Below are 54,339 nucleotides of genomic sequence, written 5' to 3' on the forward strand. Positions count from 1 at the left end.
TCGGCGAGGGCGGCCGCCAGGAACGGCGTGGTGTAGCCCATCCCGACCTCCAGGACCCGGCGGGGCCTGGTCATCCGGATGAGCCCGGCCAGGAACGGGGCGACCGCCTCGGTGCCCATGCCGGGCACCCGCAGCCGGGCGACCGCCTTCGCGAACGCGGGGCTGTCCGGGGTCGGGATGCCGCTGTGGTCAGCCATGCGCGTGCTCCCGGGCGTTGAGGTCGGCGATCCGTTCCAGACCCCGCATGACGGTGTCGGCGGGCAGCCCGAAGTCGATCAGGCAGGCGATCTCGTCCACGCCGATCCCGCGCAGCCGCTCCACCGCGCGCGCCGCCGTCTCCGGCGAGCCGAGCAGCCCGCAGTCGTCGACATAGCGGTCGAAGGAGCGCCGCACGAGGAACTCCAGGTCGTCCGGGTGGAGCTTCGCCGGGTCGATACGGCGCCTGCCGTCCAGGCCGGAGCCGAGCAGCAGCCCGAGCGAGCCGCGCAGATAGCGCAGGAGCGGCTCGCGCACCAGCTCCCGGACCCGGTCCGCGTCGTCGTCCAGATAGGTGTGCACCATCAGGACCACGTGCCGGCCGCCGGCCGCACGGTACTCGCCGATCTTGTACGCGAGGTCGTCCAGGTCCTGGCCGAGGAGATGGGTCAGGATGCCCGCCCCCATGGCCCCGGCGGCCCGGAAGGTCTCCACGCCGCCCGCGCTGGTGATCCAGGTCGGCAGCTCCGGCTGCACCGGCCTGGGGTGGACGGACACCTTCACCTCGGCGCCGGTCCCGTCCGGGAAGGCGAGCGACTCCCCGCGCCACAGCTCCCGCACCTGCCGGACCTGCTCCTGCATCAGCCGCCTGCGGTCGGCGTACGCCTCCGGGCGCAGCGCGAAGTCGGCCGCGTGCCAGCCGGACGCGAAGGAGACGCCGACGCGGCCGCCGGAGAGGTTGTCCACGACGGACCACTCCTCGGCGATGCGCAGCGGGTGGTGCAGGGGCGCCACGACGCTGCCCGCCCGGATCGCCACGCGCTCGGTGACGGCGGCGACCGCCGCGCCGGTGACGGCCGGGTTCGGGTACAGGCCGCCGAAGGGGTGGAAGTGCCGCTCCGGCGTCCACACGGCGGCAAGACCGTGGGTGTCCGCGAACCGGGCTCCGTCCAGGAGGAGGCGGTAGCGGGATCCGGCGAACTCCTCGCTGTCGCTGGCGAAGTAGAAGAGGCTGAAGTCCATGCCGCGCCGCGGTGCGGCCCCGGCGTCGGGCCCGGCCGCGGGTTCAGGCGAGTGCGCCATCGTTGACCTCACTGACGATTCGGCGGAGCGCGCCCCGGTCCACCTTGCCGTTGGCGTTGCGGGGCAGGGAGTCGAGGTGCTCGAAGCGGCGGGGCACCAGATGGATCGGCAGGGCGTCGCGCAGCGCGCGGATCAGCTCCATCCGGCCGGTCTCGCGCCCGGTGTAGCAGGCCACCAGATCGGTGACGCCGTCCCGGGCGACGCCGAGGACCACGGCCTCCGTCACCGCGTCGAGGCGGCGCAGCGCGGCCTCCACCTCGCTCGGCTCGACCCGGTAGCCGCGGATCTTCACCTGGTCGTCGAGCCGGCCCCGGTGGACCAGCTGCCCGTCCTCGATCCGGACCCGGTCCCCGGTGCGGAAGTACCCGTCGTCCGTGAACCTGCCCTCGTCGTCGCCCGGGTCCAGATAGCCGTCGAACCGCTGGGGGCCGCGCACCCACAGCTCGCCCGTGTCCGGGGCGATCCGGTGCTCAAGACCCTCGTAGACCCGCCCGATGGGGACGGTGCCGTTGGAGGTCACCGGCCACCGCGCGGGATCCTCGGGAAGCCGGAACTCGGCGCAGGCGATGGTCAGTTCGGTGGGGCCGTAGAGGTTGTCGACGGGCGCTCCCGGCGCCACGGCGTGCCACGCCCGCGCCTGGTCCAGGGTGAGCTGCTCGCCGCAGAAGACGCTGTGACGCAGGGCCGACCGCCCACCGGCGGCCGGCGGGGCGGCGGCGAGCTGTCCGAAGCCGGCGCTCACCGAGACGGCCGAGGGCACCGAGAACCAGTGGGTCAGCTCCCGGCCGGTCAGATAGGCGACCGGTGCGAACAGCTCGGCCCGGGACGGCACCACGAGCGTCGCCCCGCCGCCCCAGGTGACGAACAGGTCGTACACCGACAGGTCGAAGGTCAGCTCGAAGGTGTGCGACATCCGGCAGCCCGGCCTGACCCCGAAGCGCGCGATGTTGTGCGCCAGGAACGGCAGCACCTGACGGTGCCGGATCGGGATGCCCTTGGGCCGGCCGGTCGTGCCCGAGGTGAAGAGCAGATAGGCGAGCCCGTCCGGATCCGCCACGTGCGGCGCGAGCCGCCCGCCCGGCGCCGCCGCCCGGACCTCGTCGTCGTCGAGCGGCAGTACGGGACGGCCGCCGGCCCACCCGTCACCGGCGCGCCGGGCGGCGGCCGCCTCGGCCACCATCACGTCGACACCGGCCGCCTCGCAGATCCCCGTGTTCCGCGCCGCCGGGTAGTCGGGGCCCAGCGGCACGACCGCGGCGCCGAGCCGCAGCGCCGCGAGGTACCCCGCGTACGCGACGAGGCTGCGGGCGGCGAGCAGGCCGACCCGCTCGACCGGGCCGTGCCGGTCCGCGATCCGCTCCGCGAGCGCCTCGGCGGCCCGCAGCAGCTCGCGGTAGGTCACCGGGCCGCCCGCGTCGCCGTCCGGGAACTCGACGGCGGCGGCGTCCGGGTGCCGCTCCGCGGTGGCCGCGAACACCTCGTACAGACCGCGGGTCATGCGCCGCTCCGCAGGAACGCCGCCTGCCCCCGCACGGTCGGATGCTGGAACAGGTCGGTGGCGCGCAGCTCGCCCGGCGTCAGCTCGTTCAGCTGCTCCCACAGCAGCAACAGCAGCAGCGAGTTGCCGCCGGCGTCGAAGAAGCCGACGTCCAGGGGTATCTCGGCCTCGTCGTAGCCAAGGGTCTCGGCCCAGGCCGCCCGCACCGGGCCGATCAGCTCGTCCGCGTCGCTCACTTCTCGTCCTCCTGTCGCCGACCGTCGCCGGTCAGCGCTGAAATCCTGGTCTCGGGAGCCGCGGTCACCGCGGCGAGCAGCCGCTCGTACCGCGCCGCGGCCCGGGCGACGGTCCCGGCGTCGAAGAGGTCACGGTCGTACTCCCAGATGAACTCGACCGCCTGCGTCGTGGCCCGGTCCCGCTGCCCGATCGTCTGCTCGGCGCGGGGGATCGCGATGACGTTGAGATCGAACTTGGCGCTGCCGTTGCTGACGCCGGGCGTGACCTCGACCTCGAGGCCGGGGATCCGCACGGGGCGCGACGGCGAGTCGTGGAACGCGAACAGCACCTCGCACATCGGCTGGCGGCCCCGCACCCGGGGCGGGCGCAGCGCCGCCACCACCCGGTCGAAGGGCAGCTCCTGGTGCTGCAGCGCGCCGAAGGTGGTCTTCCGCACCCGGCGGAGCAGCTCCCGGAACGTCGGGTCGCCGCGCAGATCGGCCCGCAGCGCCACCGTGTTGACCAGCATGCCGAACATGCCGTCGACCTCGGGCCGGGTGCGGGCCGCCATCCCCGTGGCGACGCAGAAGTCGTCCTGCCCCGACCAGCCGGCGAGCAGCACCTGGAACGCGGCGAACATCACCGAGAACAACGGCACCCGCTCGCGCGCGGCGAGCGCGCGCACCGCGTCGGCCAGCTCGGCCGGCACCGTGAAACGCGGCGCGTCACCGGTGAACCGGCGCTTCGGGGTGCGGGGCCGGTCGGTGGCCAGGTCGAGGAAGTACGGCACGCCGTCGAGCTGCTCGCGCCAGTACGCGAGCTGCGCCTCGGCTTCCGGACCGTCCAGCCAGGACCGCTGCCAGACCGCGAAGTCGGCGAACTGGACCTCGGGTTCGGGCAGCGGAGACGGCTCGCCCGCCGCGAACGCCCGGTACAGGGCGCACAGTTCGTCGACGAAGAGGTTGAACCCCCAGCCGTCGTGGACGAGATGGTGCTCCAGGTGCAGCAGCACATGCCGCTGGTCGGAGGTCCGCAGCAGCCGCCAGTGCACCAGCGGCAGCCGGTCCACCGGGATCTCCGCCGCCACCGCCGCACGGATCACCTCGGCCTCCGCGGCGGCTCCGGCCCCGCGCAGGTCCTCCACCGGCAGCTCGACCCGGTACGGCGGGTGCACCACCTGCAGCGGGCCGTCAGGGCCGTCGGCGAAGCTCGTGCGGTAGACCTCGTGCCGCCGCACCACCTCGGTGAGGGCGGCGGCCAGGACCTCGGGGTCGAGCGTCCCGGTGAACTCGATCTTCGCCTGGAACTGGTAGGCGAGCATGCCCGGCTGCAGCTGCTGCATGAACCAGAGCCGTTCCTGCGCGCTCGACAGCGGCAGGGGCACGGACCCGTCGCGCGGCACCGGACGGATCGCGTCGACGTCGCTCATCCGCGTCCCTCCGTGGCGGTCGGAGTCGCCGCCGGGTTTCCCGCCGCCGGCTCCTCGGCCAGTGCGGCCCAGTCGACCGCCGCGCCCGCCGCCCACAGCCGTCCGGCCGTGGTCAGCAGCAGCTCCCACTCCGTACGGCTCTCCAGGCGGCCCGGCAGGGTCTGGACGACCGAGGCCAGGGCGTTCGCCGGGCGGTCCGGGTGGCCGAGGGCGAGCCGGGTGAGCGCCTGACCGGGGCCGAGCTCGACGAGCATCGGGTCGGGCAGGCGCCAGATCTCGGCCAGCTCGTCCGAGAAGCGCAGCGTCCGGGACAGCTGACGGGCCCAGAAGGCCGGGCTCGTCGCCTCCTCGTCGCGCAGCCGGGTCCCGGTCACGTTGGAGAGCAGCGGGATCGCGGGCGGGGCGAGCGGCACGGTGCCGAGCAGCTCCTCCAGCGGTCCGGTCAGCGCCTCCGTCATGGTCGAGTGGTAGGCGTGCGCCGTGGCGAGCCGCTGGCAGGGCAGCCCCGCCCCGGTCAGCCGCCGCTCGGCCTCCTCGACCGCCTCGACCGGGCCGGACAGCACCGTCTGCTGCGGTCCGTTGAGCGCGGCGAGCGACAGCGGCCCGGGAAGCAGCCCGTCCAGCGGGCCGTCGAGCGCCTCCGGACCGGCCGCCACCGCGAGCATCGCGCCCGGCGGCAGCTCGTCCACGAGCCGCGCCCGGCCGGTGACCAGACGCAGGGCGTGCTCGACCGGGAACACCCCGGCGATGCACGCGGCCGTGTACTCGCCGACGCTGTAGCCCGCGAGCGCGGCTGGTGCGGCGCCGAGCGCCGTCAGGGCGCGCGCCAGGGAGTACTGGAGCGCGAACAGCAGCGGCTGGGCCACCACCGTGCGGTGGATCTCCTGCGGCGCCGTGTGCCGGTCGAAGACCTCGGCCGGCTCCTCGCGGTGCCCGCTCGGGAAGAGGACGGCGTGCAGGTCCAGGCCGTGCTCGTCCGCCAGCACCCGGAAGCAGCGGTCGAGCTCCGCCCGGAACGCCGGCAGACACCGGTACAGACCGGCGCCGAGCCCCGGATACTGGTCGCCGACCCCGGAGAACAGGAACACCCGGGAGCTCCCGTCGCCGGGACCGCCGGTGAAGACCCGCCGCACGTCGCGCTTGCGCAGCCAACGTGCCGCGTTCCCCGCCGAGTTTGCGAGCACGGCGCGCCGCACCGCGCCCGGCTCGGCCGGGGGAGCGGGCACGGCGGCCAGCCGCGCGAAGCCCGCGTCGCCCATCGCGTCGAGGCGGTCGGCCAGCTCGTCCGTGGCCCGCTCCAGCAGGTCCACGGTCGGCGCGGACAGCGTCAGCAGGCGCGGCGACGGCGGCGCGGGTTCGGGTGCCGGATCGGGTACGGACGAGGGTTCGCGTACGGTCACGGCGCCACCGCCGCCCGTACCGCGTCCGGCCAGTGCTCCGGGTCCAGGCCGTGCCGGCACAGGAACGCATAGGCGAAACGTTCCAGCCCGAACCCGGCGCACCCGGTGAAGACCGGCTCGCCCGTCTCGTCGCCGATGCCGAAGGACCGCCCGAAGAACTGCTCGTGGTAGTTGAACGAGCCCACGGAGACGTCGCGTCCGTCGTCCAGCGGCAGCCGGAGCTCGTACTTCAGCTCCAGGAGCCGCTGCGACCAGGCACGCGCCGCGGTCGTGCCGCCCAGGAAGAACGGATCGCCCGCCACCTCGCACCGCCCGCCCAGACCGAGCGCGTCCACCAGCTCGTACGCCCGCTCCATCAGCCGCCGGCGCGCGTCGAGCACGAACTCCGGCGTCCCGAGGAAGACGATCTCGCGGATCGTGAAGTCCCACAGGCGCTCCAGCGAGCGCCGGTACCGCGACTCGTTGCGGAACGACTTGCCCCGTGCCGTCACCACCAGCGAGCTCTCCGGCAGCGGGCCGTCCGCGAACTGGTGGTAGGTGTGGAAGCACATGGTGGGCGGCAGACAGTGGTCGAAGCCGCCGCTGTGCGCGGTGAGCGCCGCCTGCAGATCGCCGCCGCCCGCGAGCTCGTCGAGGAAGCCGCGGTAGCTGTCGACGTCGCCGTGCAGCCGCGAGACGGACATCACCATCTGCGGGAAGGACTCGAAGTAGCCGGTGCGGCGCAGCGCGTCGGCGGTGATCAGCGTCGGGTAGCGGAACTCCCGGGCGCCGAACTCCTCCGTGACCAGCTTGCGCAGCATCGAGTCCAGGTGGTCCATGAGCGACAGGACCGGCTCGCCGACCGCGATCTGTCCCTCGCCCGCCTCCACGGCCGCGCCGCGCGCCACCAGCTCGTCGAACACGTCCTTCACCGGCCCGGTGTCGGCGGCCCGCCAGACCACCTTGGGCTCCAGGAACCGCTGCCCGAGCAAGTCGTTCGCCGTGACCAGGTTGAGCTTGCGGGTGAGTTCGGCGGCGTCGGCCGACCCGTCGTGCTCCACGTCCACGGCGGTGATCTCGTCGCCCGCGTCCGAGCGGACCAGCGAGAAGCCGGTGATCGTGTCCGAGACGAAGTAGACGCGCTGGGCCAGCTCCTGGGCGAGCTCGGCCGGCAGCGCCGGTTCCAGCGGCAGCCGCGTCGTGAGGGTCTTCCCGGTCACCGCGGATCGCCCCCCGACACCGCTCCGCCCGACAACGCCCCGTGGACGCCGAGGAGTTCGGCGAGGATGCCGCGCTGCACCGAGTTGGACCCGGCGTAGATCGGGCCGCCGAGCGCGTCGCGCAGCTCGCGCTCGATGCCGTACTCCTCCAGGTAGCCCCGGGCGCCGTGCAGCTCGACGGCGGCCTTCGCCGTCTCGACCAGGCCCTCGCTGATGAAGATCTTGGCCATGGTGGCCTCCTGGAGGGCGAGCCGGCCCTCCCGCTTCAGCCAGCCGACCCGGTGGAGCAGCATCCGGGCCAGGTCCAGGCGGATCTTCATGTCCGCGATCGGGTGCGACACCGCCTGGAAGGAACCGAGCGTCCGGCCGAACTGGCGGCGCGTGTTGGCCTGCCGCACGGAGGTCTCCAGGAGCCGCTCCATCGCGCCCACGTGCGGGGCGAACATGAAGGACCGCTCCCACTCGATGGTCGACGTGAAGACCGGGTAGCCGCCGCCCTCGCGGCCGATCAGGTTCGCCTCGGGCACCTGGGCGCCGTCGAACTCGACGACACCCATCGGGGTGGTGCGCAGCCCCATCTTCGGCAGCTCGCGCTTCTTCACCACACCGGGCGTGTCGGCGGTGACCAGGAACGCCGACAGCTGGTCCTGGCGGCCCGGGCCCGTACCCGTGCGGGCGATCGTGACGAAGACGTCCGCCACCGGCCCGTTGCTGATGAAGCACTTGGTGCCGTGCAGCCGGTAGCCGTCGCCGTCGCGCTCCGCCGTGGTGGTCATGGAGAGGATGTCCGAGCCCGCCTCCGGCTCCGACAGCGCGTGCGCGCCGACGAGCGAGCCGTCGCACAGACCGGGCAGGAAGCGCCGCTTCTGCTCCTCGGAGCCGTGCAGCAGCAGATAGATCACACAGCCCCAGAGGTGGTTGTTCACCGCGAACACCAGGCCGTTGTCGGGGCAGGCGTAACCCAGCGCGTCCAGCGCGATCATGGTGGTCAGCGGGTCGAAGCCGCGGCCGCCGTACTCCTCGGGCACCGGCCAGCCGAGCACGCCGAAGTCCGCGCAGCGCTGCCAGTCCTCGCGCGGGAAGCGGGCGCCGCGGTCGGCCTCGGCCGCGTCACGGCCGAGCTCCGCCCGGGCGAACGCGATGATCTCCCGGCGCAGCCGCAGCTGCTCCGGCGTCGGTTCGACGATCACGCGCCGCCTCCGGCAAGGGCCTTCTTGCGTTCCACGAACTCCGCGATGGCCGAGACCGAGCGGAAGTTGGCGACGGCGAGGTCCTCGCCCGCGACGGCCAGGCCGTAGGTGCGCTCGACCCACATCACCAGCTGCACGGCGAAGAGGGAGTTCACCAGACCCGTGGCGAACAGGTCCTCGTCGTCCTCCACCTCCACGCCGTGCACGTGCCCGGCCAGGAACTCGCGGATCAGGACCTTGTCGTCCTCGGCGGTCGCGCCGGTCGTCGTCACGTCAGCCATGGGGGTCACTCTCCCGACTCGTAGGAATGGAAGCCCTGTCCGGTCTTGCGCCCGAGGAGACCCGCGTCCACCAGTCGGGTGAGCAGCGGGCAGGGCCGGTACTTGGGGTCGCCGAAGTTGTCGTACAGCACCTTCAGGGACAGCAGGACGGTGTCGAGGCCGATGAGGTCCGCGGTCTCCAGCGGACCCATCGCGTGCCCGAAGCACTCCTTGAACAGGCGGTCGACGTCCGCCGCCGTGGAGACCCCCTCGTGGAGGAGGAAGGCCGCCTCGTTGACGGTGAGCATCGCGACGCGGTTCGTCACGAAGCCGGAGGAGTCCTGGACGAGCACGTGCCCCTTGCCGACCCCGTCGAGCAGCGCCCGGGTACGGGCGATCGTCTCCTCCGAGGTGTGGTGGCCGCGGATCAGCTCGACGGTGGGCTTGAGGTGCGCCGGGTTCATGAAGTGCATGCCGATCACGTGCTCCGGCCGGCCGGTCAGCCCGGCGACCCGCGTGATCGGAATCGCCGAGGTGTTGACGCCGAAGGGCACCCCGGCCCGGCAGACCGCGTCGAGCTCCGCGTACAGCGGGCGCTTGACGTCCCAGTCCTCGGTGACGTTCTCGACCAGGAAGTCCACGTCCCCCAGCCGCTTGAGGTCCAGGGTGAAGTCGATCCGCCCGGTCACCTCCTGCGGATCCCGTACGGGAGTCCCCGGACGGACCAGCGGAGCGAACCGTACGTTCCGCGCGATCTCGTCCCGCGCGGACACCAGGGCGGCCTCCGTCACGTCCACGAGCACCACCTCGTGCCCGTGCTCCGCGAACAGCTCGGCCACCCCGCGCCCCATGGTTCCGGCGCCCACCACGCCTATGCGGTCCACCCGCGGTCTCCCCTCGTCGTCGGTGTCGAAATCTGCAGGGACTCGCGGAGGGCGCGCAGGAGATCGTCCCGCCCCTGTCCTCCGCGGAAGTAGAAGTGGCCACCGGCCGCGACCCGCAGCTCGGTCGCGGCGCTGGTGTGCGCCGCCCAGCCGTCGTGCCAGGACGACCAGGGCTCCTCGCCGCCGGCGAGGACGGTGATCGGGCGGTCCAGCGGCTCGGCCGCCACCGGGGCGTACCGCTCCAGGAGCGCGTAGTCGGCCCGGAAGCTCGCGAGCGCGTGCTCCCGCAGCTCGTCGTCCTCCCGCAGATGGGCCATCGGCTCGCCCGTGCCCCGCTCGATCGCGTCGAGCAGCTCGTCGTCCGACAGGCCGTGCACCGGCCGCGCGACCGGCGGCAGCGGGGGAGCGGGGCAGGAGGAGACGATCAGCCGCCGCGGCAACGCCCGCCCACGGGAGCGCAGTTCACGCGCGACCTCGAAGGCGACCAGGGCGCCCAGGCTGTGGCCGAAGAACACGAACGGCCGCCCGTCCGCTCCGGTGCCGTCGGGATCCTCGAAGTCGACGGCCGACACCAGGGCGTCCACCAGGGCGTCCATCCGGGTGTACGGCGGCTCCGCCCGGCGCGTGGTCCGGCCGGGCAGGTGCACGCCCCGGACCTCGGTCCCGGGCAGCTCGTCGGACCAGCGGACGTACTCGCCCGGCAGCCCGCCGGCGTGCGGGAAGCAGTAGAGGACGGTGCCGGCGTCCGGCCGGCGGTGCCGGCGGACGGTCCACCGCGTCAAGGCGTACGGTCCCGGCCGAGCCGCGACTCGATCAGCGCGGCGAACTCCTCGGCCGTGGGCGCCGTGATCAGCTCCTTGGGCGCGAGCTCCACCGGGTACGTCTCGCGGACCCGCGCCACGAGGCGGGTCGCGATGAGCGAGTCGCCGCCGAGGTCGAAGAAGCTCTCGTCGGGCTCGACCTCGGGCAGGTCGAGGATCTCGGCGAAGACCTTCGCGACCAGCTCGTACGTGGCCGTGCCGTCCGGCGGGGCGGCGACCGGCGCGGTGGCGGCCACGGGCGCGGGCGGTGTCGGTGCCGGGGCGGGCGGGTCGCCGCGCCCCACCGTGAACAGCCGCCGCTCGAAGGGGTACGTGGGCAGGGCGACCTTGCGCGGCCGCCGGCCACCGTGCAGCGCCGCCCAGTCGACGGCGGCACCGGTCAGCCAGCGTCGGCCCGCGGCGGCGGGATCCTCCCCCGACTCCTCGGGCTCCCCGGCCGACGGCCAGACCGCCCCGGGCGCGGTGACGAGCCGCTCCGGCTCCTCGCCGGCCAGCACGCGCACGGCGTCCGCGGTGTCGTTCACGATCGCGATCCGCCGGTACGGGAGCTCCCGGCGGCCGGTCTGCAGCGTCCACGCCACATCGGCGAGCGGCACGCCGGGCTCGGCGCGCAGCCGCTCCGCGAGCCGTTCGGTGACGGCGTCCAGGGCCGTCGGGGTCTTCGCCGACAGCGGCAGCACGTACGGGCCGCCCGTGCTCGGCGTCCCGCCCGAACCGGTTTCCGCCGGGGGCTGTTCGAGGACCACGTGGGCGTTCGTCCCGCCCACGCTGAAGGAGCTCACCCCGGCACGGCGTGGAATGCCCTCCGGCCGCCACTCCTCCGCCCGGGTGACCACCCGGAACGGGCTGGTCGCGAAGTCGATCTCCGGATTGGCCTCGGTGAAGTGCAGGCTGGGCGGGATGACGCCGTGCTTGAGCGCCAGGACGGTCTTGATCAGACCGGCCACGCCCGCGGCGGCGTCCGTGTGCCCGATGTTTGTCTTCACCGAGCCGATCCCGCAGTAGCCGGGTCGCTCGGTGTCGTCGGGTCGCTCGGTGTCGTCGGGTTGCTCGGGTCGCTCGGTGTCGTCGGGTCGCTCCCGGCGGAACGCCTTGGTGAGCGCGGCGATCTCGACCGGGTCGCCGAGCCGGGTGCCGGTGCCGTGGGTCTCCACGTAGGTGCAGGACTCCGGCGTCACGCCCGCCACCCGCTGGGCCCGTTCGATGACCGCGGCCTGTCCGGCGACGCCCGGGGCCGTGAAGCCCATGCGGTCGGCGCCGTCGTTGTTGACCGCCGACCCGAGGATCACCGCGTCGACGCGGTCGCCGTCGGCCACCGCGTCAGCGAATCGTTTCAGCACCACGACACCGACTCCGTCGCCGCCGACCAGGCCGCTCGCGGCGGCGTCGAAGGCGCGCAGCACGCCGTCCGGCGCCTGGATCCCCACCTCGTCGGGCCCGCCCACCCCGGCCGGCAGCCGCACGGTGACGCCGCCGGCCAGGGCCAGGTCGCAGTCCCCGTTCAACAGCCCCTGGACCGCGAGGTGCACGGCGACCAGAGAGGTGGCGCACGCGGCCTGCACGGCCACCGTCGGGCCGGTCAGACCGAGCCGGTGGGCGACCCTGTTGCAGAGGAAGTCGGGCCCGTTGGCGACCCGTATCTCCCAGTCGGAGACCGACGGCAGCTCGGCCCGGTTCGCCCTGAGCAGCTGCGCGTACGCGTTCTCGCCGCCGCCCCCGTACACGCCGACCGCTCCGGTCACCCGCTGCGGATCCTGCCCGGCGTCCTCGAGCGCGGCGAGCGCGCACTCCAGGAACAGCCGGGCCTGCGGATTGACGATCCGGGCCTCGCGTGGCGAAATGCCGAAGTATCCCGCGTCGAACCACTCCGGATCGTCGAGCAGTCCGCGGGCGGCGACGCCGTCGGGGCCGCTGACCCGAGTGATCGAATCCCTGCCTTCGAGCAGGTTGCGCCAGAACGCCTCTGGGTCGTCCGCATTGGGAAACCTGCAGGTCAGACCTATGACGGCGATACGCCTGTCCACCGCAATCACGGCACCCCCCGTTTCCGTTCCGTGATCAACGCGTGGATCCTATGCAACCCGCAGTCGGGCCACAAGGGTTCACCTGGGGAGCCCTGGGGCGCGGGCGGGGCACCGTGATCGACTGGCCGGAAATCGCCGTTCGGGGTGTCGTCGCGGAGGCGGATCAGCCGGCCGCGGGGACCACCACGGAGGTGAGGATCAGCCCGTTCCGTACGGCCCACCGGCCCCTCATCGCCGTGAGCGGCACCCCGTCGACCTCCGGACCCGTCCGGTGCAGCTCGACGGCGAACGTCCCGTCCTCCGGCGCGAACCTGACGGTGGCGTCCTCGAAGCCCAACCAGCGCCGGGCGAGCGGGAACCACGCCTTGTAGACCGACTCCTTCGCGCTGAACAGCACCCGGTCCCAGCAGACCCCGGGCCGCTCGTCCGCCCACCGCTCCCGCTCGCCCTGCTCCTCGGGCCGGGCTATCGCGCCGAACACGCCCTCCGGCAGCGGCGCGTGGGGCTCCGCGTCGATGCCCACCGAGGCGACCGCACCCTCGCGCGCGAGCGCGGCGGCCCGGTATCCGTCGCAGTGCGTGATGCTGCCGAGCACCCCGGAAGGCCACAGCGGCTCCCGGTGCTCACCGCTGAGGATCGCCACCGGCGGCAGCCCGAGCTCGGCGAGCGCCTGCCGGGCGCAGTGCCGCACGGTCACGTACTCCCGCCGCCGCTGCTCGACCGCCCGCGCCAGCGCCTCTTCCTCGCCCGGGAACGGCCGCGCGCCGGGAACGTCCCCGTGCGACTCGACGACCACCACTCCCGGCGGCAGCAGCGCCCTCACAGAAATCTCACCTGGATCATGGGGGTCAAGGTACGGCTGGCCGCCCGGCGGCCCCGCTCCGGGGTCACCCGAGGTCAGCCGGGGTCACGCGCGGGCGGCCGGGGTCCGGCCCGGTGCCGGCTCCGGGCGCCGGTGGGAGACTGGGAGCATGGTCGGCGACCTGGACGACGAACTGCGGGCCCGACGGCACGGCGGCAGCGGCCACCGTTCGGTGCCGCACACCGCCGACGCCCAGGTACGGGCCTGGGGCCCCACCCGGGAGGCGTGCCTCGCGGAGGCCGTGCTCGGCATGGTCGAGTGCTTCGCCGAGGTGTCGGGCGTGCGGCCCACCGCCGTGGAGCGGGTGCGGCTCGCGCCGGGCAGCGACGAGGACCTGCTCGTCGGACTGCTCGACGAGTTCGTCTTCCGGCTCGAAGTGACCGGCCGGATCCCGGTGGACGTGGAGGTCGAGACCGCCGAGGAGGACGACGGCGGCCTGGACGTGCGCTCGGCGGTCGCGGAGCTCGACCAGGTCGAGATCATCGGGGCCGTACCGAAGGGCATCTCCTGGCAGGGCCTGCACATCGGGCCGGACCCGTACGGCTGGTCCTGCACGGCGATCGTGGACGTGTGACCGCCCGGCGACCGCCGTGCGGATCAGGGGCGGACCGGCCCCCGGAACCGGTCGGACGGAGGACCCGGCCGGGTGCGCCGGAGCCCTGGCCCCGATGCGCGGTGCGTCACCCCTTGACCACCCCGAGCGGCACCAGCCGCGCCACCCTGCGGCAGAGCCCCGCGCCCTCGCTCGCCGCTACCACCGCGTCCACGTCCTTGTACGCCTCCGGGGTCTCCTCCGTCAGGCCCCGCCAGGACTTCGGACGAGCGGCGATCCCGGCCCGGCGCAGCCTCGCCCGCAGCTCGCCGCCGGTGATCGTGCGCGCGGCCTGATGCCGGCTCATGGTCCGGCCGGCGCCGTGGCAGGTGGAGTGGAACGCGCTCCCGTCCGCCACCCCGGCCAGCACGTACGAGGCCGTGCCGAGCGTTCCCGGGATCAGCACCGGCTGCCCGAACTCCCTGATGTCCCCGGGCAGTTCGGGATGGCCGGGCGGGAATGCGCGGGTCGCGCCCTTGCGGTGCACGCACAGCTGCCGCCGGGCGCCGTCCACCGTGTGGTGCTCGATCTTCGCCAGGTTGTGGGACACGTCGTACACCAGCGAGAGCCGTACGCCGGCCGCCCGCCGGAACACGCCACGCGTCGCGTCCGACAGCAACTGCCGGTTCGCCCGGCCGTAGTTGGCGGCCGCCGCCATCGCGCCGAGGTACGCCCGCCCCTCCGGCGACTCCACCGGCGTGCAGGCCAGCTGCCGGTCCGGCACCGTGATCCCGTACCGCGCCATCGCCCGGTCCATCAGCTTGACGTGATCCGTGCAGATCTGGTGTCCGAGCCCGCGCGACCCGCAGTGGATCATCACGCACACCTGGCCCGCGCTGATCCCGAACGCGGCCGCCGCCGGCTCGTCGTACACCGTCTCGACCCGCTGCACCTCCAGGAAGTGGTTCGCCGAGCCGAGGCTCCCGACCTGCCCGAGCCCGCGCTGCCGCGCCCGCTCGCCGACCTGCGTCACATCCGCGTCGGCGACCGCCCCGCCGTCCTCGCAGCGCAGCAGGTCCCGCTCCTCCCCGTGCCCCCGCTCCACGGCGAACCGCGACCCGCCCCGCAGCAGCCGCTCCAGCTCCCGGTCCCCGTCCAGCCGCCACACCCCGCCGGGCCCGGCGCCCCGCGGGATCGCCCGGTCCAGGCCGTCCATCACGTCGAGCAGTACGGGCCGGAGCGCCGCCTCGTCGCAGTCCGCGGCGAGCAGCCGCACCCCGCACGAGATGTCGAAGCCGACGCCGCCCGGCGACACCACCCCGCCGTCCGCCACGTCGGTGGCGGCGACCCCGCCGATCGGGAAGCCGTACCCCCAGTGGATGTCCGGCATCGCGTACGAGGCGGCCACGATCCCCGGCAGCGTGGCCACCCGCACCACCTGGTCAAGCGACCGTTCGGCGTCCGCGAGCAGCTCCCGGGAGGCGAACACCACTCCGGGCACCCGCATGCCCTCGTGCGGATCGATGCGGTAGCGGAAGGGACGTTCCTCGATCAGGTCCATGGCGACCTCCCCACCCTTCCCACTCTCCCACGTCCGGGACGGACCGGCCGGGAGCGGGCGGGAGCTCCCCTTGCCCTCACGCCGTCGCACGTGGTCGGATGAGCCCCAGCATCGCGTGCCGGTGACGGACAGCGTCAGGCATGGAGGTGCGGAACCGAAGGGACCGCCACTTGTGGCTCCCCATTCTCCCGATTGTCCCGATTCTCCCGCTGCTCCCCGTGCTCCCCGTGGCGACGACCGCGTCGCCGCCCTCAGCAGGCAGCTCCACCAGGCACACGAAGACCTCCGCCGCCGGATCGGCGAGACCAGGGCACGGCTCGGCCGGCCCGGTCCGGCCGACCGCACCCTCCTCGACCACTGCCTGGCCTTCTGCGCCGCACTGACCTCGCACCACCGCGGCGAGGACGACGGCATCTTCCCGCAGCTCCTGCGCGAGCGCCCCGACCTCGCCCCGACGATCGCCAAGCTCGTCGAGGACCACGGCCTGATCTCCTCGATCCTGACCCGGGTGACCGAGCTGGCCGACACGGCGGCCGCCTCGGCCGACCCGGACCTGGAAGCGATCGGCCGCGAGCTCGACGGACTCGCGGCCATCATGGAGTCCCACTTCCGCTACGAGGAGCGCGCGATCGGCGCGGCCCTCGACGCGGTTCAGCCGACGATCGCGACCGGCCCGTCCCACGCGTCCTGGTCGACCGTGATCGTGTAACCGCCGCGCGTCTCCTTGCTGTTGACCAGGTACTGGTGGCCGCGGCTGTGGTCGGTGTACTGGGTGGCGCCCCACGGCCAGTCGGCCGTGGTGGTGTACTGCTTGTCCCACAGCGCGTACCAGAGGTTGCCCGGCAGGTCGGTGCGGTCGGTCGCCGTCGCGACGGCCTTCGCGCTGGAGCTGGTGAAGCCGTAGAAGCCGCCGCGGTAGGTCTTGGCGCGCAGCGTCTTGGTGAAGGACCGCACGTACGTCAGCACGGCGTCGTTGCACGCCTTGTTGGTGATGTCGTACGGCTCCATGTCCAGGAAGACCGGGCTGCCGGGCTTCACGCCGAGCGCCGACGCCTTCGCCACCGCGTCGCCGGCGTCCGTCGCGCCGAGCGACGCCGCCGTGGCGGCCGTGAGCTTCTCGGGGTTGGCGCTGGTCTGGCACGGCGGCTGGGCGCCGACGTAGAGGGGGATGAGCTTCCAGCCCATCGCGTTGACCGACTTCACCCAGGAGGCGGTGAGGTTCGGCTGGGCACAGCCGCGGTTCCTGCCGCCGATGTAGACCGCGGCGCCGCCGTAGAAGCCGTTGCTCTTCCACGCCTTCATCGCCGCCAGGGAAGGGGCCGCGCACGTGTCGAAGGCCCGGCCGGTGAACGTCCGCTGCGCGGGCCACGTCGTGGCCGCCATCGAGGTCTGCGCCAGGGCCACGGCGCCCACGACGGCGATGACGCCTCCGGTCGCCGCGGCGATGTGGCGACGCTTCTTCGACAACCGATGGCCGGCCATGTCCACCCCATTCACATGCTCCGTCCCTCGGAGCAGACCGCACTGTAACGGACGCCGTCCGGGGCGCCGGGACCGGGCCGTTGTCAGTGCTGCCCGATAGCGTCGGAGGTGTTGGAGAAGCGGTTCCTGACAAGGGGGAATGTGATGGCAGAGGGCTGTGTGGACACCGCGCTGAGGGTGGTTCTGACGGACGTCAGCGCGGGTGTGGTGGAGGCCTGGCGGGCGGCGTTCGCCGACACTCCGGGCATCGAGATCCGGCGCGGTTCCATCCTCGACGAGGACGTGGACGCGTGGGTGACGCCGACGAACGCGGCGGGGCGGATGGACGGCGGAGTGGACGCCGCCATCAAGCGGCATCTCGGGGCGGGCATCCAGCTGCGGGTGCGGCGGGCGATCCGGGACCGGTTCGCCGGCAGCATGCCGGTGGGCAGCGCGGTGTGCGTGCCGTCGGGGGCGACCGTCCCGCGCTTCCTGATATCGACGCCGACGATGGTGGCCTCTTCGCAGAACGTCAGCGAGACGCTGAACGTGGCCATGGCCTGCGCGGCGGCCTTCCAGGCCGTGCACCGGCAGAACCGGCGGGCGCCGGGGAGCATCCGCTCGGTGGCGCTCGTCGGCATGGGCGCCCGGACCGGCCGGGTGCCGGCCCGCGTCTGCGCCAACCTGATGTGGACCGGCTACACGCTCTTCCACGACCACTGGTTCGAGGACGACGACGAGCTGCGCGCCATCATCACCACCCAGCTCGCCGGCGTCGACCAGGCGCCGCCCGAGCAGCGGGTCCGGATCATGCCGCCGAAAGGGCATTCCTTTCGCCGCTGATCCCGGCCACTCCGCGGCCGCGCCGACCGGCGCCGCCCCCCAGTCCCCGCTCCACCCTTCACCTCAGCCCACTGGTACGACGACCGGGAGCCCCTCCTCGATGAGCGACGCCACCGCCACGCCTCCGCAGCAGCCCGACGCGCACGACCCGCTCGCCCTCGCCGAACTGTTCACCGGCGGCGGTGAGCCCTGGCTGCCGCTCCTCAAGCCCGTCCTCGAAGCCAGGCCGGACGCCGCCGAGTTCATCGGCCCCGGCCGCAGCCCCCAGGTCGTGCCGGTGCGGGAGCTGACCTTCCAGGCGCTCAAGCCCAACCCGCCGCACAAGTGGAAGGTCGTCGCCTTCGGCCAGAACCCCTATCCGCGGCCGGAGAGCGCCACCGGCATCGCCATGTTCGACAACACCTTCAGCGACTGGAAGGACAGCCAGTTCGGCCGGGTCGTCAGCATCCGCTGCCTGATCAAGGCGGCGGCCATGTGGAAGTACGGCATAGCCAAGAAGACCCCGGTCGGCGAGGTCCGCGCCCTGCTCAAGGAGCGGGACACGGTCCAGCCGCCCGAGTGGTTCCAGGCGATGCTCACCCAGGGCGTGCTGCTCCTGAACGCCTCCCTGACCGCCAGCGCCGACGGCGCCATGGGGACCGACCAGCACACCGCGTTCTGGCGCCCGGTCGCCGAGCGGATCGTGGAGGAGATCCTCCGGGCCAAGCAGGACGCCGAGGACGAGGCGGACCGCGGCGTCGTCTTCGCCTGGTGGGGCGCGCACGCCCGCGGCCTGAAGACGATCGTCCGGCGCCTTGAGAAGAAGTACCCGGGCGTGGAGGTCCGGCACATCGACCACGCCAACCCGGCGGCGCAGGGCGACCTCTTCTGCGAGGGCGACCACCTCGGCACCGTGAACCAGGCGCTGCTGTCGCTCGGCGCCGACGAGATCGACTGGCTCCCGAGCAAGGGCTGGAACCAGCCCGCGCCCGGCGGCGGCGCCGGTACGGATGCGGGCGGCGGGGGCACGGACGACGACGTGGCCGCGCGCATGGGCGCCTTCATCGCCTCGACGATGGAGCTGCACCAGCTGTATCTGGAGCGGCTCACCAGCGTCCGGGACGAGGGGCACGTCCTGCCGCCGGTCACCGGCGTCTTCGACACCCCGCTCATGCCCTTCGAGGAGGCCGTCGCCCCGGTCACGCAGGTGCTCGCCGGACTCGGCCGGCACATCGACCGCTCGCGCGAGTTCGGCAAGCGGCGCGCGGACGAGCAGCCGGGCGGCGCGCTGTCGGCCGACGCCATCGCCGCGCTCTTCCTCTACACCTGCGAGTCCGGCTTCTACCGCAACATCAACGCCGTGCTGCGTTCCGCCGACCGCAGCCGCGTGGTGCCCTACCTGCCGTATCTGCGGCTGCTGTTCGACGCCGTCTCCGCACTGCCCGCCCAGCACCGGCCGCTGTGGCGCGGTGTCGGCCTCGACCTGCGCCGGCAGTACCCCGTCGGGCGGACGGTCACCTGGTGGGGCGTCTCCTCCTGCACCTCCGAGCTGAGCGTCGCCCGCTCCTTCCTCGGCAGTCGCGGCAAGCGGACGCTGTTCGAGGTGACCCCGGCGCGCGCGGTGGGCATCCGCAGCTTCTCCGCGTTCACCGGAGAGGAGGAGTACATCCTCGCCCCGGGCACCCAGCTGGAGGTGACGGACGTGACGACCGAGCGCGGCGGCCTGTGCACGGTGAAGCTGACCGAGGTGGACGCCCCGCTCGTCTCCTGACCGCCGGCGCGGTCGGCGCGGTCTGCGGGGCATTGCCTTCGCTCTCTCTCATTGCAACGCTACGTTGCGTTTGACTCCAGCGTCATTGCATCAATTTACCGGCGTTCACGTGGGTAAACGCCATTTCTGCGATTGACCGAAGTCTGAACGCAACGTAGCGTTCGAGCTGAACTAAACACGTCATGTCGCGAGTTGAGAAGCTGAGGAAGAGCCATGAGTGAATCCCCGCACACCGTCACGACCCCGACGACGCGTCAGCCTGGCTGCCCCTTCGACCCACCGGCCGAGCTGATCGAGGCCCGTCAGCGCGGCCCGGTCAGTCCCTTCACTCACGTCGGCGGCAAGCCCGGCTGGCTCATCACCGGATACGACCTGGTGCGCTCGGTCCTGGCCGATCCGCGGTTCAGCTCGCGCAAGGACCTCCTGAACGTGGTCGACTTCGAGGTCCCGCCGGCGCCGCCCGGCGAGTTCCTCCTCATGGACGACCCGCAGCACAGCCGCTACCGGAAGCCGCTGGTGGGCAGGTTCACCGCACGCCGGATGCGCCTGCTCACCGAGCGCATCGAGCAGATCACCACCGACTGCCTCGACGCCATGGAGGCCGCCGGCCCGTCGGCGGACCTGGTCACCGCTTTCGCCAAGCCCATCCCGACCATCATCATCTGCGAGCTGCTGGGAGTCCCGTACGAGGACCGTGCCTCCTTCCAGGAGCAGATCGACACCTTCATGAGCGGGGAGACCGGTGACGAGGAGCTGATCGCGGCCTACACGGCCACGCAGGAGTACCTCGCCGAACTGGTCGCCGCCAAGCGCGCGCACCCCACCGACGACGTGCTCAGCGAACTCACCGACACCGACCTCACCGACGAGGAGCTGAAGGGGATCAGCCTGATCCTGCTGGCGGCCGGCTTCGACACCACGGCCAACATGCTCTCGCTCGGCACCTTCGCCCTGCTCCAGCACCCCGACCAACTGGCCGCGCTGCGCGCCGATCCCACGCTCATCGACCAGGCCGTGGAAGAGCTGCTGCGCTATCTGAGCGTGGCCAAGACGTTCATGCGGACGGCGCTCGAAGACGTCGAGGTCGGCGGCCGGACCATCGAGGCCGGCACCACCGTCGTCCTCTCCTACAACACCGCCAACCGCGACCCCGAGCGCTTCACCGACCCCCACGTCCTCGACCTCCGGCGCAAGCCCGCCGGCCACCTGGCCTTCGGCCACGGCGTCCACCTGTGCCTGGGCCAGCAGCTCGCCCGCATCGAGATGCGCGTCGCGTTCGCCGCGCTGCTCGACCGCTTCCCCACCCTGCGCCTGGCCGTACCGGCGGAAGAGGTCGTGCTGCGCCCGGAGACCGCGGACATCTACGGGGTCAAGAGCCTCCCGGTGACATGGGACGTGTGACACCGGGAGCTTCCCGCGCCCGACCGGTCAGGCGCAGTTCACGGTCACCTGGCCGCTGCCGCCGTTGCTGGAGAAGCCGATCGTGAACCGGCCGTCCGCGGGCAGCTGCTCGGCCCGGCCGCCGAGCGTGATCACCTGTGAGCCGTCGGCGGCGAGGGATCCTTCGCCCGCGCTGACGGTGACTCCGGCGGGCAGCTGACCGACCGACCAGTCCAGGTCGCCGCCGCCGCTGTTGCGGACCACCAGGGTGTTCGGCCACTGGCCGTTCGCGCAGTACTCCTGGACGCTGGTCGGACGCAGCGACAGCTCCGGTGCGGCGACCGGAACGGCCGTGCTCGACTGCGTCGGCTGTGCCGACCGCGTCGTACGCACCGGCGAGGCACTGCTTCCGTTTCCGGTGCCGGTCCGGGCCGGCGGGGTGGAGGCGACGGGCGTGGGCGAGTCCGTCGCCGTCGCCGAAGCGCTCTCGCTGGGAGCGGGCGCCTGGCTGGCGCTGTCGGAGGAGGCCGACGGGGCGGCGGTGCCGGACGTGCCGGCCGGGGCGGAAGCGGCGGGCGTCGCCGCCTGCGGCAGCGTGGTGGCCGGATCCTGCCCCAACTGCCGGCCCGCGATCGCCCCACCCACGGCGACCACCATGACGCCACCGATGACCAGCATCATGGTCTTCATTTTCTTCTTGGGGCGCTTCTGACGCGCCTTCTTGTCCGGGTGCTCGGTACGCCCGCCCTGCACGATGATGCCGTGCCCCAGCGCGCGGGGGTCGTCTTGCTTGGGTCCGATGGCACGGGGGTCGTCCTGCTTCGGGCCGATCGCCCGGGGGTCGTCCTGCTTGGGCCCGATCGCCCGAGGGTCGTCCTGCTTGGGCCCGATCGCCTGCGCCGAGTCGGGGGAGCCGTGGGCCGTGCGACCTCCCTGGACGATGATGCCGTCGTCCTGGCCCGGAGTCGGGTCGGTGAAGCCGCCGCCGGTGTCCGGGGTGATCCCGTGGGCCGCGTTGTTCTCCGGACGGGGCACCTCAGGCCCACCTCTACCGTCGCTCATGGCGCGAAATCCCCCTGTGGTCGCATGACGGGTGGTCGGAACAGATCTCGCTGCCACGGAAGCGGTCCATGACGACGAGGCTGCTCATACTTAGCTACTTTTCGGCCACAAGGTCCAGCCCTGAGACGTGACGACGACGTCCCGATTCCGTACCAGCATTCGCCCGGCATGCGCGCGGCATCCGCCCGGCACAAGCCCGGCATCCGTCCGGCGCGCCGAGGCGCGCCCGTCGACAGACCGTCACCGGGTCGCCACACTGGGTGCGGAGGTGCATCGATGACCCAAGCCGACGACCGGCCCGGCGGAATGCGGGCCACCGTACGGGAGACGTACGGCCCCGCAGACCTCAGCTCGGCCCCCGTCTTCGCGGGCGGCTTCATCAACTTCGGCTACTGGCGGCCCGAGGACCTCGACGGCACGCCCACCGTGGACGACAGGGTCCGCAGCCAGCAGGACCTCTACCGGCGCGTACTGGACACCGCGAAGCCGCTCGCCGGCGCCCGGCTCCTGGAGGTCGGCTGCGGGCTCGGCGTCGGCTGCGCCCTGGCCCTGGCGGAGTACGGGCCGGCCCTGGTCACCGGCATGGACATCCACCCGCAGCAGCTGGACCGGGCCCGCCGGGCCAACGCGGACGTGCTGGACGCGGACGGGCCCGAGCGGCTGCGTTTCGTGCGAGGGGCCGCCGAGCGGATGCCGTTCGAGGACAGTGAGTTCGACTGCGTCTACAGCGTCGAGGCCGCCCAGCACTTCGACGACCTCGCCCTCTTCGCCGCCGAGGCCGCCCGGGTGCTGCGCCCCGGCGGCCGGGCCGCCGTGACGAGCTTCTTCGCGTCGGATCCCGCGGCCGCCCCCCGGCTGGCCGAGCTGCTCGACACCTTCGCGGAGGGGCTGGACATCGCCCGTCCGCCCACCGAACTGACCGACGCCCTCACCCGGTCGGGGCTGACCGGAGTGCGCTGCGAGTCCATCGGCTCCTCGGTCTGGCCCGGCTGGGACCACTGGCTGTCCGACCAGTGGAAGCCGGGCACCTGGCCGAGGAACTTCCTGCACGCCTGGGAACAGGGCCTCCTCGACTACTACGTGATCACCGCGATCCGCCGCTGAGCCTCAACCGCCGCCCAGGGAGCGCTTCAGTTCGGCCTTGTTCATGTTCGAGCGGCCGTGGATGTTCCGCCGCTGCGCCTCCGCGTACAGCTGGTCGTAGGTCGGTCCCTCCGACCCGCTGTGCGAACGCTGCCCGCCGCGGCGCGAGGACGACGTGTCCTGGGTCGAGCTCTTGCTCGCCTTCTTGGATTCGCCGGACCGGGCGCGTTCCTTGTTCACGGTGCGGGCGGCGATCTCCTTCGCGCGCTCCTTGCTCTCGCCCCGGTCCAGGGCGCTCTCCTTGATGTGCTCGTACTGCCGCTCACGCTTGGCACTCGATCCACGGGGCATGACCACTCCTCTCGTCGTACGCAGGGCCCCTCCCGTCGGCCGCTGCCCCGCCCTCGGCCGTTCATGCGCACTGTTCGCGGAGCCGGTCCGCCGCGCGGGGCCCGCATGGCGCAGCCGATGCCGGGCAGTGGCCGGGTGAGTGCGCGACGCGGATCCACAGGAGGCGCAATGACCTCGCACGACGCAGGAGCACCCGGGGGCGTCGCCCTGTTCGACCTGGACGGCACCCTCGTCGACACCAACTACCTGCACGTCCTCACCTGGTGGCAGGCGCTGCGCCGGCACGGCCACGACGTGCCGATGGTCCGGATCCACCGTGCCGTCGGCATGGGCGCCGACCGGCTCATCGACGAGGTGCTCGGCCCGCACCTCCGACGCGAGGAGGACGAGGCCATCGCCGACGCGCACGGAGCGCTGTACGCGGGGTGGTGGGAGAACCTGCGCCCGTTCGAGGGCGCGGCGGCACTGCTCAGGGCGACGGCGGCCCGCGGCTGGCGGGTCGTGCTCGCGAGCTCCGCGGCGGCGGAGGAGGTGGCCGCCGCCCGCAAGCGCCTCGATGCCGACGACGTCATCGAGGCCGCCACCACGGGGAGCGACGCGGAGGTCACCAAGCCCGCCCCGGACCTCGTGCAGGCCGCTCTGGACGCCGTGGACGCGAAACCGTCGGACGCCGTTTTCATCGGGGACACGGTGTGGGACGTCGAGGCCGCGCGGCGGGCCGGCGTGCCCTGCATCGGCGTGCTGACGGGCGGCGTCCCGCGCGGCGAGCTGGAGGACGCGGGCGCCGTCCTCGTGTACGAGGACGCGCTCACGCTGCTCCGGCAGATCGACGCGAGCCCGCTGTCCCGGCCCCCGGGCTGATCCCTTTCGGCACCGGCACCGGCACCGGCACCGGCATCGGCCACCTGCCCCCGGGGGCTGATCCCTTCCGGCCCGGGTACCCGCACCGGGTACTCGGGCCACCTCGCGGCGGTCGGCCGCGTCGTCCGCCGCCGCCCCTATGCTGAGCCCGTGTCCTCGTCCGCGCGGGATGCCGCGACCACGACGTACATCCGTGCCGGCGTGCCCGGGGCAGTGCCGGTGCTCGGGCATCTGCCCGCCCTGGTGCGGGATCCGGCGGCGTTCCTCGGAGGCCTGTCCGGCTTCGGGGACCTGGTGGAGGTCCGGCGATCTCCGCCGACCCCGGCCGTTTCGATCCGGACCGCTGGCTGCCCGAGCGGGCCGCCGCGCTGCCGCGCCGGGGCTTCGCCGGTTTCGCCAACGGGCCGCGCCAGTGCCTCGGCGCCGACTACGCCCGCGCCGAGGCGGTGATCGCGCTCGCCACCGTGCTGGCCCGCTGGCGGCCGGTCTCCGCGCCCGGGCCGGTGGACGACCGCCCCGCACGGCTGACCACGGTCCTGCGGCCGCACCGGCTGCGACTGCGGATGCTGCGCCGGTAGCAGGCCGGGGACCCTCGCCTCGCGCCGTTCCCGGGGGCGGGACCGCGCCACGTGCGAAGGGATGACCGCACGTGCCTTCCAGGACTCGGGGGCGCGGCGCGCCGACCACAGCCGCCGGCACCCCGGCGCGGGCACGTACGACGCGCGCTCACGCGGCCTGCAGCTTCTTCGCCGCGTCCTTAGACAGGCCGACCCTGACCAGGGCGGCGGCCAGCCGGGCCTGGTCCTTCGGGGCCACGCGCTGACCCAGGCCACGGGGGGTGTGCGGGAGACCGAGGTCCTCCGCCACCTCGCACGCCCGGTCGTCGAAGTACGGGCGCAGCTCCGGCCAGACGGCCTGGGCCTCCCGGCAGAAGATGTCCGCGCCGACCGGGCCGATCCGGGGCACCTCTCGGAGCAGCTCACGCAGCGCGCCCGGGTCGCCGCCGGCCTCCTCCCGCATCCGGCGGAGGTCGCCGTGCCAGCGTTCGAGCACCAGCCGCGCCCCGTCGCCGAGAGCCGTGGCGGTGCTCTCGTCGTACCGTACGTAGTGGGCCCGGCCCAGCGCGTCCACCCGGTCCTGCCAGTCGGAGTCGGCCATCGCCCTGGGGGTGCGGAGTCCGGCCCGGAACAGCTCCCGGGCGGCCTTGGTCGCCGTCTCGGCGCTGATCCGGATCGAGCAGAGCACCGTGAGCACCAGGAGCTGGTACAGCGGCGCGGGCTTGTCGCGCAGCGTGATGCCGGCCTCCTGTGCGTACGTCCGGCCGTGCTCGGCCAGCAGCCTGGACGTGATCGTGTCGCGTGTCATCGCCTGGGCACCTCGCCTTCGTACGCGCCGCAGCGCCGTACGCGCCGTACCCGCCGGACGCGCCGCACGTCGTACGGGCCGCACGTCGTACGCCTCTGCCGTGGCGGCTGCCCCGCATCGTCGCCGTCACACCGGAGCGGTCGCACCGGACGTGTCGGAGGGGAACCGCGGGGGTAGACGCAGGGGCTGAAGAGGAGGAACGACGATGCCCGGACCGCAGACCCTGGCCGAGTACCGGCGGAAACGGGACTTCCGCAAGACCCGTGAGCCCGGTGGCGGCGACGGCGCCGGGTCCGGCGCCGAGCCCGTCTTCGTGGTCCAGATCCATGACGCCAGCACCATGCACTTCGACTTCCGCCTGGAGGTCGACGGCGTGCTCAAGTCCTGGTCGATCCCCAAGGGCCCGTCCGGCGACCCGCACGACAAGCGCCTGGCGATGCCCACCGAGGACCACCCCCTGGAGTACCGCGACTTCGAGGGGACCATCGCCCACGGCGAGTACGGCGCCGGCACGGTGATCATCTGGGACGAGGGCAGCTACGAGAACCGCAGCACCGACAGACGCGGCCACGAGGTCCCGTTCGCCCAGGCGCTCGACGCCGGCCACGCCTCCTTCCGGCTGGCCGGCCACAAGCTGCGCGGCGAGTGGGCGCTCACCCGGTTCCGTACGGGCTCGGGCGGGGAGCGGGAGGCGTGGCTGCTGGTCAGGCACGGCCACACCGCGCACGGCGGCACGCCCGACCCACGGCGCGCGCGTTCGGCGCGCAGCGGACGGACGCTCAAGCAGGTCGCCGCGGAGGACGGGGAGGGGCAAGGGGAGGCCTGAGCGCGCCGGACCGGCTCTCCGCGGCCGGCCGGCCGGAAACCGTGAACGGCGGAGCCCACGGCCCTCGTCACCGAACCCTCGTCACCGAACCCTCGTCACTGAACTCACCGAACCGGCCGGCGGCCGGGCCGGGTTCGGCGCGACCGCGAGGACGGCGGGACGGCTCGGTGACGTCAGCGACCACCGGCGGAGCGGCGCCGACGCCAGCGCGGCGCGGACGGCAGCGGCGACTTCCTCGTACGGGGAGTCCGCGTGCAGGACGAGAACGGCGTATCCGATGCCGGACTCGTGGACCACGCCGGCCCAGGAGGCCGGCAGCTGGGCGATGATCCGCAGGCAGGCCAGTTCAGGAGCGGCCTGCGGTGGTCCGACGAGGCGAAACCCGTGCTGCATGGTCTCTCTCTCCGCCCCACAGCAGACAACTGCGAAGCTGTCAATGGCCTCCTTGGTGAAGTCCTCACGTCTCACGGCGCCCTGATGCCGACCAGGACGCCGTGGCCACCGCGACTATCTTCTCTGCGTGCCCAGTTCACCGCCGGAACGGCGGAAGGCGGACGACGAGGTCTGCCGCGCGGGCACGGGATGCTCGGCCGTCTGAGGGGGCGTGGCGAGCGTTGCGTTCGAGAGAGGACGAAAGGCGGAAGGGTGAAACCGTCAGAAGTCGGTGAAGGGCGCGGACGTGCCGTCGGGGGGCGGCGTTTCGGCGAACGCCCAGTCGTTCAGGCCCCCTCGGCCACCCCGGTGTGCTCAGCCCCAGTCGTTGGTGAGCGGCTTGAGCGTGCCGGAGTCGGCGGCTGTCGCGAGGGCGCCGGTCTGCCCGGAGAAGGGCGTTGCCTGCTGAGGCCCCGTCGGTTCGGCGCCGGACGGGGCCGAACCGACGCCGCCGAGTATCAGGAGGGCGGCGACGGCACCGGAGGCGATGTGGGGCGTGAAGCGGTTCACGGGACTTCTCCTGGAGCTGAGGAAGTGCGGGGCCTGAGCAGGGTGCGCGGGTCCGCCCGCCGCTGTCGCGTCAGCCGGTCGCCCTCGCAAGAGGCATGGTGCCCGCCCGGGGAGCTTCGTGGCGGGCCGCGTGTGTGCAGCAACCGGCACGCCGCCGGTACACGTTGCTGCAGCGCGCCCGAATCGGCGCGGAGCGGTTCGGGTGTGCCCGGACAGGGGTGGACATGACGGACAGGGACGTCGAAGCGCAGGACCGCCCGCTGCCCAACCTGGGGTTCCTGGGCGTGTCGACCGAAGAGGAACGTTTCTACCGGGCGCTTCTGCGGGGCGACACCGACCCCGGTGGTGACGTGCCCGAAGCGGCCGCCAGGGTCCTGGAACTGGGCATCGTGATGCGGACCCGCACGGGAGGGCTGCGGCCACTGCCCCCGCAGTGCGCGGTCGAGCGCCTGATCGAATACCGCCTCGGTCAGCTCCAGCACGACCTCCAGGAGACGGCCAGACGCATGGGCCTGGCCGGTTCCCTGAGTCTGGAGCAGGAACCCGTCACGGCGCCGGTGGCCAACGGGAACCCGGCGGTCCAGCAGATCGAGGGCCTGGAGGCCGTCCGTACGGTCATCGACGAGCTGACCTTCTTCGCCCGTACGGAGAACATGACCACCAACCCGGTCGGAGTGCTCACCCCCGAGTCCATCGAGGTCTCGCGCCCCATCGACCTGCGCATCCTGCGCCGTGGCGTGCGGATGCGCACGCTGATGGCGTCGGCCTGCCTGCAGGACGAGACGACCATGACGTACCTGCGCGAACTGGCGGCACGGGGCGCGGAGATCCGCATCTCGGCGCATCCTCTCGAACGCATGATCATCTGCGATCGCGCCGTGGCGCTCACCCCCATCGACCCCGAGAACACGGCCCGGGGTGCCCTGCTGACCCGCGAGCCCGGCCTGGTCAACACCGTGGTCTCGCTCTTCGAGCGGATGTGGGCGGCGTCCAAGGAGCTGCCCGAGGACACCGTCCCCGCCCTCACCGAGACCGAGCAGCGCGTCGTCAAGGCCCTGTACCTCGTCGACAAGGACGAGACCGGGGCCCGGCAGCTGGGCATGGCCGTGCGGACCTACCGCAAGCACGTCGCCCGGCTCATGGAACGGCTCGACGCCGAGACCCGTTTCCAGGCCGCGCTCCGTGCCCGCGAGAGCGGCTGGATCTGACACCACCCGGCGCGGCCACCGCGAGCGACCACCCGGCCGGCGTGCCGTGCCGGCCGGGTGGTCGCGTCGAGTAGTCGCGTCGGGTGGTCGCGTCGGGTGGTCGCGTCGAGTGGTCCCTGATCGAGGGCTACGCCTCGATCACCAGCTCGACCCGGTCCGCGCAGGCGCCCACCTCGCTCTCCGGGTCCGCCTCCCACGGCAGGTCGACGACCACGGACGCCGAGCGCCCGTACGAGTCGTTCAGGGTCCCGAGGCCGGCGCCCCGCCGCAGGCCGACCATCACCGACGCGCACCGCGCCGGGGCCTGTGCGTCGGACGGGGTCACCGTCGGCCAGAAGCCGTCGTCGGCGATCCACGACACCGTCTGCCCCTCGAACCGGACGTCCATCAGCCGGCCCGGCCGGTGTTCCACGAAACGCTGTGCGGCGCGCCGGACCGGTGCCGGGTACTCCGGCTTCACGCCGAGGGCGAGGTCGACCATGGCCGGTTCGAGCGGGAGACCGGTGGCGAGGTGCCACATCATGGTGATCGCGTCACCGGGGAGGCGGGCGGCTATCTCCATCAGCACCGGCTGCCCGTCACGGAGCCGGAACTCCGCGTGCGTGATGCCGCTGCCGAACCGCAGGGCCTTCAGGATCGCGCTGTTCGCGGCGGCGAGCGCGTCCGACTGCGCGAGCGGCACCTTCGCCGGGCTGGTGTGACCGATCTCGGTGAAGTAGCGGCTGTTGCCCTCGTTGGTGAGCTTCGCGGTCACGCCGCTCCAGACCACCTCGCCGTCGTGCACCAGGGCCTCGACCGAGAACTCCGGCCCGGTGACGAGTTCCTCGACCAGGATCGTCTCGTCCGGCTCGTACGCGCCCAGCGCGGAGCGCAGTTCGGCGTCGTCCGAGACCCGGACCACGCCCGAGCTGAACATCCGCCCCGCCGGCTTGACGACGCAGGGGTACACGTCGGAGTGGGCGGAGTCCCGCTCGTGCGGGGCGAAGGCACGCCACGACGGCCCGTGCTCGCGCAGGATGACGCGCTGCATGACCTTGTCCCGGCACACCCGGGCCGCCCAGGCGCCGGGGCCCGGCAGGCCCAGCGCCTCGGACAGGACTCCGGCCGGGTCGACGAAGACCTCACCGCTGCAGATCACGCCGCGGACGTCGAAGTCCGCGATCCAGTCCTGCACGGACGCCAGCACTCCGGAGATCGCGGCGTCAGGGAGCTTGCGGACGGCCTCGATCCGGGACAGCGGGTGCGTGTCGTCCTCGATGAACGCGGTCAGGGCCGCCAGGTCGGTGGTCGGGCCCACGATGACCAGCGGCGCCAGTCCGCGCTGTGCGATGTCGGTGATCAGGCGGTGCTGGCGGGCGAGGGCCGCCAGGTCGCTCATGACGATGACGGCGGGGGTGCGGGTGCTCTGGTGGTTCAACGGAACTTCCTCTGTGGGGATCGGTTGTCGGAATCGTCGTCGGAATCGGTTGTCGGGATCGGGTGACTGACGTTGTCGATGCGGTGCGCGACAGGAGACCGGGCGGGAGACCAGGCGGGAGGCCGGGATGGGAGGACCGGGGGGAGAACCGGGATGGAGGCCCGGGATGGGAGGCCCGGGACGGGAGGACCGGGACGGTGCCCTAGCGGGCCCCCGCCAGGGCGCGGCCGGCCACCGGGTACGAGCGACCGCCGGCGCCCACGGCTTCGGCCACCGCCTCCCGCAGGATCCCGAGGCCCTCGTCCAGTTCCTCGTCCGTGGCGGTCAGGGCCGGCATGAGCTTCACGACCTCGTCACGGGAACCCGCCGTCTCCACCAGGAGGTTGCGGGTGAAGGCGGCGTCCGCGACCTGCCGGGCCAGGTACGGCTCCCGGAAGGCCAGACCCCACACCAGGCCACGGCCGCGCAGCGCCGCCACGTGTGCGTCATGCCGCTCGGCGAGCTCGCCCAGCCGCTCCGCGAACAGGTGGCCCCGCTCCTCGGTCCGCCTCTCCAGGGTGCTGTCGCCCCAGAACTCGCGCAGGGCGGCGGTGGCCGTCACGAACGCCGGGTTGTTGCCGCGGAACGTGCCGTTGTGCTCGCCCGGCTGCCAGACGTCCAGCTCGGTCCGGAACAGCGTCAGGGCCATCGGCAGGCCGTATCCGCTGATGGACTTGGACAGGCAGACGATGTCCGGGGTGATCCCGGCGGACTCGAAGCTGAAGAAGGGACCGGTACGGCCGCAGCCCATCTGGATGTCGTCGACGATCAGCAGGATGCCCCAGCGGCCGCACAGCTCCGCGAGGTCGGCGAGCCAGCGCGGGCCGGCCGGGTTCACGCCGCCCTCGCCCTGCACCGTCTCCACGATGACGGCCGCGGGGAGCTCCAGGCCGCTGCTGCTGTCGGCGAGCATGCCGTCGAGCAGCTTCAGCCCGGACACCTGGCCTCCGGCGAACCCGTCGTACGGGATGCGGAAGACGTTTCCCAGCGGGACGCCCGCGCCCGCGCGCTTGGCGCCGTTCCCGGTGACGGCCAGGGACCCGAGCGACATGCCGTGGAAACCGCCGGTGAAGGCGACGACCGTCTGACGTCCGGTCACCTTGCGGGCCAGCTTCAGCGCGGCCTCCACGCTGTTGGTTCCGGTGGGGCCGGGGAACTGGACCCGGTAGTCCAGGTGCCGCGGGCCGAGCACCCGCGCCGCGAACTCGCCGAGGAAGGCGTCCTTGGCGGTGGTCAGCATGTCTAGGCTGTGGGTGACCCGGTCCTGCCCGAGGTAGTCGAGCAGAGCGCGTTTCAGGACGGGGTGGTTGTGCCCGTAGTTCAGGGCGCTGGCACCGGCGAAGAAGTCCAGGTAGGCGCGGCCGTCGCGGTCGAACATGCGACTGCCGCGCGCCTGGTCGAACACCACGGGCCAGTTGCGGCAGTAGCTGCGCACTTCTGATTCGATGCTGGAGGCGGTCATGACGTTTCCTCGGATGTCGACGGGAAGGACGTGGACGAGAACAGGAGGCGGTACGGGAAGGAGCGGCCGGACGGCGGGGCGGCGCCCGTGCCGTGGTGGTCAGGCGCCGCGCAGGAACGGCCAGGCGAGCACCGCCAGGCCGGCGTGCACGAGCAGCAACACGGCTCCGGCCCACCGCAGCAGCGGCCCGCCGTGGCGTACGGCAGCGGCGGCGGCCAGCGCGTAGCCGATCACCGCGGCCGCGGCCGGCCCGAGCAGCAGCAGCGGGACGGCGCCGTCCCCGGCCCCGGCCCAGGCGAAGCCGCAGCACGCCGCACCGACGGCCGCGACGACGGCTCTGGAGGGGCCGCGCCCGGCAGCGCTCCGGCCGCCGGGGCACAGCCGCGAGGCGATCCCGGCGGCGGTACGCACATTGGTGAAGCAGTAGGAGGTCAGCACCGCGGCCGTGGCCGCGGCGAGCACCCAGCGCAGCGGCGCGGGGCCCGGCTCCTGGGCGGTCGGTGCGCCGACAGTCCACCCTTGGACCACGGCCAGTCCCAGGTACACGGCGGCCACGCAGACCACCCCGAGAACCACGCCCGCAGCGGTGCGCCGCGGGCCGACACCGGTGCCGGGGGCGGCGGAGGCGACCGCTTCCCAGCCGACGCCCGCGAAGAACAGCGCCGCGAGGGCGAGCCACAGGGCACCGTGGGGAGAGAGCCCCGGCGGCGCCAGCGCCGTGTGCGCCCCCGCCCCGGGTACGGGGAGCCGGCCCCGTACGGCGCAGGCGAGCGCGAGCGCACCCGCCACCCAGGGCCGCAGCCGGAGCACGACGGCCGGAAGCCGCAGCGGACTGAGCGCCGCCGCGACGGCCACGGCGAGCACGCCGAGCGCGAGCAGCAGCCCGTTTGTCCCCGGCCGGGGAACCGAACCACCCGCGGCCGTCAGCAGACACGTGGCGGCGAACCAGGCGATCGCCGCCTGCCCGGCGGTGAAGGCGATCGCGAAGGCGCCGTCCACCGTCCGCTCGGCCCACGTGCCCAGCAGGGCCCCGACGACGCCCGCGAGCGAGCCCCGCCGCGCCGTCCGGCTGACCAGCAGGGCCAGCACGAGGCTGACGGACCCGCCGATCAGGAGGTGGACCGACCACACGAGGACGCCGTGCCCGCCCGCCAGAGCCGCGACGACGGGCGGCATGACCAGCATCCCCGCACCGAGGACGCCACGGACGACCGGGGCGGCGATCCCCGGGACACCGGCGGCCGAGCGGTGCGGAGCACCCGCCGGCTCCATTACAGGAGGCGCTTCCTGAGGCTCTCCGCGATGGTCTTCGCGCGGAGCGACAGCAGGCTGAAGGAACCGGCGTCACCGATGCCGTGGCTGGACTCGCAGAGGCCGTTGAGGAAGAGCGCGGGCATGTCCGGCCCCAGCGGCCGCACTTCGTAGTCCGGGCCGACGGACAGGTAGCCGTCGCCGTCGAAGGCGAAGTCGTCGGCGACGCCCCGCAGCAGAGCGGGCACGCGCTCCTGGTGGGCGCCCGGACCGAGGTCGCGGAATCCGGTGGCCAGGACGACGAAGTCGGTCTCGTGCCGCTCGGACTCGCCGGTGACCAGCTCCTCCGCGCTGAGCCGGACCCCGTCCTCGTGGACCTCCACACCGCGCACCTGGCGGCTGCCGCTGACGAACACCCGCTGGTCGCCGTCGAGTCGCTGCTCGTAGATGAGCCGGTACAGCTCGCGCAGCACGTCGCCGTCGGCCGACGAGTAGTTCGTCAGCCGCATGAACGCGTCGATGGAGTCCTTGCCCGCGCGGGAAGCCCCGTAGTAGTAGTCCGTGAAGCCGGGGAAGTACCCCTCCTCGCTGAACGGGCTGGTGTCCTTCTCGCGCAGCGTCAGCGCGCGCACGAGGGTGGTGACCTGGGCGCGGGGATAGCGCCGCGCGAGGTCGAGGGTGAGCTCGACCGCGCTCTGGCTGCCCCCGACGACCGTGACCGCGCGCGGCGCCGGATCGCCGTGGGCTGCCGTCCGCAGCTCTTCCAACTGCTGGAGGGCGGGCAGGTAGTCGGTCAGGTGGAAGACGCGCGGCGAGTCCACGCCGTCGAACGGCTCCGGAATGAACCGGGCCCGCCCGGTGCCGACCACGAGGGCGCGCGCCTGCACGGTCTCGCCCGTGGACGTCGTGACGGCGTAGCGCGGCCCGCCGTCGGCGTCGCGGCTGAAGGCGACGTCGGTGACGCGCACGCCGTAGTCGACCAGGTGGCCGAAGTGGCCGGCGGCCCAGGTGACGTACTGCGCGTACTCCTTGCGCAGCGGGAACTCCACCGGAAGGTTGAGGTGTTCGATCAGGCGGTCGTTCTCGAAGAGGTAGTTGATGAAGCTGTAGCGGCTGCGCGGGTTGCGCAGCGAGACCAGGTCGCGCACGGGGTGGTTCTGGATGTCCGACCCGTCGAGCATCATCGCGCTCTGCCAGGACGGGCCCGGCCTGGCCTCCAGGAACCGCACGTCGAGATCGGAGTCCTCCTCTTCGAGGGCGATGGCCAGGGCCAGGTTGGCCGGGCCGAAGCCGATGCCGAGCACGTCGTGGCAGTGGGTCATTTCTCTCCCTTGGTGAATGCTGTGGTGAAGACAGGTGGGGTACGGGCGGCGGTCAGGCGGCGTCGGAACAGGCGTCGGCCGCGACCGCGTCGGCGATCCGGCGACCGGCCTCCGGAGCCGTCCTGACCCCGCCGCCGTTCCACCCCCGGACCGACCAGACGTGCGGCACGCCCGTGCCCTCCATCAGTCCGTACGCGGCGCCGCCGGCCCCCGCCGTGCCGTAGGCGTCCGTGGCGCGCACCGTGTGGAGGTGCGCCGCCTCCGCGAGCCACGGGAACGGGGCGGCGAGCGCCGACAGGGTGGCCCGCGTGTGCGCGGGGTCCGGCCGCGCGTCGAACGCGGAGTCCCAGACGAGGTGCGGCATGCCGATCAGCGTCCGGTCCCGGCCGACCGGCTTGGCGTACACCCCGGTCCGCAGGTCGATCAGGGTCGCGTGGGGCGGCGCGGACGGGCCGCGCCCGACGATGCTCACCTGGATCGACCGGGCCCGGACCGGCGAGACCGGCCGCAGCCCGGGCACCGGTTTTGCCGCCCAGGGCCCGACCGCCGCGAGGACGGCCCCGGCACGGATCTCGCCCGCGTCGGTGCACACCACCGGGCGCCCGCCCCGCGCTTCCACCGCACGCACGCGCACTCCGCAGCGGACGGCGGCGCCGTCGGCGCCCGCCTGCGCCAGCCAGTCCTCGGTGACCTCCGACGGTGCCACCCAGCCCGCTTCCGGCTCGACCAGGGCGACGCCGCCGGACAGGCGTATCCCCGCCACCTCGGTGCGCCCCGTCACGACGTGGGCCGACGCGTCCGGAGTCCCGTTGATCCGCCCGGCCGCCTCCCGGAGCGCGGTCTCCTGGGCGGGGTCGGCCACGGTCACGGCGCCGACCGCGTGCAGCGGAGCCCGCCGTGACGCCCAGCGCGCGGGATCCCGGTAGACGGCCAGGCTCGCCAGGGCGAGTTCCGCGACCGCCGGGTCGGGATCATAGGCTCGCACCATGCCGCCGGAGCGGCCGGTGGCCCCGGCGGCCGGCCGTGGCGCCTGGTCGAGCACGACGACGGACAGGCCCCGGCGTGCCAGGTGGTGCGCCGCGGCGGCGCCGGTGATCCCGGCGCCCACCACCACGACGTCCGCGCCCGGGGGCACGTCCCCGCTCGGCCGGGACGCCGGGCCGGACGCCCGGTCGTCCCGGCTCACGAGCCCTTCGTCCCGGCTCGTGCGCGTTTCCTGCCGGCTCGCGCCCGATTCGTTCCCGCTCACGCGCGCTCGTTCGCGGCGAGTCCGGGAGCGGGCGACCCGCAGGTGGTGCCGGACGGCAGGAAGGACCACTCGGCCTCGCGGACCGGGTGCCCGGGCAGCCCCAGCCAGTCCCAGACCCGCTGGGCCAGCTCGGGGGTGACCGGCCAGGCGAGGGCGGCGAACGCCTTGGCCGCCAGGTAGTCGAGGGCCAGGCTGGTGCGCGCCTCCTCCGCCAGGGACGGCACCTCGCGCAGCGCCTCCTCGGTGGCCCGGAACTCGGCGGACCGCGTCACCACCGACTCCAGCAGGTCGACGTAGCCGCGCGCGCTGAAGGCCTCCGGCAGGAGCAGGCCGTCGAGTTGCCGGGTGGCGAGGTTGAGGTACCGGTAGAACTCGCGGTGCGCGTCCGTCCAGGCCCCGGTGCCCGGCACCGTACCGCCGCTCCGCTCGGCCACCGCCGCGAAACCGCCCAGCCAGTCCCGGACGGCGAGGTGGAGCGGGTCCTCCGTGAGCCGGTCGGCGCGCTCCTGGGTGATGCGCGTGACGCGTCCTTCCGGGGCGTCGCGCAGCAGGGCCAGGCGTACGGCGTCCGGGCCGGCCGCCGCGAGGGCGTGGTCGGCCCAGACCGCGTGGCCGCGGCTGGTGGAGAACTTCGCGTCCTCCAGGTGCAGGAACTGGTTGGTGACGAACGCGGCGGGCAGGTGGTCGGCGAGTCCGGCGGCGAAGGCGAGCACCGGCAGCAGGACCGCGTAGTAGAAGCTGTTGTCGTACCCGAGGAAGAGCGTGATCTTCGCCGGGCCGTCCTGCTCGGCCTCGGTCCGGGCGGCGTCCAGGAAGGTGAGCGCGAGGTCGGCCCAGGCGTCGAGGGCCTGGCCCTCGCCCAGGGCGACACCCCACTCGGTGGTCCGGGCGAGCCGGTACGGAGGCAGCCCCTCGGTGAGCAGCCGCTCGACGAGCGTCCGCAGGTCGGGCGAGGTGTGGGAGGCCCGCAGGTACGCGCGCAGCTGCTCCGCGTAGGCGTCCAGGTCCAGCCACAGCGCCCGTTCCGGGCGCAGCGCGGCCGGGGTACCGCAGATCCGGCACTGCACGCCGGTGAGTTCGCGGGCCTCGTTGGGACGGCCGCAGGCCTCGCAGATCTCGCCGTCGCTGGCGGCACCGCAGTGCGCGCAGGCCCCGCGGGCGAACGCCTGGTGCAGCGACAGGTCGCACTCCGGGCAGTAGGCGGTCTCCCGCTCCTCCTCGGTGACGGCGGGCGAGGAGGCCACCCGGGCGAGCAGCTCCCGGATCCGGCCGGCGTGCTCCGGGTCCTTCGAGGGGCGGGTGAGCCGGTCACAGCCGACGCCGGCCGCGCGCAGGGTCGCGACGATGGCGTCGCCCTCGGTCGCGGCCACCTCGGCGGGGGCCGTGCCGCGCAGCCGCGCGGCGGCGGCGACGTACGACTGGTGGTCGTCGGTGCCCGTGACGTACCGCGCGTCACGGCCCGCGCTGCGCAGCGCGCGCACCAGCATGTCGGCGCGGACGTACGGGCCGGCGAGGTGCCCCAGGTGCAGGCCGCCGTTGGGCGTGGGCGGGGGACAGAACACCAGCGAACGCTCGGCGAACTGCTTGCGCGGAGGGGCCTGTTCCAGGGCGGCGACGGCGGTCGGGATGTGCTCCCAGTAGACCGAGACGATGTCGAACGGCTCGTCGGACTCGTTGCGGATCTCGTGGAAGCCGAAGGGCGACAGGTAGACGACGCCGCCCGGCTCGAGTACGCGTTCCTCGTCCCCGAGGACGACGACGGCCCTGCCGGCCAGGACGACGAACATCTCGCCGTCCTGGTGGGCGTGGCGCTTCGAGACGGTGTGCGGGGGGACGCTGCCGAAGACGGAGCCGAAGGGCAGCCCCTCGATGTCGGCCGCGGACAGCATCGGTTGGAGGTGCATCTCGTAGGACCAGCTCATCGCCGACCGGTCGAAGGCGCGCGTGATCACAGGAAGTTCCTTGCTGGTGGAAGGGGTGTGGTGGTGGGTGCGTCAGGCGCCGGCGCCGGCGCCGCGCCGCTCGGCCGGGCCGCGCAGCTGCGTGGGGGTGCCGTCGGCGGCGAAGGGATGCCGGAAGGTGAAGGCGACCGGGGACGGACCGTGGTCGTGCAGGTGCTCAAGGCGCTCGCAGGCGTCCGACCAGGTGGGGACGGCGTCGTCGGCCACCCACCAGGCGGCGTAGGAGGGCCATTCGGGCTTCAGGAACCACTCGTGCCGCTTGCGCAGCGCGGCGCGGTGCAGACCGTCGGAGTAGACGAAGGAGAAGACGGAGTCCAGATCGGTCCAGAGGGACAGGGTGGAGGCCCGGCTGTCCGTCTCGTCGGTCCGGCCACCGGTGTAGAAGCGCGGGACGTCGAACGTGCCCCACGCGCCCCAGTCCCGGAGGAAGTTGGTGAGGTGCTCCTGGCCGGGCTCCTCCTTGGCCCGGGCGATGAATCCCGGGCTCCGCTCCGCTTCCTCGAACGTGGGCGGTGTCCGGTCGTCGAACTCCTGGACCCCGGGATTCCCGTACGGTTGCTTGAGGATCGCGAAGGTCGTGAACGCGACGCGCGGCATAAGGGTCAGTCCTCCTGGTGATGCGTCTGACGGATGTCGGCTGCGGCTGCTGTCACGCCCGCGGGGCGGCGGCCTTTCCGCGGGTCATCAGCGCGCGCATGAAACTGCGCTGGAACTCGTCCGGCAGCGCCATGCGGCCGGTGAGGGCCAGGTACTTGCGGCTCAGGTCCTGGCTGCCGGCGATGGTTTCGAACATCGTCCGCCGGGTCGTCTCGTCCTTGCCGACGAGCGAGTCCCCGCAGATGCCCTTGGCGTGGGGAAGGATCGTTTCCTCGAACCGCTGCCGGTAGTCGGCCACGCCCTCCCGCAGATCCGTCCCGGTCAGTGACCGGTCGGCGAACGAGCGGGCCAGCAGATCGGCCGACAGCAACGAGAACCCGCAGCCGACGCCGCTCATGGCGTCCAGCGACAGGGCCGCGTCGCCGACGAACGGGACGGAGCCGACCGCCGGCCGACGGATCCGGCTCGGGTAGTCGCCGTAGCCCAGCAGGGGCGACTCCGGGACCGCGTGGGCGACCGACGGAGCGTCCGGCAGTCCGTCGAAGTACTTCAGGAACTCCCGGAGCCGCCCTTCCTGGCCGTGCCAGCCCTCGACCCGCGACTTCTCCGCGAAGAGGACGAGCTCGGTCCTGCCACCGACGAGCGGATACGCGCAGGCCAGGTCGTGGTCGTTCATGACGAACACCGAGCGGTTCCCCGCCGGGGCCTCGATGCCCGTGAAGTAGCCGAAGAGGGCCGCGCGCTCGTTGGGGTGCTCCTCGGCCGCGTTGCCGAGCAGCCCGGCCAGCCGTGAACGGCGTCCGTCCGCGGCGACCAGCAGCCGGGCCCGGAAGCGGCGGGAGCCGGCCTTGCCGACGGTGTCGAGGACCCAGCCGGATCCGTCCTCCTCCTCGACGCCCTCCACCCCGGTGTCGTCGAAGAACCGCACGCCCTGCCGCAGCGCGGCCTCACGCAGGGCGGGGTCGAGCACCCGGCGTTCGAGGTTCAGCGCGTACGAGTCGGGCCGCTCGGGATCGTAGCCGCCGGGCGTCTCGACCACGCCTCCGGGCGTGACGAACACCGCCTTGGTGGCCACCGACCACGCGGGCTCGCGGAGATGGGCCAGCCCGAGTCCGTCCAGGAGCGGCACCGCGTGCGGCTGGACGAAATGCGTGCAGAGCTTCTTGTAGGACTGCGCGGTCACGGCCTTCTTCTCGAAGACCGCGACACGGTAGCCCAGTTGGCTGAACCGGATGGCGGTGGCGCAGCCGGAGATGCTCCCGCCCACCACCGCGACGTCCACCGTCGAGTCGTCGTGCGTCCGCGTGCTCATGGGGATCAGCCGGCGCAGCCGCAGTCGACGGCGTGGGACGCGCACGGAGCGGCCTGCCCCTCGGTGGCGTACCCCTCCCGCTTCCACCAGTCCAGGCCGCCGATCAGCTCCTTGACCCGGAATCCCGACGTCGCCAGCTTGATCGCCGTCTTGGTGGAGGCGGTGCAGCCGATGCCGTCGCAGTAGGCCACGTACAGCGGCGTCCTGGAGAGAAGGGCCAGCGAGTCCTGAGAGATCGAGCGGTGCGGGATGCTGACCGCGCCGGGGATGTGCTCCCGCTCGTACGCCGCGCTGCCGCGGCCGTCGATGACGACCAGGTCCTGGCCCTCTTCGAGCGCCGTCCTCAGGTCCGCGGCGTCGATCTCGTAGGCCAGCTTCGCGTGGTAGTAGGCGAGCTGGTCGTGCTGCTCGCGCTGCTCACGCTGTTCCCGGGGAGCGTCGTCCGTGCTCGGGGCGGCCGTCTCCGGCTCGCCCGTGAACCGCTCGGCGATGGCGTACAGATCGCCCAGGCTGCTCGGGGTGACCAGCGAGTCCGCGTGCTCGCCCAGGTCGACGCCGCAGTCCTCCAGGAGCGTGACGAGCACGCTGATGGTCAGGAGCGAGTCCAGGCCGAGGCTGTTGAGTGCGGTGTCGTCGGGGAGCGGCGACAGGTCCACCGGCTTCCCCAGCGCCGCCTCAAGATACGCGGCGACCTTGTCCTTCACCGTTGCAGACATAGAGCTATACCTCATCCATGGTTTCGACAGCGCCGTCGGCCGACAGCGCGAAAAGGTGGGAGTCCGACTGCTGCGCCGCCGCCGCCAGGCGCTGCAGCAGCTGCCGCTCACCGGGCTCCGCGGCCGGTCCGGCCGGTGCTTCGGGTGCTTCGGTCGCCTCGGGTGCCCAGGCCAGCAGCACCGGGCGCATGTACTCGGGCAGCTCGCGCAGGCGTTCCGCCAGCTCCGCGGTGACCGCCCGGTCCTCCGACACGACGACGAGCGCGACCACGTCCCGCTGCTTGTGGCGTACGACGCCCGCCACCGCCCGGTCCACGCCACGGCAGCCCAGGGCGGCCCGGCGGACCTCGCCCAGGTGGGTGCGGCGGCCCGCCAGCCAGGCGACCTGCCCGTCGCCGTGCCCGTGCATCACGACGGTGCCGTCGGCGTCGTAGCTGCAGACGTCCCCGGTCCGGAACCAGCGCGTCCCGTCGCGCTCGACGACCAGCCGGGCGGTCTCCTCGGGACGGTCGAAGTAGCCGCGCATGACGGACACACCGCCGACCCAGAGCTCGCCGCGCTCACCGGGCCCGTGGACCTCGGTCCCGTCACGCATGATCCTCACCCGCGTGCCCCGCAGGGGCCGGCCGGCCGGGCAGGCGGTCATGCGCTCCGCGTCCTCCGGTCCGACCTCATGGGTGAGGCTGAAGATCGTGGCCTCGGGCGGCCCGAACGCGTGGACCACACGGGCCTGCGGAAGCTGCCGGGTCCAGACGCGGAGCACCTCCGGTGCACAGAGCTGAGCGCCCGTCAGGACGAGCTCCAGGCAGGGCAGTTTCGCGCGGCTGATCTGCCGGCCGTCGCCGGTGACCATGGCCAGGAGCATCGAGACCGCGATCAGGTGGGTGATCTCCTCGCGGGCGAGCACGGCACGCATGACGGCCCCGGCCGGAAGGCCGCGGAACTGGTGGACGAAGGCTCCCAGCGACAGCGGGAGGAGGGTGTCCAGCAGCGACACGTCGACGTGGAAGGGCGCCAGGCTCAGGACGCGGGACTCCGCAGTGAACCGCAGGACCTCGTTGTGCGCGCGGAAGTGGGAGTAGAGGGCGTCGACACTGATCTCGGCCCCCTGCGGCTCACCCGTCGCACCGGAGGCGAAGACGATGTACGCGGCGTCCTCCGGCCGATGGGCCACCGTGGCATGGGGGACCGCGGGCCCGGAGAGTATCTCCGCCAGCCGCGTCCCGCCCAGCCAGCCGCTGCCGGGGACGGCGGGGTCCCGGTCGCCCAGAGTGATCACGACCGCCGGGGCGAGCCGGGTGAGCAGTCCGCGCAGCCGGGCCTGCGGCTCCGCGGCGTCGAGGGCCACGTAGACGGCGCCGCGCTTCCAGATGGCGAGGGCGAGCAGGGGCATGACCGCCCGCTTCTCCGCCAGCACCACGACGCGGTCCCCGGCCGCCACGCCCTGTCCGGCCAGCCAGGACGCGACGGCCTGAGCACCCCGTTCGAGCTCGGCGAACGTGTAGCTGACCGACCCGTCGCCGACCGCGACGCGATCCGGCCACCTGAGTGCCGGGGCCACCAGCAGATCACCCGGAGCGGGCGGCGCACCGCCGGTACCGCGGGTGCCGCCCGCGTCGACCGCACCGCCCGCGTCGACCGCACCGCCCATGACGCCCGCGTCGACCTGGTCGGCCGACCACGGCGGCAGCGACGCCGTCTCACCTTCGACTACCACGTGGAGTCCTGTCCTTTCGGCGGAAACGCGGTCCTGGCGATCTCGCCCACGGCGCTCCTCGCCGAGTCGAGCCGTCCGGCGTACAGGCAGAAGTCATGCGGGAGGCCGGGGAAATGGAGGTGCCGGAGACCCGACGGGCGATCGGCCGTGCGCTGCTCCACCCAGGCGAGGCCCTCGTCGCGGAGCACGTCGCAGCCGGCCGTCACGACGGAGCAGTCCGGCAGGCGGGCCAGATCGCCCCGCGACAGGGCCGGCGGATCGAAGTCCCGTTCCGCGAAGAAGGGTTCAAGGTACGACCGGAAGAGCCGCATGCTGTCCCGGTCCAGGAAGTGGCCCTCGCCGAAGGCGTCGTAGGACGCGCGCTCCGTGCCCAGGTCGAGCACCGGGTAGATCAGCACGATGCGCGAGAAGACCCCGGGCAGGACCCGCAGAGCGAGGTAGAGCGCGAGCAGACCGCCGACACTGTCACCGGCGAGGACGAGCCTGCGGTCTCCCAGGTCGTGGCACCGCCGCGCGACGCGTTCGGCGAGCTGCGCGACCGACTGCTCGACGGTGTGTTCCGGTGCCTTCAGGTAGTCGAACGCCTCCACGGGGGCGCGCAGTTCACCCGCGAGGACGCGCAGGAAGGGCTGGAAGACGGCGGTCGAGTAGTAGACCATCCCGCCGCCGTGGACGTACAGGACCCAGGGGCTGTCCGCGTCCTCCTCGACCGGCCGGACGACCGTCGTGTGCTCGCCCACGCTGACCGTGGCGCGGTCGTCCGGTGCCGCCGTGCCTCCGAACCGGGAGATCCAGCGCTCGGCGTTGGCCCGGTCCTCGGCGAGGGAGCCGGCGGACGCCCGTACGGCCATGATCCTCCTGGCCGCGGCCAGCCGGCCGAACTCGGGGTGCAGGGGCAGTTCCGCCACGTCAGGCACGGGCTTCCCCACCGACGGCCTGGACGTTCCCGACGGCCTCGCCGTCTCCACCGGCGTCGACGTCTCCACCGGCGTGGACGTCCATGCCGGCCTCGACGTCCACCACGTCCCGCGCGCCTCCGACGGCCTCGACGTCCACCACGTCCCGCGCGTCTCCGACGGCCTCGACGTCCACCACGTCCCGCGCGTCTCCGACGGCCTCGACGTCCACCACGTCCCGCGCGTCTCCGACGGCCTCGACGTCCCCGGCAGCCGTGAACACGAAACGGGTCGCGTTCGACTGCCCGGCCGCCTCGCCGAGCCGCCGCATCAGCAGCTTCTCGTCCGTCTTGCCCGTCGACGACACCGCAGGGTCGGGCGACCAGCCGACGACGCTCGGGCGCATGTACCCGGGCAGCAGCTCCGCCAGGCGCTTCTCGACGTCCGCCACCACCGCCGGGTCCGGCGCCACCACCACGAGCGCGATCACGTCGTGGCCGAGGCGCGTGACCAGCGCGACGGCCGCCCGCTCGACGCCCGGGCAGCTCAGCACGGTCTGCCGGACCTCACCCAGGTGGATGCGGCGCCCGGCCAGCTTGACCTCGTCGTCGTTCCGGCCGCGGAACACGATGTCGCCGTTCTCGTCGTAGCTGCACAGGTCGCCCGTGCGGTAGTAGCGGACGCCGTCCACCTCGACCACCCGGCGCGCGGTCTCCTCCGGCCGGCCGAGGTACCCGCGCATCACCTGCTCGCCGCCGATCCACAGCTCCCCGGTCCGGCCGGGTTCGCGGACCTCGGCGCCGTCCGCCACGATCCGTGCCGCCACACCGCGCAGCGGCCGGCCGATCGGATAGGAGCCCACCCGCTCCGGGTCGACCCGTTCGATCTCGTGGGCGACGCAGACGATCGTCGCCTCGGTCGGCCCGTAGACATTGATGACGCGCACCTCGGGGAGGCCGGTCTTCCACACGTTGATGACCCCGGGGTCGCAGACCTCCGCACCCGTCATCACCATCTCCAGGGCGGGGAAGTTCTCCCTGGTGACCTGTCGCCCGCCCTCGGTGATCATCGTCAGCAGGGTGGACACCGCGATCAGATGGGTGATCCGCTCACGCCTGATGACCGCGCGCATGACGGCGCCCGCGTGCACGCCGCGGAACTGGTGGACGTACGCGCCCAGGGAGAGCGGCAGCAGCGTGTCCTCGATCGACACGTCGAAGTGGAACGGGGACAGGCTGAACACCCGCGAGTCCGGGGTGAACCGGAGCACCTCGTTGTGGTTCCCGAAGTACGCGACCAGGTTGGCGACGGTGATCTCGACGCCCTTGGGCTCGCCCGTGGAGCCCGACGTGAAGATGATGTACGCGGTGTCCTCCGGCCGGTGCGGCACGGTAGGCCACTCCGGGACCGGTGCGGCGAGGACCGGGTCCAGCACCGTCCGGCCCGCCCAGCGGACGTCCTCGACGACGGGCTCCCGGTCGTCCAGGGCGATCACCACACGGGGTGCCAGGCGGCCGAGCAGGCCGCGCAGCCGGGGAGCCGGCTGTGACGCGTCGAGCGGTACGTAGACGGCGCCGCACTTCCAGATCCCGATGGCCAGCACGGGCACGAGCGCGCACTTCTCGGCGAGGATCGCCACGCGGTCACCCGCACGGACGCCCTGCCCGGCGAGCCACGTCGCGAACGCCTGGGCCTGCTGCTCCAGTTCGGCGAAGGTGAGGCCGCTCCGGCCGTCGTGCAGCGCCGGACGGCCCGGCCGGTTGGCCGCCGCCGCGCGGACGAGGTCACCGAGCGCGGGTGCCGGGCCGGCCTGGTCGGCGGGGTCGAGGGACCACGGCGGCAGCGGCACCGCCGCGGCCGGCGCCGCGGCGAAGCCGCCGGCGTTGTCCGTGGCGTTGTCCGTGGCGTTGTCCGTGGCGTTGTTCGCGGCGCTGTTCGTGGCGCTGACGGTGTTGGCGAGGGTGCTGTTGCTGGTGGTGCTGCTGGTCACGAGACGTCACCTGCCCCGATGTCGTAGTGGAAGCGGATCTTGGTCTTGGCGCCGGCGCCCATGTGCCGGTAGAAGCCGATGCCGAGCTCGTTGTCGACGGGTGTCTGCCACTCGGCCCAGCCGCATCCCCGGTCCCGCGAGAACTCCCGCAGCCGGTCGAGGAACACGCGCCCGATCCCCGTGCCCCGGTAGCGCTCCCGGATGTAGAGGCAGTCCATGTAGGCGAACCGCTCGGCGCTCCAGGTGGCGAAGTCGGTGGTGACGGTCATGAAGCCGCACGGCTCCCCGCCGTCCGTCGCCAGCCAGCCGTGCAGCACCGGCGACGGCCCGAACAGCGCCGACCGCCACCGTTCCACCTGGCCGTTCTCGTGGAAGTCCGCCTTCTCGTACGCCGCGTGCTCCCGGCAGAGTGCGAGCAGCGAGTCCAGCTGGCCCGGCCCGATCGGCCGCACCTCGATGTCGTCGTTCACACCCACCCCGAGAAGGTCGTCCGCAGGTACGCGTCGAGGGAGTCCTGGTCGAGCCGGCCGTGCGCCAGCACGGTGTTGACCCAGGCGTCACGTTCGAAGGCGATGACCTCCAGCTCCCAGACGCAGGCGATCAGGTCCGGCTGGGCGAGCGGGGCGAACGTCGTGTTCCCCGCGGCGTCGGTCCGCGAGCCGCGCACCCAGTGCTTGAGCATGTCGGCGTCGTACCACTGGCTCACCAGCAGGTAGGTGCCCTCCGCCCCGCGGTGCAGGATCAGGAATCCGGCCGGGTGGTCCCCTTCCCGCGGGGAGTCGCCCAGGACCGACGCGGCATGCTGCCGCAGCCACTCCGGCTCCGGGAGGTCGGTGCCGAGCTCCGGCCGCGCGAACATCGCGTAGGCCTTCAGGACCCTGCCGCACACCTCCACCGGCGGAAGCGCCGTGACCAGGCGCGGTGCGTACGTCAACGGGTTCATCCGGCCGCGCTCCTGCTCCGCGAACCGGCCATCTTCTCTCTCACGTGCTCTCCAGCCCCGGTGTGCTTCCTTGCGGGAACGACTCTGCCGTCCGGGGGTGCCCACGACGGGGCCGTGGGCGTGCAGCTTGCTGCGCGCACGGACTCCGCATCCTGCAACCGCACCCGGGCTCCTCGCAGGGCCGCGTCGGCCACCCTTGCTCCGCGGGGCCGGGCACGCACACGCCGAGGCCGACGACGGAGGAGAGAACATGGGACTCAGGCCACTGACGAGGGCGCGGTCGGCGCTCGTCGCGACCTTCGGCGGGCTGTCCGCGGGCTTCTGGTGGCTCTGGACCGCTCAGCTCGTCAACCGGGCCTGTGGTTTCGTGATGCCGCTGCTCGCGTTCTACATCACCGACGAACTGAAGGGCAGCGCCGCCTTCGCCGGCGCGGTCGTGGCGGCCATCGGCGTGGGCTCACTCGTGGCGGGGCCGTTCGGCGGCATCCTGGGCGACCGGATCGGCCACAAGCAGACGCTCGTCGGCGCGCAGGCCGCGACGGCGGTGAGCATGGTCGCGCTCGCCTACGCCCGGGCGCCGTGGGCCCTGCTGCTCGGCGCCTTCGTCGTCGGCGTGGTCGGCAACGCGATGCGGCCGGCGCACAACGCGCTGATCGCCGACGTGACCCCGCCGGCCGACCGGACCAGGGCCTACTCGCTCAACTTCTGGGCGATCAACATCGGTTACTCCGTTGCCATGGTCTCGGTCGGCCTCGTCGCCGTCACCGGCTACACCGCGCTGTTCTGGCTCAACGGTGCCACCACCCTGCTCGGCGCCCTGATGATCGCGGCCCGGGTCCCCGGCTCCCGCCCGGCTCCCGTCCCGGCCGACGCGGCGGAGGCCGGCGGATTCGGCGCCATCCTGCGCGACCGCCCCTTCGTGGCGTTCGTCGTCGCCGAGTTCCTGGTGCTCACGATCCTGCTGCAGTCCGAGAGCGGTCTGCCGATCGCGATGGGCAAGGACGGGTTCTCGCCCAGCACGTTCGGACAGGTGGCCGCGCTCAACGGAATCGCGATCGCCCTGCTCCAGCTGCCGCTCACCCGGCTCTACAAGCGCTTCCCGGATTCCCGGGTGCTCGCCGGTTCTTCCTCGCTGATCGGCATCGGCTACTCCGTCCTCCTGCTCGGCCACTCCTCCTGGCTCTACGCGGTCTCCATCCTGGTGTGGACCGTGGGCGAGATCGGCAACACGCCGACCAGCTTCGCGCTCGTCGCGCGGATCTCGCCGGATCACCTCCGCGGCCGCTACCAGGGTCTGTTCCAGGTCGCCTGGACGGGCGCCGCCGTCGTGGCGCCGCTGGTCGGCGGCGGAGCGATCGAGGCGTGGGGCGTGGCGCCGCTGTGGACCGGTTGCCTGGTCGTCGGCCTGGGAGCGGCCGCCGCGCAGGTGTACATCGGTACGGGCCTCAGCCGACGCGCGGAGGAACGCCCGGCCGAGCCGCCGCGGCCCGCCACGGCCACTGCCGGTCCCGGTACGAACTCCGGCACCTGACCCCACCCTCGGGTCGCACAGTCACCGCGCACGCGCGCGGTGACCCGCCTCCTCACGTCCGCCGCCGGCGGGGCCTTGGTGTGGTCTTGGCCGTGGCGCCGGCGGCGATCGCACGGCTGTCGACTTCCCGTCTACCAGGACGACTTGGTCACGCCCGGCAGGAACCCGGCGTGTGCCTGCTGTCGCGCCCGCACGCGCGAGAGGCCGAACTTGCGCAGATAGCCGCGCGGGCGGCCGTCCACGCCGTCGCGGTTGCGTACGCGCGTGGCGCTGGCGTCGCGCGGTTGGCGCCGCAACTCCGCCAGGGCGGCGTCCCGTTCGGCCGGCGTGGAGGACGGGCGGCGGATGATCTCCTTGAGTTCGGCCCGCCGGGCGGCGTACCGCCCGACGATCTCCTTGCGCTTCTCGTTCTTCGCGATCTTGCTCCGCTTCGCCATCAGACCTTCCCTCCCCGCGCGCGGATGCGTGCCACGGCCGCCTCGACGCCGATCACGTCCACCGTCTTGACGGCCTTGGCGCTCAGGGTGAGCCGGACGTGCCGGCCCTCGCTGGGCAGCCAGTAGCGCTTGCGCTGGATGTTCGGGTCGAAACGGCGTGAGGTGCGCCGGTGGGAGTGGGAGATCGCGTTGCCGAAGCCCGGCTTGGCGCCGGTCAGTTGGCAGTGGGCCGACATGGCTGCCGCCACCTTTCTCGCTGGCTGGGTGTGATGCTCACGGTAGCCTATTTGGAAATGAAAATCGTTCCCATATACTGCTCGGCATGGCACGCAACGAGATCCGTCCCGTCATCAAGCTCCGCTCCACGGCGGGCACCGGCTTCACCTATGTGACGCGCAAGAACCGGCGCAACGACCCCGACCGACTGGTGCTGCGGAAGTACGACCCCGTGGCCGGCCGCCACGTCGACTTCCGCGAAGAGCGCTGACCACCTCGCCCCACTCCTGACCCCCGAGCGTCGAAAGGTCCTGCCATGAAGCCCGGAATCCACCCCGCCTACGAACCCGTCGTCTTCCGCGACTCCGCCTCCGGCACCGCGTTCCTCACCCGGTCGACCATGACCAGCGACAAGACCGTCGAGTGGGAGGACGGCAACACCTACCCGGTCGTGGACGTGGAGATCTCCTCCGCGAGCCACCCCTTCCACACGGGCACGGCGCGCGTCCTCGACACCGCCGGCCGCGTCGAGAAGTTCCAGCGCCGCTACGGAGCGCGTTGATGGACCGGGGACACCGTCTGCCCGTCGTGATCGTCGCCGGACTGCACGCCGACGCCCGCAAGGAGGTCGTCGAGCGGCTCCTGTGCACCGTCCCGGGGAGCGTGGCGCTGCACCACGACCTCGCCGGCGCGCCCGACGGTACGGTGCTGCGTCTCGTACGCGACGCCACCGGAACCGTCTCCTCCGGCGAGACGCCCCTGGTCAACGACTGTGCGTGCTGCGCGCTGCGCGAGGACCTGGTCCCGGAGCTGGAACGGCTGGCGCACAACGGTCCGACCCGGCTCGCCGTGGTCGAGCTGTGGGACTCGGTCGAACCGAGGGCCATGGCGGAGGTCATCGTCCGGCACGGCGGTGACCACCTGGCCCTGACGAACGTGATCACCGCCGTGGACCCCGCGCTCGTCCTGCCCTGCCTCGGCAACGGCGACGACCTCGCCGAGGCCGGCCTCGCCGCCGCCCCCACCGACCAGCGGACCGTCGGCGACACCTTCGCCCGCCAGCTGGAGTACGCCCCCGTCCTCGCCGTCGTCGACAACGACGCGGCCGACGACGAGGACCACGTCCTCCTCGCGCAGCTCCATCCCACCGCGCGGCGCGTGCCGGCCGGTTCCGGGGAACTCGCCGAAGCCGCGTTCGCCGGCTTCGACGTCGAGGCCGCGGCGGCCGCCCAGCACCCGGCGTGCGCGCTGCTGCCCCAGGACGCCGACGAGGCCGGTGTGGCCACCTACGTCTGGCACCGGCACCGGCCGTTCCACCCCGAGCGGCTGTACGCGGCACTTGAGGATCTGTGCTGTGCGGCGGCCCGCAGCCGCGGGCGGTTCTGGCTCGCCGACCGCCCGGACACCCTGCTCGCCTGGGACGCGGCCGGCGGCGCGCTGTGCGTGGAGAGCGCCGGCCCCTGGCTGGCGTCGCTGCCCGACGCCGCCTGGGCGATGGTCCCGCCGATGCGCCGCGCCGCCGCCGCGCTCGACTGGCACCCCGAGCACGGCGACCGCTGCCAGCACCTCGTCTTCACCTCACCCGGCCTCGACCGCGACGGGCTCGAACGGCTCCTCGACTCCTGTCTCCTGACGGACGCCGAATACCGGGCGGGGCGCGAGGCGTGGAAGCACCTGCCCGCCGCGTTCGACGCACTGCTCGACGCCGCCTGACCTCGTACGACCCCACCGAAACGCTCACTCGAAGGAGCCGCCTCATGGCCCGACGCCCCGACACCCGCAAGCCCGTGAAGTCACGCCCCAACCCGCTCGACGCGGCCGGCATCACGTACATCGACTACAAGGACACCGACCTGCTGCGGAAGTTCGTCTCCGACCGGGGGAAGATCCGCAGCCGCCGCGTCACCCGCGTGACGGCCCAGCAGCAGCGCGCCCTCGCCACCGCCGTCAAGAACGCCCGGGAGATGGCCCTCCTGCCGTACGCGAGCCGCTGATCCGGGAGCCTACGCCCGACCGGGCCTGTCGGCCCTGCTGCGCCGGAACGCCGAACAGAGCACCGAAACGGCTGCGCCGACTCCCGGACCCTCCATCGCGCCGTCACCCGCTGGACCGGCCACACCCCCAGCGAACTGCGCCGCCGGCTCTCCGCGCCGCGAACGCGCTGACCGCCGCCTCGCGGCCGGCCCCGGTCACCCGAGCAGAGGGGCGAAGCGCGTGCTAGGCGGACGAGGTGGGTCAGGACAGCGTGCTGACGACCTTGCGGACCTCGGTCGCCACGGACGTGGGCAGCGGCGCGTAGTGGTACGCGTCCAGCTCGGCCTGGCCCTCCTCGCTCGCGGTGTACGTGAGGAAGGACTTGAGCGCGGGCAGCCCGTCGGGCTGGTTGCCGGTGTCGCAGACGATCTCGTACGTCACGAGCACGATCGGGTACGCGCCCTCGGCCCTGGTCCGGTAGTCGAGTTTCAGCGTGAGGTCCTTGCCTTCGCCCGTGATCTCGGCCTGCGCGATGCCCAGCGACGCGCTCCGGGGGGTCGGCGGGACCGGTTCGGCGGCGCCGGTGGCGATGCGGACCGTCGCGATCTTCCGTTCCACGGCGAAGGACAGCTCGAAGTAGCCGATCGCGCCATCGGACTGCGTCACCGCACGGGAGACACCGTCCGAACCGCTGGCCGACTGGCCGCCCTGGGCCTGCCACTTCTTGTCGGCCGGGTACGGCCAGGACTTCCGTGCCGCGCCCCGGAGGTAGGCGTTGAAGTTCTGCGTGGTACCGGAGTCGTCCGCGCGGTGCAGCGGGATCACGTCGATGTCCGGCAGCGTCGTACCGGGGTTGAGGCGCTGGATCGACGGGTCGTTCCACCGGGTGATCCGCCCGTCGAAGATCCGGGCGAGGGTCGGCGCGTCGAGGACGAGATCGCTGACTCCGGCCAGGTTGTAGCCGATGGCGACCGGGCCGCCGGCCATGGGCAGGTCGATGGCGCGACCTCCGGGGCACACGTCCTTGGTGGATTCCACGTCCTCCGGGCTCAGCGCCTGGTCCGTGCCCCCGAACGTGGTCGCGCCGCGCTGGAACTGGGCGACGCCCGCCCCCGAACCGAGCGGGTTGTAGGCGACCTGGACGTTCTTGCAGGCGAGCTGGTACTGCCGGATCCAGCGCTCCATCGCGTTCTGCTGGGCTGACGAACCCGACCCGCTCACCTGTCCGGACGGGGCGCATTCGACGTGCGGCGCGGCCTCCGTCGACGGCGGCTCGTCCGCTCCGTCGGAGCCGCCCGCGCAGCCGGCGAGCAGCGCGCCGCCCAGCGCCACCGCGATGGCCCCTCTCCATCGGCCGGACCGTCCCGAACGCCGGAAACGCACCGTGATCCTCCTTGGGTGTAGCTGGATGTCGCTCAGATGATCACTGATGTTCCGGAGGCGGGATGGCGGGAAGGTGAACGGCAGGCGTCACCCGGCCGGCTTCCAGGTGAGCGAGGGCCCCGTTCGGCCGCCCAGGGCTCCCGCAGCCCCGGGGTCGACACGGAACGTGACGAAACCCTCGCACTGAGGCCCCCGCCGGCTCCCGCTGCCACGTGGCACAAGCACGGGCTGCCTCTAGCCTTGAAGGAGGAGAAGCTCCCGGGGTCCGGACCGAAGAGCGAGACGTTCGGACTCGCCGGCAGCAGACTCGGCCGCACCACCGGCACCTCCGTCCCACAACCCAGGAGCCCGCCCGGCGCGACGGGGCGCTTCCTCCCGCACAGGAGGGACAGGCGATGCACGAGCACAAGGTCGGCACGCAGGAGGAGTTCGAGGCAGCCCGAGAGGAGCTCCTGGCGCAGGAGAAGGAGCTCACGCGGCGCGGTGACGAGCTCGCGCGCAAGCGGAGGGACCTCCCCTGGGTACGGGTCGAGAAGGACTACCGCTTCGAGACCGAGAGCGGGACCAGGTCGCTCGCGGACCTCTTCGCGGGGCGCTCACAGCTGCTCGTCTACCACTTCATGTTCGGCCCGCCCTACGCGGCCGGATGCCCGGTGTGCTCCTCGATAGCGGACACCCTCGATCCCAACGCGGTTCACCTCAAGGCTCGCGACGTGACCCTGATCTGCTCCTCGCGTGCGCCGGTCGAGAAGCTCCTCGCCTACCGGGAACGGATGGGCTGGCACTTCGACTGGGTCTCTGCGGGCGGCGGCGACTTCCACCGCGACCTCGGCTTCCAGCACACGGAGGAGGAGCTGAGGCCGTTCCTCCAGGGCGGGATTCCCGCGACCGTGCGCCAGATGGCCGAGGCGTGCGGCACGGACGCGCTCGGCTACGTCACCGAGGGCCCCGGGCTGAGTTGCTACGCACGGTCGCAGGACACGGTCTACCGGACGTACGTCACCAGCGCCCGCGGCCTGGAGCCCGCCATGGCCTACTACGGCCTCCTCGACCGCACCCCGCTGGGCCGTCACGAGGAGGGCGAGGAGACCCACTGGCTGCGCCGACACGACGAGTACGAGGAGACCTGAGAGGGCGGCCTTTCGTGCGGTGCGGGGGCGTGGTGCTCGAAGCCGCCGAAGTCAGGAGGGGGGTGTCAGGGCTTGCTCCAACCGGCGGCGCCGGAGTACGAGTCGAGCAGGTCCACCACGAAGACCAGGGTCGAGCCCGCCGGGATCAACGGTGAGGGCGACTGCTTGCCGTAGCCGAGACGCGGGGGAACGATGATCTCGCGCCGGCCGCCGACCTTCATCCCTCTCACGCCCCGGTCCATGCCCTTGATGACCCTGCCACCGCCCAGGGCGAACTTGAACGGCTCGCCCCGGTCCCAGGACGCGTCGAACTCCTTCCCGGTCTCGAAGGTCACCCCGACATAGTGGACCCTGACCACCATGCCCGCCTTGACCTCGACCCCGTCCCCGACGACCAGATCCCGGATGGTCAGCTCGGCGGGTGCGTCACCCTTCGGAGCGTCGACCTCGGGCTTCGTCGGCTCACTCATCGCACCCTCATCACTATCCGCCGGAAACGCGTACGCATTGTCACACTACCGACAAGCCGGTCCCGCAGCAGGGCCGCCCCGAGGCCCTCACCGTGCCGGCCGGCGGGCAGGTGCGTCCGGGGCGGGGGTGAAGAGGGACGGAACCGTAGGACACCGACGAAGGCACGGGGCGCCGCCCTGGCGCTGCCGGCTCGCCCGGTCGCACAGGTGGCCCAGTCGGCCCGCACGGAATTGGCCCGCGCAGTGGGGCAGTTGCGCAGTACCGTAGGCGCAATGACAACACGATCCACACAGGCCGACCCGCCCATGTCCGTCACCCTGGCCGAGGCGCCGACACGTCAGGCCCGTAACTCCGCCGCCTTCTGGACCGCGACCGGCCGCTGCCGGGGGCACGAGGTCATCCGGCGTCGCGGATTCGTCGCGGTCGACGGCGACGCCCGCGCCGGCCTGCGGATCCTGATCCAGGAGCCGGACCTCGACCCGGGCGAACTGGCCGAGATCGGCGAGCTGGTACGCCGGGCCGCAGGTCCGGTGAACGCCGAGGATCCGTTCAGCTCGACCGACCTGAGCCACCTGGGCCTGCGCAACTGGCAGATGCCGGTCATGCTGCGCCCGCCGGGGCCCGTCGGCGAACCGGTGCCGGACCCGGACGTGTTCCGGGTACGGCGCGCCGAGGAGCTCCAGGCGGCCGAGCGGATCGTGATCGAGGGCTTCGAACTGGCCGGATTCGAGCCCTACCGTCCCGGCGAGCTGTTCCCGGCGGCGCTGATCGAGCAGCCCGGCGTGGACGTGTTCGTCGCCACGCGCGACGGCGTCCCGGCCGGAGCCGCCGTCAGCGTCGTGGACGACGGCGTCGGCAGCCACTACTGGGTCGGCACGTCGCCGGCCTTCCGGTCGCGCGGGGTGGGCCGTGCCGTCATGCTCGGCTCCCTCGCCCACCTGGCGGACCTCCCGCTCACGCTCACCTCTTCGAAGCTGGGCAGGCCGCTGTACGAGTCGCTGGGGTACGTCGCGGCGGCGCCGTCGACGTGGTGGGCGTCCCGGTGACAGCGCCGCGGTGAAGCCGGCCGGCTTCGAAACGACAGAGCGATGAGGCGGGCCCAGGTCACTGACCTGGGCCTTCCTCGTTCGAGCTCGGCTGGTGATCGGTCCCCCCCGGCCGACGTACTGGAAGGGGCCGGCTACGGCTACTTCACGACGCCGAGCGACGCGTAGTCGTACTGTCCGCTGTAGGCGCCGGCCGTGTAGACGTTCGTCAGTCGCGAGCTGCGCCAGATGATGTTCTTCTCATAGGTGAAGGGCAGGTAGAGCGCGTCCTCCGACACCTTCGTGTTGATCTGCTTGTAGATCTCGCCGGCCTTGTCCGGGTCGGTCTCCTTCAACGCCTTGTCGAACAGGCCGTTGACGTTCGGGTCGTTCAGCTCGGAGAAGTTGTAGTTACCGCTCTGCAGGATGAAGCGGCCGTCCACGAGCGGCTGCAGATAGCCCTGGCCGGTCGGGAAGTCGGCGCCCCAGCCCTGGATGATGATGCCGTAGCCCTTCTCCTTGACCACCTTCGGCGAACCGATGATGCCGGCGGTCTGGGCGCCGTCGAAGGCGTCGATCTGGGCGTCGATGCCGACGGCCTTCAGCGAGTTCTGCAGCGACTCGGCGGTGGCGATCTCGATCTTCTTGTTGTTGCGGACCGCGATCGTCGTCTTGAAGCCGTTCGGCTTGCCGCACTTCTTCAGCGCCTCCTTGGCCTTGGCCAGGTCGGGGGCGCCGGAGAGCTTGCCGTACGGGTCGGCCGTCGGGTCGGAACCCTTGATGGCCGGCGGGAGCATGTTCGGGGCGATGTCGCCACCGGCCTGCGGGCCGCCACGGGCGGTCTGCAGGGACTTGGAGTCGGCCGCGTAGATGATGGCCTTGCGGCACTCGATGTTCGGGATGACCGTCTGCGGGAACACCGCGTACCGGATGAAGCCGGTCTGCGGGTTGTCGACGTTCTCCTTGTGCTGCTGGAGCACCTTCTGGCGGGCCGCGGCGCCGACACCGGTCGCG

56 protein-coding genes (1 of these 56 cut by a window edge) are annotated in these 54,339 nt (G+C 72.8%); 17 read left to right on the forward strand and 39 right to left on the reverse strand.

Features of this window, described 5'->3' with window-relative positions; genetic code table 11:
- The 13 genes from ACWEJX_RS01825 to ACWEJX_RS01885 all read right to left on the reverse strand — a co-directional run.
- Window positions 1-197, reverse strand: partial view of a class I SAM-dependent methyltransferase gene (locus tag ACWEJX_RS01825; RefSeq protein ID WP_451605586.1) — the beginning only. 661 nt of this gene lie to the left of the window's left edge; 197 of the gene's 858 nt are visible here — the first part of the coding sequence; it begins with the start codon at window positions 195-197; its stop codon lies beyond the left edge, outside the window.
- On the reverse strand, window positions 190-1,278 hold the full coding sequence (locus tag ACWEJX_RS01830; protein ID WP_451605587.1) for a MupA/Atu3671 family FMN-dependent luciferase-like monooxygenase: 1,089 nt from the start codon (window positions 1,276-1,278) through the stop codon (window positions 190-192). The genes ACWEJX_RS01825 and ACWEJX_RS01830 overlap by 8 nt, the downstream gene beginning before the upstream one ends.
- Window positions 1,262-2,776, reverse strand: coding sequence for an AMP-binding protein (locus tag ACWEJX_RS01835; RefSeq protein ID WP_451605588.1), 1,515 nt, complete (start codon window positions 2,774-2,776; stop codon window positions 1,262-1,264). The genes ACWEJX_RS01830 and ACWEJX_RS01835 overlap by 17 nt, the downstream gene beginning before the upstream one ends.
- Window positions 2,773-3,012, reverse strand: a complete 240-nt coding sequence (locus ACWEJX_RS01840; RefSeq protein WP_403788632.1) for an acyl carrier protein — start codon at window positions 3,010-3,012, stop codon at window positions 2,773-2,775. Before ACWEJX_RS01840 ends, ACWEJX_RS01835 begins: the two co-directional genes overlap by 4 nt.
- The gene (locus tag ACWEJX_RS01845; protein ID WP_451605589.1) at window positions 3,009-4,421 is read right to left on the reverse strand and encodes a condensation domain-containing protein; all 1,413 of its coding nucleotides are present in this window, start codon (window positions 4,419-4,421) and stop codon (window positions 3,009-3,011) included. The genes ACWEJX_RS01840 and ACWEJX_RS01845 overlap by 4 nt, the downstream gene beginning before the upstream one ends.
- Window positions 4,418-5,821 carry an acyltransferase domain-containing protein gene (locus tag ACWEJX_RS01850; protein WP_451605590.1) on the reverse strand — a complete coding sequence of 468 codons (1,404 nt, stop codon included), beginning with the start codon at window positions 5,819-5,821 and terminating at the stop codon, window positions 4,418-4,420. The genes ACWEJX_RS01845 and ACWEJX_RS01850 overlap by 4 nt, the downstream gene beginning before the upstream one ends.
- Entirely contained in the window at window positions 5,818-7,020 is a 1,203-nt protein-coding gene (locus tag ACWEJX_RS01855; RefSeq protein WP_451605591.1) for a hypothetical protein, read from the reverse strand. The genes ACWEJX_RS01850 and ACWEJX_RS01855 overlap by 4 nt, the downstream gene beginning before the upstream one ends.
- A complete protein-coding gene (locus ACWEJX_RS01860; RefSeq protein ID WP_451605592.1) occupies window positions 7,017-8,210 on the reverse strand; it encodes an acyl-CoA dehydrogenase family protein in 1,194 nt (397 codons plus the stop codon). Before ACWEJX_RS01860 ends, ACWEJX_RS01855 begins: the two co-directional genes overlap by 4 nt.
- Window positions 8,207-8,491, reverse strand: coding sequence for an acyl carrier protein (locus ACWEJX_RS01865; protein ID WP_403788622.1), 285 nt, complete (start codon window positions 8,489-8,491; stop codon window positions 8,207-8,209). Before ACWEJX_RS01865 ends, ACWEJX_RS01860 begins: the two co-directional genes overlap by 4 nt.
- A gap of 5 nt (window positions 8,492-8,496) precedes the next feature.
- Window positions 8,497-9,354 carry a 3-hydroxyacyl-CoA dehydrogenase family protein gene (locus tag ACWEJX_RS01870; protein ID WP_451605593.1) on the reverse strand — a complete coding sequence of 286 codons (858 nt, stop codon included), beginning with the start codon at window positions 9,352-9,354 and terminating at the stop codon, window positions 8,497-8,499.
- On the reverse strand, window positions 9,342-10,136 hold the full coding sequence (locus tag ACWEJX_RS01875) for a thioesterase II family protein (protein WP_451605594.1): 795 nt from the start codon (window positions 10,134-10,136) through the stop codon (window positions 9,342-9,344). The genes ACWEJX_RS01870 and ACWEJX_RS01875 overlap by 13 nt, the downstream gene beginning before the upstream one ends.
- On the reverse strand, window positions 10,133-12,199 hold the full coding sequence (locus ACWEJX_RS01880) for a beta-ketoacyl synthase N-terminal-like domain-containing protein (RefSeq protein WP_451605595.1): 2,067 nt from the start codon (window positions 12,197-12,199) through the stop codon (window positions 10,133-10,135). The genes ACWEJX_RS01875 and ACWEJX_RS01880 overlap by 4 nt, the downstream gene beginning before the upstream one ends.
- 163 nt (window positions 12,200-12,362) lie before the next feature.
- Complete coding sequence (locus ACWEJX_RS01885) at window positions 12,363-13,022, reverse strand: 4'-phosphopantetheinyl transferase family protein (RefSeq protein WP_451605596.1); 660 nt, start codon at window positions 13,020-13,022, stop codon at window positions 12,363-12,365.
- A gap of 148 nt (window positions 13,023-13,170) precedes the next feature.
- Between ACWEJX_RS01885 and ACWEJX_RS01890 the strand changes: the two genes are divergently transcribed.
- Complete coding sequence (locus ACWEJX_RS01890; protein WP_451605597.1) at window positions 13,171-13,635, forward strand: archease; 465 nt, start codon at window positions 13,171-13,173, stop codon at window positions 13,633-13,635.
- A 106-nt stretch (window positions 13,636-13,741) separates the two neighbouring features.
- Here ACWEJX_RS01890 and ACWEJX_RS01895 read toward each other — a convergent pair whose 3' ends face one another.
- Window positions 13,742-15,154 carry an RtcB family protein gene (locus tag ACWEJX_RS01895; RefSeq protein ID WP_451605598.1) on the reverse strand — a complete coding sequence of 471 codons (1,413 nt, stop codon included), beginning with the start codon at window positions 15,152-15,154 and terminating at the stop codon, window positions 13,742-13,744.
- Between the two features lie 172 nt (window positions 15,155-15,326).
- Between ACWEJX_RS01895 and ACWEJX_RS01900 the strand changes: the two genes are divergently transcribed.
- Window positions 15,327-15,863 carry a hemerythrin domain-containing protein gene (locus tag ACWEJX_RS01900; protein ID WP_451605599.1) on the forward strand — a complete coding sequence of 179 codons (537 nt, stop codon included), beginning with the start codon at window positions 15,327-15,329 and terminating at the stop codon, window positions 15,861-15,863.
- On the opposite strand, the gene ACWEJX_RS01905 is transcribed toward ACWEJX_RS01900, so the two are convergent.
- Window positions 15,806-16,636: a glycoside hydrolase domain-containing protein gene (locus ACWEJX_RS01905; protein ID WP_451605600.1), complete on the reverse strand. Its 831-nt coding sequence runs from the start codon at window positions 16,634-16,636 to the stop codon at window positions 15,806-15,808. The two genes, ACWEJX_RS01900 and ACWEJX_RS01905, sit on opposite strands and share 58 nt — an antisense overlap.
- A 144-nt stretch (window positions 16,637-16,780) precedes the next feature.
- Between ACWEJX_RS01905 and ACWEJX_RS01910 the strand changes: the two genes are divergently transcribed.
- The 3 genes from ACWEJX_RS01910 to ACWEJX_RS01920 all read left to right on the forward strand — a co-directional run bounded on the left by ACWEJX_RS01910 (window position 16,781) and on the right by ACWEJX_RS01920 (window position 20,609).
- Window positions 16,781-17,458 carry a macro domain-containing protein gene (locus tag ACWEJX_RS01910; protein WP_451605601.1) on the forward strand — a complete coding sequence of 226 codons (678 nt, stop codon included), beginning with the start codon at window positions 16,781-16,783 and terminating at the stop codon, window positions 17,456-17,458.
- A 100-nt stretch (window positions 17,459-17,558) separates the two neighbouring features.
- Entirely contained in the window at window positions 17,559-19,208 is a 1,650-nt protein-coding gene (locus tag ACWEJX_RS01915) for an ADP-ribosyltransferase domain-containing protein (protein ID WP_451605602.1), read from the forward strand.
- Window positions 19,209-19,421: 213 nt separating this feature from the next.
- Window positions 19,422-20,609 carry a cytochrome P450 gene (locus tag ACWEJX_RS01920; RefSeq protein WP_451605603.1) on the forward strand — a complete coding sequence of 396 codons (1,188 nt, stop codon included), beginning with the start codon at window positions 19,422-19,424 and terminating at the stop codon, window positions 20,607-20,609.
- A 27-nt stretch (window positions 20,610-20,636) separates the two neighbouring features.
- Here ACWEJX_RS01920 and ACWEJX_RS01925 read toward each other — a convergent pair whose 3' ends face one another.
- Window positions 20,637-21,623, reverse strand: coding sequence for a hypothetical protein (locus ACWEJX_RS01925; RefSeq protein ID WP_451605604.1), 987 nt, complete (start codon window positions 21,621-21,623; stop codon window positions 20,637-20,639).
- A 303-nt stretch (window positions 21,624-21,926) separates the two neighbouring features.
- Between ACWEJX_RS01925 and ACWEJX_RS01930 the strand changes: the two genes are divergently transcribed.
- A complete protein-coding gene (locus tag ACWEJX_RS01930) occupies window positions 21,927-22,754 on the forward strand; it encodes a class I SAM-dependent methyltransferase (RefSeq protein WP_451605605.1) in 828 nt (275 codons plus the stop codon).
- Window positions 22,755-22,757: 3 nt separating this feature from the next.
- On the opposite strand, the gene ACWEJX_RS01935 is transcribed toward ACWEJX_RS01930, so the two are convergent.
- Window positions 22,758-23,084: a plasmid stabilization protein gene (locus tag ACWEJX_RS01935; RefSeq protein ID WP_451605606.1), complete on the reverse strand. Its 327-nt coding sequence runs from the start codon at window positions 23,082-23,084 to the stop codon at window positions 22,758-22,760.
- Between the two features lie 168 nt (window positions 23,085-23,252).
- On the opposite strand from ACWEJX_RS01935, the gene ACWEJX_RS01940 reads away from it, so the two are divergent.
- Together ACWEJX_RS01940 and ACWEJX_RS01945 are read left to right on the forward strand one after the other, a co-directional pair.
- Window positions 23,253-23,945, forward strand: coding sequence for an HAD family hydrolase (locus tag ACWEJX_RS01940; RefSeq protein WP_451605607.1), 693 nt, complete (start codon window positions 23,253-23,255; stop codon window positions 23,943-23,945).
- A gap of 308 nt (window positions 23,946-24,253) precedes the next feature.
- Window positions 24,254-24,523, forward strand: coding sequence for a cytochrome P450 (locus ACWEJX_RS01945; protein WP_451605646.1), 270 nt, complete (start codon window positions 24,254-24,256; stop codon window positions 24,521-24,523).
- 148 nt (window positions 24,524-24,671) lie between these two features.
- Here the strand turns inward: ACWEJX_RS01945 and ACWEJX_RS01950 are convergent, their stop codons facing one another.
- Window positions 24,672-25,310, reverse strand: coding sequence for an endonuclease (locus ACWEJX_RS01950; RefSeq protein ID WP_451605608.1), 639 nt, complete (start codon window positions 25,308-25,310; stop codon window positions 24,672-24,674).
- Between the two features lie 205 nt (window positions 25,311-25,515).
- Here ACWEJX_RS01950 and ACWEJX_RS01955 point away from each other — a divergent pair, with 205 nt between their 5' ends.
- Window positions 25,516-26,136: a DNA polymerase ligase N-terminal domain-containing protein gene (locus ACWEJX_RS01955; protein WP_451605609.1), complete on the forward strand. Its 621-nt coding sequence runs from the start codon at window positions 25,516-25,518 to the stop codon at window positions 26,134-26,136.
- Window positions 26,137-26,217: 81 nt separating this feature from the next.
- Here ACWEJX_RS01955 and ACWEJX_RS01960 read toward each other — a convergent pair whose 3' ends face one another.
- Together ACWEJX_RS01960 and ACWEJX_RS01965 are read right to left on the reverse strand one after the other, a co-directional pair.
- Window positions 26,218-26,529: a hypothetical protein gene (locus tag ACWEJX_RS01960; protein WP_451605610.1), complete on the reverse strand. Its 312-nt coding sequence runs from the start codon at window positions 26,527-26,529 to the stop codon at window positions 26,218-26,220.
- 354 nt (window positions 26,530-26,883) lie between these two features.
- Window positions 26,884-27,078 carry a hypothetical protein gene (locus ACWEJX_RS01965; RefSeq protein WP_451605611.1) on the reverse strand — a complete coding sequence of 65 codons (195 nt, stop codon included), beginning with the start codon at window positions 27,076-27,078 and terminating at the stop codon, window positions 26,884-26,886.
- A 224-nt stretch (window positions 27,079-27,302) separates the two neighbouring features.
- Here ACWEJX_RS01965 and ACWEJX_RS01970 point away from each other — a divergent pair, with 224 nt between their 5' ends.
- On the forward strand, window positions 27,303-28,286 hold the full coding sequence (locus ACWEJX_RS01970) for a helix-turn-helix transcriptional regulator (protein ID WP_451605612.1): 984 nt from the start codon (window positions 27,303-27,305) through the stop codon (window positions 28,284-28,286).
- A gap of 127 nt (window positions 28,287-28,413) precedes the next feature.
- Here ACWEJX_RS01970 and ACWEJX_RS01975 read toward each other — a convergent pair whose 3' ends face one another.
- From ACWEJX_RS01975 to ACWEJX_RS02040, 14 genes are all read right to left on the reverse strand, one after another.
- Window positions 28,414-29,703 carry an ATP-grasp domain-containing protein gene (locus tag ACWEJX_RS01975; RefSeq protein WP_451605613.1) on the reverse strand — a complete coding sequence of 430 codons (1,290 nt, stop codon included), beginning with the start codon at window positions 29,701-29,703 and terminating at the stop codon, window positions 28,414-28,416.
- Window positions 29,704-29,905: 202 nt separating this feature from the next.
- Window positions 29,906-31,204: a diaminobutyrate--2-oxoglutarate transaminase gene (gene ectB, locus ACWEJX_RS01980; RefSeq protein ID WP_451605614.1), complete on the reverse strand. Its 1,299-nt coding sequence runs from the start codon at window positions 31,202-31,204 to the stop codon at window positions 29,906-29,908.
- A 99-nt stretch (window positions 31,205-31,303) separates the two neighbouring features.
- Window positions 31,304-32,476 carry an amino acid:polyamine antiporter gene (locus tag ACWEJX_RS01985; RefSeq protein WP_451605615.1) on the reverse strand — a complete coding sequence of 391 codons (1,173 nt, stop codon included), beginning with the start codon at window positions 32,474-32,476 and terminating at the stop codon, window positions 31,304-31,306.
- On the reverse strand, window positions 32,476-33,777 hold the full coding sequence (locus tag ACWEJX_RS01990) for a lysine N(6)-hydroxylase/L-ornithine N(5)-oxygenase family protein (RefSeq protein ID WP_451605616.1): 1,302 nt from the start codon (window positions 33,775-33,777) through the stop codon (window positions 32,476-32,478). The genes ACWEJX_RS01985 and ACWEJX_RS01990 overlap by 1 nt, the downstream gene beginning before the upstream one ends.
- 52 nt (window positions 33,778-33,829) lie before the next feature.
- Window positions 33,830-34,963 carry an NAD(P)/FAD-dependent oxidoreductase gene (locus ACWEJX_RS01995; RefSeq protein ID WP_451605617.1) on the reverse strand — a complete coding sequence of 378 codons (1,134 nt, stop codon included), beginning with the start codon at window positions 34,961-34,963 and terminating at the stop codon, window positions 33,830-33,832.
- Window positions 34,964-35,022: 59 nt separating this feature from the next.
- Window positions 35,023-36,978: a class I tRNA ligase family protein gene (locus tag ACWEJX_RS02000; RefSeq protein WP_451605618.1), complete on the reverse strand. Its 1,956-nt coding sequence runs from the start codon at window positions 36,976-36,978 to the stop codon at window positions 35,023-35,025.
- Between the two features lie 42 nt (window positions 36,979-37,020).
- Complete coding sequence (locus ACWEJX_RS02005; protein WP_451605619.1) at window positions 37,021-37,584, reverse strand: DUF3291 domain-containing protein; 564 nt, start codon at window positions 37,582-37,584, stop codon at window positions 37,021-37,023.
- A 52-nt stretch (window positions 37,585-37,636) separates the two neighbouring features.
- Entirely contained in the window at window positions 37,637-38,896 is a 1,260-nt protein-coding gene (locus ACWEJX_RS02010; RefSeq protein WP_451605620.1) for an NAD(P)/FAD-dependent oxidoreductase, read from the reverse strand.
- Window positions 38,897-38,901: 5 nt separating this feature from the next.
- Window positions 38,902-39,612: a rhodanese-like domain-containing protein gene (locus ACWEJX_RS02015; RefSeq protein WP_451605621.1), complete on the reverse strand. Its 711-nt coding sequence runs from the start codon at window positions 39,610-39,612 to the stop codon at window positions 38,902-38,904.
- 4 nt (window positions 39,613-39,616) lie between these two features.
- The gene (locus ACWEJX_RS02020; protein ID WP_451605622.1) at window positions 39,617-41,329 is read right to left on the reverse strand and encodes an AMP-binding protein; all 1,713 of its coding nucleotides are present in this window, start codon (window positions 41,327-41,329) and stop codon (window positions 39,617-39,619) included.
- Window positions 41,323-42,246, reverse strand: a complete 924-nt coding sequence (locus ACWEJX_RS02025; protein ID WP_451605623.1) for an alpha/beta hydrolase fold domain-containing protein — start codon at window positions 42,244-42,246, stop codon at window positions 41,323-41,325. The genes ACWEJX_RS02020 and ACWEJX_RS02025 overlap by 7 nt, the downstream gene beginning before the upstream one ends.
- Window positions 42,239-44,074 carry an amino acid adenylation domain-containing protein gene (locus tag ACWEJX_RS02030; RefSeq protein ID WP_451605647.1) on the reverse strand — a complete coding sequence of 612 codons (1,836 nt, stop codon included), beginning with the start codon at window positions 44,072-44,074 and terminating at the stop codon, window positions 42,239-42,241. Before ACWEJX_RS02030 ends, ACWEJX_RS02025 begins: the two co-directional genes overlap by 8 nt.
- 137 nt (window positions 44,075-44,211) lie before the next feature.
- The gene (locus ACWEJX_RS02035) at window positions 44,212-44,691 is read right to left on the reverse strand and encodes an N-acetyltransferase family protein (protein ID WP_451605624.1); all 480 of its coding nucleotides are present in this window, start codon (window positions 44,689-44,691) and stop codon (window positions 44,212-44,214) included.
- Complete coding sequence (locus ACWEJX_RS02040; RefSeq protein WP_451605625.1) at window positions 44,682-45,158, reverse strand: hypothetical protein; 477 nt, start codon at window positions 45,156-45,158, stop codon at window positions 44,682-44,684. The genes ACWEJX_RS02035 and ACWEJX_RS02040 overlap by 10 nt, the downstream gene beginning before the upstream one ends.
- 250 nt (window positions 45,159-45,408) lie before the next feature.
- Between ACWEJX_RS02040 and ACWEJX_RS02045 the strand changes: the two genes are divergently transcribed.
- Window positions 45,409-46,689 (forward strand): MDR family MFS transporter, encoded by a 1,281-nt coding sequence (locus ACWEJX_RS02045; RefSeq protein ID WP_451605626.1) that lies wholly within the window; start codon window positions 45,409-45,411, stop codon window positions 46,687-46,689.
- A 131-nt stretch (window positions 46,690-46,820) separates the two neighbouring features.
- Here the strand turns inward: ACWEJX_RS02045 and rpsN are convergent, their stop codons facing one another.
- Window positions 46,821-47,126, reverse strand: a complete 306-nt coding sequence (gene rpsN / locus ACWEJX_RS02050) for a 30S ribosomal protein S14 (protein WP_451605627.1) — start codon at window positions 47,124-47,126, stop codon at window positions 46,821-46,823.
- Window positions 47,126-47,362, reverse strand: a complete 237-nt coding sequence (gene rpmB, locus ACWEJX_RS02055) for a 50S ribosomal protein L28 (protein ID WP_451605628.1) — start codon at window positions 47,360-47,362, stop codon at window positions 47,126-47,128. The genes rpsN and rpmB overlap by 1 nt, the downstream gene beginning before the upstream one ends.
- Window positions 47,363-47,448: 86 nt before the next feature.
- Here rpmB and rpmG point away from each other — a divergent pair, with 86 nt between their 5' ends.
- Genes rpmG through rpsR form a run of 4 tightly spaced genes read left to right on the forward strand, consistent with a single transcriptional unit; the run spans window position 47,449 to window position 49,336 of the window.
- Entirely contained in the window at window positions 47,449-47,613 is a 165-nt protein-coding gene (gene rpmG / locus ACWEJX_RS02060; RefSeq protein WP_123456582.1) for a 50S ribosomal protein L33, read from the forward strand.
- A gap of 45 nt (window positions 47,614-47,658) precedes the next feature.
- A complete protein-coding gene (locus ACWEJX_RS02065) occupies window positions 47,659-47,904 on the forward strand; it encodes a type B 50S ribosomal protein L31 (RefSeq protein ID WP_451605629.1) in 246 nt (81 codons plus the stop codon).
- Window positions 47,904-49,055, forward strand: a complete 1,152-nt coding sequence (locus ACWEJX_RS02070) for a CobW family GTP-binding protein (protein ID WP_451605630.1) — start codon at window positions 47,904-47,906, stop codon at window positions 49,053-49,055. Before ACWEJX_RS02065 ends, ACWEJX_RS02070 begins: the two co-directional genes overlap by 1 nt.
- Window positions 49,056-49,099: 44 nt before the next feature.
- The gene (rpsR, locus tag ACWEJX_RS02075; protein ID WP_451605631.1) at window positions 49,100-49,336 is read left to right on the forward strand and encodes a 30S ribosomal protein S18; all 237 of its coding nucleotides are present in this window, start codon (window positions 49,100-49,102) and stop codon (window positions 49,334-49,336) included.
- 241 nt (window positions 49,337-49,577) lie between these two features.
- On the opposite strand, the gene pstS is transcribed toward rpsR, so the two are convergent.
- Window positions 49,578-50,648 carry a phosphate ABC transporter substrate-binding protein PstS gene (gene pstS / locus ACWEJX_RS02080; RefSeq protein ID WP_451605632.1) on the reverse strand — a complete coding sequence of 357 codons (1,071 nt, stop codon included), beginning with the start codon at window positions 50,646-50,648 and terminating at the stop codon, window positions 49,578-49,580.
- A 446-nt stretch (window positions 50,649-51,094) separates the two neighbouring features.
- On the opposite strand from pstS, the gene ACWEJX_RS02085 reads away from it, so the two are divergent.
- Window positions 51,095-51,829 carry a DUF899 domain-containing protein gene (locus ACWEJX_RS02085; protein WP_451605633.1) on the forward strand — a complete coding sequence of 245 codons (735 nt, stop codon included), beginning with the start codon at window positions 51,095-51,097 and terminating at the stop codon, window positions 51,827-51,829.
- 65 nt (window positions 51,830-51,894) lie between these two features.
- On the opposite strand, the gene ACWEJX_RS02090 is transcribed toward ACWEJX_RS02085, so the two are convergent.
- Entirely contained in the window at window positions 51,895-52,299 is a 405-nt protein-coding gene (locus ACWEJX_RS02090) for an FKBP-type peptidyl-prolyl cis-trans isomerase (protein WP_451605634.1), read from the reverse strand.
- A gap of 273 nt (window positions 52,300-52,572) precedes the next feature.
- Here ACWEJX_RS02090 and ACWEJX_RS02095 point away from each other — a divergent pair, with 273 nt between their 5' ends.
- The gene (locus tag ACWEJX_RS02095; RefSeq protein ID WP_451605635.1) at window positions 52,573-53,346 is read left to right on the forward strand and encodes a GNAT family N-acetyltransferase; all 774 of its coding nucleotides are present in this window, start codon (window positions 52,573-52,575) and stop codon (window positions 53,344-53,346) included.
- A gap of 140 nt (window positions 53,347-53,486) precedes the next feature.
- Here ACWEJX_RS02095 and ACWEJX_RS02100 read toward each other — a convergent pair.
- Window positions 53,487-54,339 (reverse strand): ABC transporter substrate-binding protein (locus ACWEJX_RS02100; RefSeq protein ID WP_451605636.1); only part of this gene is annotated, 853 nt, incomplete at its 5' end.

The organism is Streptomyces sp. NPDC004788, assembly GCF_053601115.1.

Excerpts from the sequence above, each read along its gene's own strand:
- ACWEJX_RS01830 (WP_451605587.1), bottom strand. The coding sequence starts at position 1,278 with ATGGCGCACTCGCCTGAACCCGCGGCCGGGCCCGACGCCGGGGCCGCA.
- ACWEJX_RS01835 (WP_451605588.1), bottom strand. The coding sequence starts at position 2,776 with ATGACCCGCGGTCTGTACGAGGTGTTCGCGGCCACCGCGGAGCGGCAC.
- ACWEJX_RS01845 (WP_451605589.1), bottom strand. The coding sequence starts at position 4,421 with ATGAGCGACGTCGACGCGATCCGTCCGGTGCCGCGCGACGGGTCCGTG.
- ACWEJX_RS01865 (WP_403788622.1), bottom strand. The coding sequence starts at position 8,491 with ATGGCTGACGTGACGACGACCGGCGCGACCGCCGAGGACGACAAGGTC.
- ACWEJX_RS01890 (WP_451605597.1), top strand. The coding sequence starts at position 13,171 with ATGGTCGGCGACCTGGACGACGAACTGCGGGCCCGACGGCACGGCGGC.
- ACWEJX_RS01895 (WP_451605598.1), bottom strand. The coding sequence starts at position 15,154 with ATGGACCTGATCGAGGAACGTCCCTTCCGCTACCGCATCGATCCGCAC.
- ACWEJX_RS01905 (WP_451605600.1), bottom strand. The coding sequence starts at position 16,636 with ATGGCCGGCCATCGGTTGTCGAAGAAGCGTCGCCACATCGCCGCGGCG.
- ACWEJX_RS01910 (WP_451605601.1), top strand. The coding sequence starts at position 16,781 with ATGGCAGAGGGCTGTGTGGACACCGCGCTGAGGGTGGTTCTGACGGAC.
- ACWEJX_RS01915 (WP_451605602.1), top strand. The coding sequence starts at position 17,559 with ATGAGCGACGCCACCGCCACGCCTCCGCAGCAGCCCGACGCGCACGAC.
- ACWEJX_RS01920 (WP_451605603.1), top strand. The coding sequence starts at position 19,422 with ATGAGTGAATCCCCGCACACCGTCACGACCCCGACGACGCGTCAGCCT.
- ACWEJX_RS01930 (WP_451605605.1), top strand. The coding sequence starts at position 21,927 with ATGACCCAAGCCGACGACCGGCCCGGCGGAATGCGGGCCACCGTACGG.
- ACWEJX_RS01935 (WP_451605606.1), bottom strand. The coding sequence starts at position 23,084 with ATGCCCCGTGGATCGAGTGCCAAGCGTGAGCGGCAGTACGAGCACATC.
- ACWEJX_RS01940 (WP_451605607.1), top strand. The coding sequence starts at position 23,253 with ATGACCTCGCACGACGCAGGAGCACCCGGGGGCGTCGCCCTGTTCGAC.
- ACWEJX_RS01950 (WP_451605608.1), bottom strand. The coding sequence starts at position 25,310 with ATGACACGCGACACGATCACGTCCAGGCTGCTGGCCGAGCACGGCCGG.
- ACWEJX_RS01955 (WP_451605609.1), top strand. The coding sequence starts at position 25,516 with ATGCCCGGACCGCAGACCCTGGCCGAGTACCGGCGGAAACGGGACTTC.
- ACWEJX_RS01960 (WP_451605610.1), bottom strand. The coding sequence starts at position 26,529 with ATGCAGCACGGGTTTCGCCTCGTCGGACCACCGCAGGCCGCTCCTGAA.
- ACWEJX_RS01970 (WP_451605612.1), top strand. The coding sequence starts at position 27,303 with ATGACGGACAGGGACGTCGAAGCGCAGGACCGCCCGCTGCCCAACCTG.
- ectB (WP_451605614.1), bottom strand. The coding sequence starts at position 31,204 with ATGACCGCCTCCAGCATCGAATCAGAAGTGCGCAGCTACTGCCGCAAC.
- ACWEJX_RS01985 (WP_451605615.1), bottom strand. The coding sequence starts at position 32,476 with ATGGAGCCGGCGGGTGCTCCGCACCGCTCGGCCGCCGGTGTCCCGGGG.
- ACWEJX_RS01990 (WP_451605616.1), bottom strand. The coding sequence starts at position 33,777 with ATGACCCACTGCCACGACGTGCTCGGCATCGGCTTCGGCCCGGCCAAC.
- ACWEJX_RS02005 (WP_451605619.1), bottom strand. The coding sequence starts at position 37,584 with ATGCCGCGCGTCGCGTTCACGACCTTCGCGATCCTCAAGCAACCGTAC.
- ACWEJX_RS02010 (WP_451605620.1), bottom strand. The coding sequence starts at position 38,896 with ATGAGCACGCGGACGCACGACGACTCGACGGTGGACGTCGCGGTGGTG.
- ACWEJX_RS02015 (WP_451605621.1), bottom strand. The coding sequence starts at position 39,612 with ATGTCTGCAACGGTGAAGGACAAGGTCGCCGCGTATCTTGAGGCGGCG.
- ACWEJX_RS02040 (WP_451605625.1), bottom strand. The coding sequence starts at position 45,158 with ATGAACCCGTTGACGTACGCACCGCGCCTGGTCACGGCGCTTCCGCCG.
- ACWEJX_RS02045 (WP_451605626.1), top strand. The coding sequence starts at position 45,409 with ATGGGACTCAGGCCACTGACGAGGGCGCGGTCGGCGCTCGTCGCGACC.
- rpsN (WP_451605627.1), bottom strand. The coding sequence starts at position 47,126 with ATGGCGAAGCGGAGCAAGATCGCGAAGAACGAGAAGCGCAAGGAGATC.
- rpmB (WP_451605628.1), bottom strand. The coding sequence starts at position 47,362 with ATGTCGGCCCACTGCCAACTGACCGGCGCCAAGCCGGGCTTCGGCAAC.
- rpmG (WP_123456582.1), top strand. The coding sequence starts at position 47,449 with ATGGCACGCAACGAGATCCGTCCCGTCATCAAGCTCCGCTCCACGGCG.
- ACWEJX_RS02065 (WP_451605629.1), top strand. The coding sequence starts at position 47,659 with ATGAAGCCCGGAATCCACCCCGCCTACGAACCCGTCGTCTTCCGCGAC.
- ACWEJX_RS02070 (WP_451605630.1), top strand. The coding sequence starts at position 47,904 with ATGGACCGGGGACACCGTCTGCCCGTCGTGATCGTCGCCGGACTGCAC.
- rpsR (WP_451605631.1), top strand. The coding sequence starts at position 49,100 with ATGGCCCGACGCCCCGACACCCGCAAGCCCGTGAAGTCACGCCCCAAC.
- ACWEJX_RS02085 (WP_451605633.1), top strand. The coding sequence starts at position 51,095 with ATGCACGAGCACAAGGTCGGCACGCAGGAGGAGTTCGAGGCAGCCCGA.
- ACWEJX_RS02090 (WP_451605634.1), bottom strand. The coding sequence starts at position 52,299 with ATGAGTGAGCCGACGAAGCCCGAGGTCGACGCTCCGAAGGGTGACGCA.
- ACWEJX_RS02095 (WP_451605635.1), top strand. The coding sequence starts at position 52,573 with ATGACAACACGATCCACACAGGCCGACCCGCCCATGTCCGTCACCCTG.